Annotated in this window: 56 protein-coding genes, 1 other RNA gene, 7 pseudogenes and 1 riboswitch (1 of these 65 running past the window's edge); of the genes and pseudogenes, 53 read left to right on the top strand and 11 right to left on the bottom strand. The window is 35.9% G+C overall.

All coding sequences use genetic code 11. The annotated features are described in order from the left end of the window. The 15 genes from EJN90_RS00310 to EJN90_RS00240 all read left to right on the top strand — a co-directional run. Positions 1–70 carry the 3' end of an alpha/beta hydrolase gene (locus EJN90_RS00310; RefSeq protein ID WP_126108332.1) on the top strand. It extends 695 nt beyond the left edge of the window, so only the last 70 of its 765 coding nucleotides appear in the window; its start codon lies beyond the left edge, outside the window; the stop codon is at positions 68–70. Further along, positions 67–2,400, top strand: coding sequence for a ribonuclease R (gene rnr / locus EJN90_RS00305; protein WP_126108331.1), 2,334 nt, complete (start codon positions 67–69; stop codon positions 2,398–2,400). Before EJN90_RS00310 ends, rnr begins: the two co-directional genes overlap by 4 nt. Positions 2,401–2,431: 31 nt before the next feature. Then, positions 2,432–2,890, top strand: a complete 459-nt coding sequence (gene smpB, locus EJN90_RS00300) for an SsrA-binding protein SmpB (RefSeq protein WP_126108330.1) — start codon at positions 2,432–2,434, stop codon at positions 2,888–2,890. A gap of 176 nt (positions 2,891–3,066) precedes the next feature. Further along, on the top strand, positions 3,067–5,046 hold the full coding sequence (locus EJN90_RS00295) for a fructose-1,6-bisphosphatase (RefSeq protein ID WP_126108329.1): 1,980 nt from the start codon (positions 3,067–3,069) through the stop codon (positions 5,044–5,046). Positions 5,047–5,068: 22 nt separating this feature from the next. Next, entirely contained in the window at positions 5,069–5,830 is a 762-nt protein-coding gene (locus EJN90_RS00290; RefSeq protein WP_126108328.1) for a histidine phosphatase family protein, read from the top strand. Between the two features lie 98 nt (positions 5,831–5,928). Beyond that, positions 5,929–6,295: a transfer-messenger RNA gene (ssrA, locus tag EJN90_RS00285) on the top strand. A gap of 701 nt (positions 6,296–6,996) precedes the next feature. After that, on the top strand, positions 6,997–7,911 hold the full coding sequence (locus EJN90_RS00280; RefSeq protein WP_126108327.1) for a metallophosphoesterase family protein: 915 nt from the start codon (positions 6,997–6,999) through the stop codon (positions 7,909–7,911). 67 nt (positions 7,912–7,978) lie between these two features. Continuing rightward, the gene (locus EJN90_RS00275) at positions 7,979–8,467 is read left to right on the top strand and encodes a hypothetical protein (RefSeq protein WP_126108326.1); all 489 of its coding nucleotides are present in this window, start codon (positions 7,979–7,981) and stop codon (positions 8,465–8,467) included. A 35-nt stretch (positions 8,468–8,502) separates the two neighbouring features. Continuing rightward, positions 8,503–9,024 carry a DUF2179 domain-containing protein gene (locus EJN90_RS00270; protein ID WP_126108325.1) on the top strand — a complete coding sequence of 174 codons (522 nt, stop codon included), beginning with the start codon at positions 8,503–8,505 and terminating at the stop codon, positions 9,022–9,024. Between the two features lie 358 nt (positions 9,025–9,382). Beyond that, entirely contained in the window at positions 9,383–10,423 is a 1,041-nt protein-coding gene (locus tag EJN90_RS00265) for a branched-chain amino acid aminotransferase (RefSeq protein WP_227872533.1), read from the top strand. A 158-nt stretch (positions 10,424–10,581) separates the two neighbouring features. Next, positions 10,582–11,601 carry a YihY/virulence factor BrkB family protein gene (locus EJN90_RS00260; protein ID WP_126108324.1) on the top strand — a complete coding sequence of 340 codons (1,020 nt, stop codon included), beginning with the start codon at positions 10,582–10,584 and terminating at the stop codon, positions 11,599–11,601. A gap of 117 nt (positions 11,602–11,718) precedes the next feature. Further along, the gene (locus EJN90_RS00255; protein ID WP_126108323.1) at positions 11,719–12,918 is read left to right on the top strand and encodes an FtsW/RodA/SpoVE family cell cycle protein; all 1,200 of its coding nucleotides are present in this window, start codon (positions 11,719–11,721) and stop codon (positions 12,916–12,918) included. Between the two features lie 25 nt (positions 12,919–12,943). Further along, complete coding sequence (locus EJN90_RS00250; protein ID WP_126108322.1) at positions 12,944–13,297, top strand: Spx/MgsR family RNA polymerase-binding regulatory protein; 354 nt, start codon at positions 12,944–12,946, stop codon at positions 13,295–13,297. 15 nt (positions 13,298–13,312) lie between these two features. Next, complete coding sequence (locus EJN90_RS00245; RefSeq protein WP_126108321.1) at positions 13,313–13,666, top strand: glycine cleavage system protein H; 354 nt, start codon at positions 13,313–13,315, stop codon at positions 13,664–13,666. A gap of 161 nt (positions 13,667–13,827) precedes the next feature. Continuing rightward, positions 13,828–14,700 carry an acetamidase/formamidase family protein gene (locus EJN90_RS00240; RefSeq protein ID WP_227872532.1) on the top strand — a complete coding sequence of 291 codons (873 nt, stop codon included), beginning with the start codon at positions 13,828–13,830 and terminating at the stop codon, positions 14,698–14,700. 35 nt (positions 14,701–14,735) lie between these two features. On the opposite strand, the gene EJN90_RS00235 is transcribed toward EJN90_RS00240, so the two are convergent. After that, on the bottom strand, positions 14,736–15,458 hold the full coding sequence (locus tag EJN90_RS00235) for a gamma-glutamyl-gamma-aminobutyrate hydrolase family protein (RefSeq protein WP_164543948.1): 723 nt from the start codon (positions 15,456–15,458) through the stop codon (positions 14,736–14,738). 238 nt (positions 15,459–15,696) lie between these two features. Between EJN90_RS00235 and sufC the strand changes: the two genes are divergently transcribed. The 6 genes from sufC (at position 15,697) to EJN90_RS00205 (ending at position 22,337) form a co-directional block, all read left to right on the top strand. After that, positions 15,697–16,473, top strand: a complete 777-nt coding sequence (sufC, locus tag EJN90_RS00230; protein WP_126108319.1) for a Fe-S cluster assembly ATPase SufC — start codon at positions 15,697–15,699, stop codon at positions 16,471–16,473. A 12-nt stretch (positions 16,474–16,485) separates the two neighbouring features. After that, on the top strand, positions 16,486–17,766 hold the full coding sequence (gene sufD / locus EJN90_RS00225) for a Fe-S cluster assembly protein SufD (RefSeq protein WP_126108318.1): 1,281 nt from the start codon (positions 16,486–16,488) through the stop codon (positions 17,764–17,766). Positions 17,767–17,778: 12 nt separating this feature from the next. Beyond that, positions 17,779–19,014 (top strand): cysteine desulfurase, encoded by a 1,236-nt coding sequence (locus tag EJN90_RS00220; RefSeq protein WP_126108317.1) that lies wholly within the window; start codon positions 17,779–17,781, stop codon positions 19,012–19,014. Then, positions 19,001–19,435 carry a Fe-S cluster assembly sulfur transfer protein SufU gene (gene sufU, locus EJN90_RS00215; RefSeq protein WP_126108316.1) on the top strand — a complete coding sequence of 145 codons (435 nt, stop codon included), beginning with the start codon at positions 19,001–19,003 and terminating at the stop codon, positions 19,433–19,435. The genes EJN90_RS00220 and sufU overlap by 14 nt, the downstream gene beginning before the upstream one ends. A gap of 20 nt (positions 19,436–19,455) precedes the next feature. Further along, complete coding sequence (sufB, locus tag EJN90_RS00210) at positions 19,456–20,850, top strand: Fe-S cluster assembly protein SufB (RefSeq protein WP_126108315.1); 1,395 nt, start codon at positions 19,456–19,458, stop codon at positions 20,848–20,850. 503 nt (positions 20,851–21,353) lie between these two features. Next, positions 21,354–22,337 (top strand): ribose-phosphate diphosphokinase, encoded by a 984-nt coding sequence (locus EJN90_RS00205; RefSeq protein WP_126108314.1) that lies wholly within the window; start codon positions 21,354–21,356, stop codon positions 22,335–22,337. Positions 22,338–22,456: 119 nt separating this feature from the next. On the opposite strand, the gene EJN90_RS00200 is transcribed toward EJN90_RS00205, so the two are convergent. After that, positions 22,457–22,867, bottom strand: coding sequence for a MerR family transcriptional regulator (locus tag EJN90_RS00200; protein WP_126108313.1), 411 nt, complete (start codon positions 22,865–22,867; stop codon positions 22,457–22,459). 104 nt (positions 22,868–22,971) lie between these two features. Between EJN90_RS00200 and mgrA the strand changes: the two genes are divergently transcribed. Continuing rightward, positions 22,972–23,970, top strand: a complete 999-nt coding sequence (gene mgrA / locus EJN90_RS00195; RefSeq protein WP_126112161.1) for an L-glyceraldehyde 3-phosphate reductase — start codon at positions 22,972–22,974, stop codon at positions 23,968–23,970. A gap of 186 nt (positions 23,971–24,156) precedes the next feature. After that, positions 24,157–24,441 (top strand): hypothetical protein, encoded by a 285-nt coding sequence (locus EJN90_RS00190; RefSeq protein ID WP_227872528.1) that lies wholly within the window; start codon positions 24,157–24,159, stop codon positions 24,439–24,441. Positions 24,442–24,572: 131 nt separating this feature from the next. Here EJN90_RS00190 and EJN90_RS00185 read toward each other — a convergent pair whose 3' ends face one another. From EJN90_RS00185 to EJN90_RS00160, 6 genes are all read right to left on the bottom strand, one after another. Further along, positions 24,573–25,316 (bottom strand): GNAT family N-acetyltransferase, encoded by a 744-nt coding sequence (locus tag EJN90_RS00185; protein WP_126108312.1) that lies wholly within the window; start codon positions 25,314–25,316, stop codon positions 24,573–24,575. Between the two features lie 46 nt (positions 25,317–25,362). Then, positions 25,363–25,602, bottom strand: coding sequence for a helix-turn-helix domain-containing protein (locus EJN90_RS00180; protein ID WP_126108311.1), 240 nt, complete (start codon positions 25,600–25,602; stop codon positions 25,363–25,365). Positions 25,603–25,614: 12 nt separating this feature from the next. Then, a complete protein-coding gene (locus tag EJN90_RS00175) occupies positions 25,615–26,148 on the bottom strand; it encodes a DUF2975 domain-containing protein (RefSeq protein ID WP_126108310.1) in 534 nt (177 codons plus the stop codon). A 115-nt stretch (positions 26,149–26,263) separates the two neighbouring features. Further along, positions 26,264–26,623 carry a hypothetical protein gene (locus tag EJN90_RS00170; protein ID WP_126108309.1) on the bottom strand — a complete coding sequence of 120 codons (360 nt, stop codon included), beginning with the start codon at positions 26,621–26,623 and terminating at the stop codon, positions 26,264–26,266. Further along, a complete protein-coding gene (locus EJN90_RS00165; protein ID WP_227872527.1) occupies positions 26,620–27,921 on the bottom strand; it encodes a Y-family DNA polymerase in 1,302 nt (433 codons plus the stop codon). The genes EJN90_RS00170 and EJN90_RS00165 overlap by 4 nt, the downstream gene beginning before the upstream one ends. A gap of 14 nt (positions 27,922–27,935) precedes the next feature. Beyond that, positions 27,936–28,376 carry a MepB family protein gene (locus EJN90_RS00160; protein ID WP_126108307.1) on the bottom strand — a complete coding sequence of 147 codons (441 nt, stop codon included), beginning with the start codon at positions 28,374–28,376 and terminating at the stop codon, positions 27,936–27,938. An 89-nt stretch (positions 28,377–28,465) separates the two neighbouring features. Here EJN90_RS00160 and EJN90_RS00155 point away from each other — a divergent pair, with 89 nt between their 5' ends. The 4 genes from EJN90_RS00155 to EJN90_RS00140 all read left to right on the top strand — a co-directional run bounded on the left by EJN90_RS00155 (position 28,466) and on the right by EJN90_RS00140 (position 33,151). After that, positions 28,466–29,140: a hypothetical protein gene (locus EJN90_RS00155; protein WP_126108306.1), complete on the top strand. Its 675-nt coding sequence runs from the start codon at positions 28,466–28,468 to the stop codon at positions 29,138–29,140. 145 nt (positions 29,141–29,285) lie between these two features. Then, complete coding sequence (locus EJN90_RS00150; protein ID WP_126108305.1) at positions 29,286–30,908, top strand: type I restriction-modification system subunit M; 1,623 nt, start codon at positions 29,286–29,288, stop codon at positions 30,906–30,908. Then, positions 30,901–32,145: a restriction endonuclease subunit S gene (locus EJN90_RS00145; RefSeq protein ID WP_227872531.1), complete on the top strand. Its 1,245-nt coding sequence runs from the start codon at positions 30,901–30,903 to the stop codon at positions 32,143–32,145. Before EJN90_RS00150 ends, EJN90_RS00145 begins: the two co-directional genes overlap by 8 nt. Positions 32,146–32,221: 76 nt before the next feature. Then, entirely contained in the window at positions 32,222–33,151 is a 930-nt protein-coding gene (locus EJN90_RS00140; RefSeq protein ID WP_126108303.1) for a site-specific integrase, read from the top strand. 85 nt (positions 33,152–33,236) lie between these two features. Here EJN90_RS00140 and EJN90_RS00135 read toward each other — a convergent pair whose 3' ends face one another. Further along, entirely contained in the window at positions 33,237–34,424 is a 1,188-nt protein-coding gene (locus tag EJN90_RS00135; protein WP_227872530.1) for a restriction endonuclease subunit S, read from the bottom strand. A gap of 69 nt (positions 34,425–34,493) precedes the next feature. Between EJN90_RS00135 and EJN90_RS00130 the strand changes: the two genes are divergently transcribed. From EJN90_RS00130 to EJN90_RS00120, 3 genes are all read left to right on the top strand, one after another. After that, positions 34,494–37,568 (top strand): type I restriction endonuclease subunit R, encoded by a 3,075-nt coding sequence (locus EJN90_RS00130; protein WP_174919237.1) that lies wholly within the window; start codon positions 34,494–34,496, stop codon positions 37,566–37,568. A 67-nt stretch (positions 37,569–37,635) separates the two neighbouring features. Next, positions 37,636–39,741, top strand: a complete 2,106-nt coding sequence (locus EJN90_RS00125; RefSeq protein WP_126108300.1) for a DUF262 domain-containing protein — start codon at positions 37,636–37,638, stop codon at positions 39,739–39,741. 54 nt (positions 39,742–39,795) lie between these two features. Further along, positions 39,796–40,197 (top strand): cytidine deaminase, encoded by a 402-nt coding sequence (locus tag EJN90_RS00120; RefSeq protein WP_126108299.1) that lies wholly within the window; start codon positions 39,796–39,798, stop codon positions 40,195–40,197. 196 nt (positions 40,198–40,393) lie between these two features. Here EJN90_RS00120 and EJN90_RS00115 read toward each other — a convergent pair whose 3' ends face one another. After that, the gene (locus EJN90_RS00115) at positions 40,394–41,041 is read right to left on the bottom strand and encodes a uracil-DNA glycosylase (RefSeq protein WP_126108298.1); all 648 of its coding nucleotides are present in this window, start codon (positions 41,039–41,041) and stop codon (positions 40,394–40,396) included. 260 nt (positions 41,042–41,301) lie between these two features. Between EJN90_RS00115 and EJN90_RS00110 the strand changes: the two genes are divergently transcribed. From EJN90_RS00110 to EJN90_RS00040, 16 genes and pseudogenes are all read left to right on the top strand, one after another. After that, positions 41,302–41,523, top strand: coding sequence for a DUF2829 domain-containing protein (locus tag EJN90_RS00110; RefSeq protein WP_126108297.1), 222 nt, complete (start codon positions 41,302–41,304; stop codon positions 41,521–41,523). Continuing rightward, entirely contained in the window at positions 41,523–42,287 is a 765-nt protein-coding gene (locus tag EJN90_RS00105; protein ID WP_126108296.1) for a 3-oxoacyl-ACP reductase, read from the top strand. The genes EJN90_RS00110 and EJN90_RS00105 overlap by 1 nt, the downstream gene beginning before the upstream one ends. 106 nt (positions 42,288–42,393) lie before the next feature. Then, a complete protein-coding gene (locus tag EJN90_RS00100; RefSeq protein WP_126108295.1) occupies positions 42,394–42,903 on the top strand; it encodes a QueT transporter family protein in 510 nt (169 codons plus the stop codon). A 178-nt stretch (positions 42,904–43,081) separates the two neighbouring features. Continuing rightward, entirely contained in the window at positions 43,082–43,519 is a 438-nt protein-coding gene (locus EJN90_RS00095; RefSeq protein ID WP_126108294.1) for a hypothetical protein, read from the top strand. Positions 43,520–43,911: 392 nt separating this feature from the next. After that, positions 43,912–44,919, top strand: coding sequence for an acyltransferase family protein (locus EJN90_RS00090; RefSeq protein ID WP_126108293.1), 1,008 nt, complete (start codon positions 43,912–43,914; stop codon positions 44,917–44,919). A gap of 80 nt (positions 44,920–44,999) precedes the next feature. Further along, positions 45,000–45,100: riboswitch (TPP riboswitch) on the top strand. Positions 45,101–45,211: 111 nt separating this feature from the next. Next, entirely contained in the window at positions 45,212–45,970 is a 759-nt protein-coding gene (locus EJN90_RS00085; RefSeq protein WP_126108292.1) for a 3-oxoacyl-ACP reductase, read from the top strand. Positions 45,971–46,270: 300 nt separating this feature from the next. Beyond that, positions 46,271–46,999, top strand: coding sequence for a GntR family transcriptional regulator (locus EJN90_RS00080; RefSeq protein WP_164543947.1), 729 nt, complete (start codon positions 46,271–46,273; stop codon positions 46,997–46,999). 80 nt (positions 47,000–47,079) lie between these two features. Continuing rightward, complete coding sequence (locus EJN90_RS00075) at positions 47,080–48,396, top strand: heparinase II/III family protein (protein ID WP_126108290.1); 1,317 nt, start codon at positions 47,080–47,082, stop codon at positions 48,394–48,396. A gap of 110 nt (positions 48,397–48,506) precedes the next feature. Next, complete coding sequence (locus EJN90_RS00070; protein ID WP_126108289.1) at positions 48,507–48,917, top strand: hypothetical protein; 411 nt, start codon at positions 48,507–48,509, stop codon at positions 48,915–48,917. A gap of 251 nt (positions 48,918–49,168) precedes the next feature. After that, positions 49,169–50,353: pseudogene (locus EJN90_RS00065) on the top strand (glycoside hydrolase family 88 protein). A gap of 18 nt (positions 50,354–50,371) precedes the next feature. Beyond that, positions 50,372–50,863 (top strand): annotated as a pseudogene (locus EJN90_RS00060) (PTS sugar transporter subunit IIB). A gap of 18 nt (positions 50,864–50,881) precedes the next feature. Beyond that, positions 50,882–51,634: pseudogene (locus EJN90_RS13955) on the top strand (PTS sugar transporter subunit IIC); the annotation flags it as partial. A 268-nt stretch (positions 51,635–51,902) separates the two neighbouring features. Beyond that, positions 51,903–52,379 (top strand): PTS system mannose/fructose/sorbose family transporter subunit IID, encoded by a 477-nt coding sequence (locus EJN90_RS00050; RefSeq protein WP_265415838.1) that lies wholly within the window; start codon positions 51,903–51,905, stop codon positions 52,377–52,379. After that, positions 52,327–52,464, top strand: a complete 138-nt coding sequence (locus tag EJN90_RS14085; RefSeq protein WP_322348864.1) for a PTS system mannose/fructose/sorbose family transporter subunit IID — start codon at positions 52,327–52,329, stop codon at positions 52,462–52,464. The genes EJN90_RS00050 and EJN90_RS14085 overlap by 53 nt, the downstream gene beginning before the upstream one ends. Before the next feature lie 100 nt (positions 52,465–52,564). After that, on the top strand, positions 52,565–52,696 hold the full coding sequence (locus EJN90_RS14150) for a PTS sugar transporter subunit IIA domain-containing protein (RefSeq protein ID WP_126108288.1): 132 nt from the start codon (positions 52,565–52,567) through the stop codon (positions 52,694–52,696). 5 nt (positions 52,697–52,701) lie between these two features. Continuing rightward, positions 52,702–53,058: pseudogene (locus EJN90_RS00040) on the top strand (PTS sugar transporter subunit IIA); the annotation flags it as partial. Positions 53,059–53,116: 58 nt separating this feature from the next. Here EJN90_RS00040 and EJN90_RS00035 read toward each other — a convergent pair. Beyond that, entirely contained in the window at positions 53,117–53,503 is a 387-nt protein-coding gene (locus EJN90_RS00035) for a YtoQ family protein (protein ID WP_227872529.1), read from the bottom strand. A gap of 231 nt (positions 53,504–53,734) precedes the next feature. On the opposite strand from EJN90_RS00035, the gene EJN90_RS00030 reads away from it, so the two are divergent. The 7 genes and pseudogenes from EJN90_RS00030 to celA form a co-directional block, all read left to right on the top strand. Next, positions 53,735–54,808 (top strand): ABC transporter permease, encoded by a 1,074-nt coding sequence (locus tag EJN90_RS00030; protein WP_126108286.1) that lies wholly within the window; start codon positions 53,735–53,737, stop codon positions 54,806–54,808. 3 nt (positions 54,809–54,811) lie between these two features. Continuing rightward, a pseudogene (locus tag EJN90_RS00025) lies at positions 54,812–55,532 on the top strand (ABC transporter ATP-binding protein). After that, positions 55,511–56,105 (top strand): annotated as a pseudogene (locus tag EJN90_RS00020) (TetR/AcrR family transcriptional regulator). Before EJN90_RS00025 ends, EJN90_RS00020 begins: the two co-directional pseudogenes overlap by 22 nt. 197 nt (positions 56,106–56,302) lie before the next feature. After that, entirely contained in the window at positions 56,303–56,401 is a 99-nt protein-coding gene (locus EJN90_RS14080) for a hypothetical protein (RefSeq protein ID WP_407657546.1), read from the top strand. Further along, positions 56,401–56,538, top strand: a complete 138-nt coding sequence (locus EJN90_RS14075; protein WP_265415836.1) for a hypothetical protein — start codon at positions 56,401–56,403, stop codon at positions 56,536–56,538. Before EJN90_RS14080 ends, EJN90_RS14075 begins: the two co-directional genes overlap by 1 nt. Before the next feature lie 275 nt (positions 56,539–56,813). Further along, positions 56,814–57,176: a hypothetical protein gene (locus EJN90_RS00010; protein ID WP_322348863.1), complete on the top strand. Its 363-nt coding sequence runs from the start codon at positions 56,814–56,816 to the stop codon at positions 57,174–57,176. A 360-nt stretch (positions 57,177–57,536) separates the two neighbouring features. Next, positions 57,537–57,665 (top strand): annotated as a pseudogene (gene celA, locus EJN90_RS13960) (PTS cellobiose transporter subunit IIB); the annotation flags it as partial. Between the last annotated feature and the right edge of the window lie 6 nt (positions 57,666–57,671).

The following is a 57,671-nucleotide window of genomic DNA, read 5'->3' as shown; positions in this document are numbered from 1 at the left end:
ACGATATGATTTTGAGGAAACGGTAATTGATTTTCTAGACAACTTAAATTGGAAAGAGGGAAGCGTATGACGAAAGCTGAACAAGTTTTAGAAGAAGTGCTTCATTATTTGAAGGAGAATGAATTTGAGAGCTACTCCGTTAAACAGCTAAGCAGTGCATTAGGCTATGAAGATTCCAAAAGTTTTAATCAATTAGTCAAAGCAATCGCAAAAGCAGAACAAGAAGGGACCATTCTTTTAAATCGAGAAGGAAAGTTCCGTATCAAAAGAAGCGATTCGACAATCGTCGGTATTTTCCGAAGCAACGAGCGTGGATTTGGCTTTGTTGATTATGATCCAACCGAAGAGGATATTTATGTCTCTCGTGATCATACTGGAAGTGCTATGGAAGGCGATCAAGTCGAAGTAAAAATTATTAGCAAACCAGAACCATGGAATAACAAAGGACCAGAAGGTAAAGTCACGAAAGTCATTAACCGTAAAACCAATCGGATTGTAGGAGAGTTCTTTCCTTATGATGCAAGCCGCCGGGAAGAAACAGGCTATCTTGGTTATATCGTACCGCAAGACAATAAAATCAGCCATATGATTCAATACATTCTCCCAACAGGAATTCATCCTGTGGAAGGGAGTATCTGTGTAACTGAAGTAGTGGAGTATCCATCAGCAGAAAATCCTGTTTCAATGATTGGGGTCGTTACACAAGAAATCGGTCATAAAAATGCTCCTGGTGTCGATATTTTGTCGATTCTATACAAATTAGGAATTCCAACTGAATTTCCGGAAGATGCCATCACGCAAGCAGAAGAAATTCCTTTTGAAATTCCTGAAAAAGAAATAGCGAATCGAAAAGATTTACGAGATGAAGTTACCATTACTATTGATGGCGCAGATGCAAAAGACTTGGATGATGCGATATCCTTCAAAATTTTATCAAATGGGAACTATGAATTAGGCGTCCATATTGCTGATGTATCTTATTATGTGACTGAGAATTCACCCATCGACCGAGAGGCGTTTGACCGTGGTACGAGTGTGTACTTAACAGACCGGGTTGTGCCAATGCTTCCTCAAAAGCTGTCTAATGGAGTTTGCTCACTGTTACCAAATGAAGACCGCCTAGCGATGTCTTGTGTAATGGAGATGGACCATAAAGGAGAAGTTGTAAGATACGAGATTTTCCCGAGTATCATCAATTCGAATCAACGCTTTACTTATACGGCTGTGAATGCAATTCTCGATGATCGTGATCGTAAAACAAGGGATGAATTTATTGAGTTTGTTGATATGCTGGAGGATATGGGCAAACTTCATAAAACTTTAGAAAAGAAACGTAAATCAAGAGGTTCAATCGATTTTGATACAAACGAGTCAAAAATCATTGTGGATGAAGAAGGTCATCCATTAGACATTTATGTCGTTGAACGGGGCGTGGGAGAACGTTTGATTGAATCCTTTATGTTAGCTGCAAATGAAACAGTGGCAGGACATTTCACCCGAAGAAAATTACCTGCTATTTATCGAATTCATGAACAGCCAGATCCAGTTAAAATGTTGCGTTTTATGGAGTTCGTGACAACTTTTGGAATTGTTGTCACCGGATCTAATGAAAACATTAAGCCGAAACAACTTCAACAAGTATTGAAACAAACTGAAAACGAACCCTATAATGCAGTGGTTTCCAGTGTCTTATTACGCAGTATGAAACAAGCGAAATACGATACAGATCCTATTGGCCATTATGGCCTAGCTACGAAGGATTATACGCATTTTACTTCACCAATCCGTCGATATCCTGATTTGATTGTTCATCGTTTGCTTCGTCAATATTTACTTCATGAACAAACAGATACTCAAAGAGAAAAATGGGAAAATAAATTGCCAGAAATCGCCATTCAAAGTTCTGTAACCGAACGTAGGTCAGTTGATGCAGAACGCGAGACAGAATCCTTGAAGAAAACAGAGTTTATGGTTGATAAGGTCGGCGAACAATTCGAAGGAGTGATCAGCTCTGTTACAAAATTTGGTATTTTTGTTGAATTGCCAAATACAGTAGAGGGGCTTATTCACATCTCGAACATGAAACAGGATTACTTTAACTATCTGGAAAGTCACATGGTATTGTTGGGAGAACGTACAGGCATCATATACCGAATCGGTCAAAAAGTACGGATTGAAGTAACGAAAGCAGACGTGGACTCACGAGAGATAGATTTTGCGTTGGTTGAAGATGATGAATTGACAGTGTATAATCAAGAAATACAGACAACTGGCCGCAAGAAGAAAGATAAGAAAAAATCTTCAAGTAAGCCAGAGAACGCTTTAAAAGGGTCAAGAAGAAAAAGAAAAGACTCAACAAAACCAGAACAAAAGAAGACCCGAAAAAGAAAGCGAAGATAAAAATTTTGAATGAGAAATAGAGGTATAAGGGATGCCAAAGGGAGAAGGGAAAGTATTAGCTCAGAACAGGCAAGCACGATATGAATATACAATTTTAGAAACTTTTGAAGCTGGAATGGTGCTAAAAGGAACTGAAATTAAGTCAATCCGCGGTGGAAAGATTAATATACGGGATGGCTACGTTACGATTCATAACGGAGAAGCGATACTTCAAAATGTACATATCAGCCCATTCGAAAAAGGAAATATCTTTAATCATGACCCGATACGATCTAGAAAATTGTTGTTACATAAAAAACAAATTCAATCGTTAGCTGGTCAGACAAAAACTCAAGGAATAACCATTGTCCCTTTAAAGGTATACATTAAAGATGGGTATGCAAAAGTACTGATCGGTGTAGCAAAAGGGAAAAAGAAGTATGACAAGCGAGAGTCACTAAAGCAAAAAGATATGAAACGGGAAGTAGAAAGAGCATTAAAAAATCATTGATTTTTGAAAGAGGGCATAGAATTTACTATGCTTTCTTTTTTGTGACGAAATTAATGTGTTTCATTAAAATATCTTATGAAAAATCATTTTTCTCTGTTCATTTTCACATTTAGAAGCTATGATAAATAGAATCATATAGATTCAACATATATGATTCTTGAATTGGAGGTAGTCATATGATTGTTCAAACTGATAAGTATCTACGTTTACTTTCTAAGGAGTATCCTACAATTGCTGATACAGTGACTGAAATAATAAATCTAGAAGCGATTATGAATTTACCGAAAGCTACTGAGCACTTTATTAGTGATTTGCATGGGGAGTACTATGCAGTACAGCATGTACTTAGGAACGGTTCAGGAAACGTAAAAGAAAAAATTAAAGAAATTTTCCAAGGCAGATTGAGTAGCAAAGAAATGAATCAATTGGCTACTATTATTTATTATCCAGATAAGAAAATTGATTTGATTGTTTCATCTTTGGAAACACAAGAAGAAATCGAAGAGTTTTTCATTTTAACGACAACGCGAATTACTGAACTGTGTGCTTTTGTTGTATCAAAATATACACGTTCAAAAGTACGGAAAGCTTTACCGTCAGATTATGCATACATAATTGAAGAACTTTTATTCAAAGATACGATTATGTCGAATAAAGAAGACTACTATGATAAGATTATTAAGACGGTAATTTCTTTAAAACGTGGAAAAGAATTGATTGCTGCTTTTGCCTATGTCATTCAGCGACTAGTAGTGGATCATCTGCATGTGGTGGGAGATATTTATGATCGGGGTCCTTACCCGGATCGTATCATCGATACTTTGATGGATGGACACGAGCTGGATATTCAATGGGGAAACCATGATGTCTTATGGATGGGGGCGGCGAGTGGATCGGCGGCCTGTATGGCGAATGTTATCCGCATCTGTGCCCGCTATGATAATCTAGAGATTATTGAAGATGCTTATGGAATTTCTTTGCGTTCTTTGATGCTATTTTCAGAGATGAATTATTTAGAGGATCGCTATGAGCCTTTTATGCCAAAAATTAATCCAGATTCTGAAGAAAAGATTTACCCCGAAGAAATCCGTCAAATTGCCAAAATGAATCAAGCAATTTCTATTATCCAATTTAAGTTAGAAGGAGAAATTATCAAGCGCCACCCTGAATTTGAGATGGATGATCGTTTGCTTTTATCGAAAATTGATTATGCGAAAGGGACTATCATGCTTGGTGGGAAAGAATATCCATTAACTTGCGATTATTTCCCAACGATTGATCCAAAAAATCCATACAAGCTAACAGAGGAAGAAGAAGTCGTTGTTCAGAAATTAATGGATGGTTTCTTGAATTCAGAACGTCTCCATAAACATATTCAGTTTCTGTATAGCAGAGGCAGTATGTATTTAAAATACAATGAGAATTTATTATTCCATGGATGCGTCCCACTAAACAAAGATGGCAGCTTCATGGAGATGACAATCAACCAAAAAAAATATAGCGGTAAAGCTTTGCTGGATAAATATGAAGATGTATTGCGTAAGGGATATTTAAATCGGAAAAAGGAAAATCAAGAATACCTGGATTATATTTGGTACCAGTGGGAAGGCAAAGCTTCTTCTTTATTTGGAAAAGACAAAATGACTACTTTTGAGCGACTATATATCAGTGATAAAAGAACGCATATTGAAGAAAAAAATATTTATTACAAAGAACGAGACAATGTCGAGACTTGTGAACGAATTTTAGAAGAATTCGGACTGGATCCATCAAAAGGTCATATTATTAATGGACATACGCCAGTAAAAGAAAAAAGAGGCGAAAACCCATTAAAAGCGGACGGCAAATTAATCGTCATTGATGGTGGTTTTTCAAAGGCTTATCAAGATACGACCGGACTGGCTGGATATACCTTGCTTTATAATTCATTTGGCATGCAACTTGTTTCACATCAGCCATTTACTTCTGTCCATGACGCATTAGTAAATGAAATTGATATTGTTTCTACACGCAGAATCGTAGATAAGGAATTAGAACGGAAGACTGTACGAGAAACAGATGTGGGCATTCGCTTAACACAGCAAGTACAGGATTTACAAAAATTGTTAGCTGCCTATCAAGAAGGGCATATTGTTGAAACAGTTAAAAAGAAATAGATTATTTTTAAAGAGGTGGAAAATGGCTAAGGGAGTAACATTTTATTTTATGAGACATGGCGAGACGTATTTAAACCAATACAATCGCATGCAAGGCTGGTCAGATGCTCCTTTGACGAATAGAGGAAAACGTGATGTATCGCGTAGCGGCGCTGGACTTTCAAATGTAAAATTTGATGCTGTTTATTGTAGTGATTTGAGAAGAACCTTTGAGACTGCTCAAATTATTTTAAAAGAAAACGAACATAAAGATACGCCAAATGTAAAAGCAATGCCTGAATTCCGGGAGATTTTCTTTGGTTCTTTTGAAGGATTGGATGCGACGGAAACATGGTCGAACCTACATCAATTTTTAGGCTATGAAAATGGAATTGATTATTCAGACAGCACTTCTGTTATGAAAGAATTAAATGGCTTGCGCAAAATGGATCCTTATAACGAAGCGGAAGATTATTTAATGTTTTGGCTGCGGGTAGAGAGAGGGTTAATCAAGTTAATTGATAAACATCGTGATACCGGACAAAACATTTTAATAGTATCGCATGGTATGACCATTCGAAATATGATCCATGCATTGATTCCTGATTTTCAAATCGATCGTCATTTAGATAATGCAAGTATATCAGTTGTCAGCTACTACGATGGCTTTTATCATTTGGAGAAGTTTAATAGTATCGCCCACTTTGCGCCTGATCATACCCCAGGTCCAGATGAAGAACCGGAAACGCATAAAATTCTTCCAAGCGACAAAGATACTGATGATGAAATACCTATAAAAGAATAAGCAGTAGATTGTGGCAGAATGATGATATATTTGACAAAAAATGAAAAACGTGTATAATTAAGGGTGCTCAATAAGAGCATCCCTTATTTTTTTATCGAGGGGATGTTACGGATTCGACAGGTATAGGTCGAGCTTTTGATGCGCTCCGTAGGTTACGGCTACGTAAAAACGTTCCAGTTAAATATAACTGACAAAACAAACAATAACACTTTAGCTTTCGCTGCGTAAAAACAGCTAGCTAAGATCCTCTTGGTATCGTCCATGTACTCAAGCAAGGGTCTCAAATTCAGTGGACTACACCGTGACTTTCCACCTGGAGGAATCGGAAGAGATTAATCAGGTTAGCTTTGTGTGATGCCCGTCGAACGGCTAGCACACGGCGAATCCTAAATGGTTTGACTATGAGCGTAGACTTGGAAGTGCCGATATGCTTGGACGCGGGTTCGATTCCCGCCATCTCCATTTATAGCTAAAAGTTAGTTAAAATAGAGGAAAATAGAACCCCTTATAAACGTCTGTATATCAACGTTTATAGGGGGTTCTTGTTTTTTTATAGACTAGGGGATTATAAGTTCAGCCATCAATGTCTAGCTCCCAAGTCCTGACCTAGTGAAAAAAAGATAAATTTACCCCATTGCGCGCTCCGCTGCTCATTCAGGGTCAAATTTCCTATTTTTTCATAGGCCAAGGCGGACTTGTCCGCTTTTCTTATAGACTAGGGGATTATAAGTTCAGCCATCAATGTCTAGCTCCCAAGTCCTGACCTAGTGAAAAAAAGATAAATTTGCCCCATTGCGCGCTTCGCTGCTCATCCAGGGTCAAATTTCCTATTTTTTCATAGGCCAAGGCGGACTTGTCCGCTTTTCTTAGTAGAGCAGTATAAGTTTTTTACCATCGATGTCCTAGCTTCCAAGGCGGGACTGCCTCCTTTTCTATAATCCTACTATGCTTCTCGTTAGTATGATAGTTGAAATCTGCCTATTTCATAGTAGGTTCTCATCGTTTTTAAAAGGTGTTAGATGGCGCATCATGTCATTGCTTTAGTTTGTTTTTTCCCTCATGCATTTTCGAGTTGTTTTAAATTTCTTACTTATTCCAGTATACTATAAGTATCAACGTTATTTTTTGCTCAAAAACGTAAGAAAACGAATAGGGAGTGAAAAAATATGTTTACGAAGCAACGATTAACAGGTGCTTACAAGACTGCAAGGGTAGAAAAGTTCGATAAAACAACCAAATATGTGTTTATTAGTGACCACCATCGTGGGGATGGCAGTATGTCGGATGAATTTACTCGCAATAGGAATATTTTTCAGCATGCAATTGATTATTACTATAAGAACGGCTTTACTTACGTAGAAGCTGGTGATGGTGATGAGCTGTGGGAATACCAAGATGCTAAATTGATTAAAAATGCTCATCCAGAAGTTTTTTCAACGATAAAGAAGTTTTATGATGATGACCGATTTATTATGATGTATGGAAACCATAATATTTATATAAAAAACAAATCCTATGTCGAGGAGCATTACTATACAAACTATGATGAGTATTCGGAAACTTTTTTTGATTTCTTAAAGGGAATCGAGCCGATTGAAGCATTAGTTCTCAAACATCCTGAAACTGGGCAAGAAATTCTGACGGTTCATGGACATCAGGGGGACGCTCCAAATGATCAACTGTGGATTTTTACAATGTTGTCCTTGAAATATTTCTGGCGTTTCCTGCATGCTTTTGGAATCCGAAATCCGGTTAGTCCGGTAAAAAATATTTATCGCCGGCATAAAATTGAAAAAAATTATTCTAAATGGATTGAAGAAAATAAAATGATGCTGATTTGTGGACATACCCATCGTTTTAAATTTCCAAAAAAAGATGCTTTGCCTTACTTTAACCTTGGCTGTTGTGTGTATCCAACCATTATTACTGCCATTGAGTTGGAAGGGGAAACCATTCAATTGGTTCGTTGGAAAATCAAAGGAAATGAAGAGGGCGTGTTAAATATTGTTCGAGAAATTATGCGTGGTCCTGCGCATGTTTCGGAGTTTGATATGCGAAGAGAAGATTATGGAATAAATTAAACGGTAGCATGAAGTGGTTATGAAATAGTATAATGAAAATAGTGATGAAAAAGAAAGCAGGGAAAATATGGATCAATTAAAAAAATTTACGTTCGTAATCGGAGCTTCATTATTACTGGCAGCTTGTGGAGGTACGCTGGACAATGATTCTGGTGTAATTGAAAGTAATTCAGAAACGACAGAGACAGTAGAATCTACTATTGAATCGCAGTCCAGTGAATCTACTGAAACACAAGAAAACGTTGATTCAAGTTCAGTTGAGGAATCCGAATCCATTGTGGATGAAGAATCGCGTACAGAGTTGAACCAAGATGAAGCAGCAAAGATTGAAAGAGCAAAAGAAAAGCTGACTGAACTAACAGGCCTTGAAGAAGGAGAAGAATATCTCTATATCATCGATGGTGTTGAGGAACAAATTGTTACGATCAATATTCGTGAAAACGGCGAAGAGGTATCGAGTTCAAGAGGCTTCTTCAAATATGACGATGAGACTGGAAACGTTCAAGAATTAGATATTATTACAAATGAGTATGTGGATTTCCCAGCAAACCAATAAAAATATTAGCTGCAGATTTAATGTAGGGGTGAAGTATGGATTTTAGTTTAATTGTCAAAATTTTTATGATTAGTTTTGTTTATGTCACTTTGAGTACCATTCGTTTCATGCTGACAATGAAAGGGTACCGGATTTTAGCCCCCTTGTTAAGTATGGTAGAAATCGTTATTTATGTGACAGGTTTGAGTATCGTGATGAGCAGTCTTGATAATCCATTGAATCTGGCAGCCTATGCCATTGGCTATGGGGTTGGAATTGGTTTGGGAATTAAAATAGAAGATTGGTTAGCACTCGGTTATACAATGGTGACGGTCATGACATCGGATCCGACAACTTCTATGACACAGAAATTACGCGAAGCGGGATATGGTGTTACAATCGTAAATGCTTATGGAAAAGATGGCGAAAGAAAGATGCTCCACGTTCTTTCAACTCGTAAAAATGAAAGAGATTTGATAAACAAAGTTCTAGAAGTTGACGAGAAAGCTTTTATCTATTCCTCCGATCCTAAATATATTCACGGTGGTTTTTGGTCCAAACGGGTCCGAAATCGTTAAGAATTGTTTTTTATTAAATATTAATTAGAAAAAGGTTGACTTATTCTTATCGAAAATATAGAATAGCAACATAATCGATAACGGAATAGATGATAGAAGGGAGGTACCATTTATGATGAATTCTAATGGAATGGCAATGAATACTCGAAACAAACCATGTAAAAGTCAATTGGTATCTTTCTCTGTCATTATTGTGAATATTGAGCCATAGGATTCTTTTTTGTAATATTACAAAAATTAGAGTCCTATTCTTGTTGAATAAGGGCTCTTGTTGTAAGATGGGCCCGCTTTTACAAGCAGTCCATCTTTTATTTTTTACACAAAATGCTATTAAGAGGATACATTAGGAGGAAGAGAAATGATGACTGAAAAGAAAGAATTAGTAGATTTAGATTGGAAAAATCTTGGATTTTCTTATATGAAAACTGATTATCGTTTTATATCCCATTGGAAAGAAGGCTCGTGGGATGAAGGAAAATTGGTTACAGAAAACACCGTAACAATTAGTGAAGGTTCTACTGCCTTGCACTATGGACAATCATGCTTTGAAGGATTAAAAGCTTACCGTACGAAGGATGGAAGAATTCAGCTGTTCCGTCCAGACGAAAATGCGAAACGTATGGAAAAAAGTTGTGAACGCCTGATGATGCCTGCTTTTCCGGTGGAACGATTTGTTGATGCTGTAAAACAGGTTGTTCGTGCAAACGAAGCATGGGTTCCTCCTTACGAATCTGGAAGTACGCTTTATATTCGCCCTTATCTGATCGGTGTTGGCGATAATATTGGCGTTAAACCTGCCCCAGAGTATATTTTTTCAATTTTTGTTATGCCAGTCGGCCCTTACTTTAAAGGGGGTCTTGCTCCTACGAATTTTGTGGTTTCGGATTATGATCGTGCAGCGCCTCATGGAACAGGTGCCGCAAAAGTTGGCGGAAACTATGCAGCTAGTTTATTGCCAGGAAAACTAGCAACGGATCGTCACTTTAGTGACTGTATTTACTTAGATCCAGCTACTCATACAAAAATTGAAGAAGTTGGTTCAGCGAACTTCTACGCTATTACCCATGACGATGTATTTGTAACACCGGATTCACCATCTATTTTGCCAAGCATCACGAAGTATTCTTTATTACACTTAGCAGAACATTATCTTGGTCTGAAAGTGGAAGAACGAGATGTCTACGTAGACAAATTAGATGAATTTAAGGAAGCGGGAGCTTGCGGGACTGCTGCAGTTATTTCGCCGATTGGTGGTATTCAGACAAAAGACGACTTCCATGTCTTTTACTCAGAAACAGAAGTTGGACCAATTACCCAAAAATTATATGAAACATTGACGGCTATTCAATTCGGTGATAAAGAAGGCCCAGAAGGCTGGATTTTCGACGTAAACGTATAGGCGGAGCAAGCTTTGATAATCTTAAATAATGAAAATAGAAAAACTAATAGCCTTTCAAGAAATAAAGGCCGATTCTCGATGAATCGGTCTTTTCATTTTACGTAGAGCCATGTGCTCTGATAAGATAAAGGTAACTAAAATAAAAGGTCGTGAAAATCGTGGCTGCCATTTCAAAAGAAAAACAAAAATTTGATGTTAGAAAAGCCATCACTATTGCAATGAAGCAGTTTAAGCGTGCAGAAATGGGAAGACAGTCTGCAGAACTTGCTTATTATATTCTTTTAGCGCTATTTCCTATATTGCTCGCATTAGGAAATATCATTCCCTTGCTGCCTATCCCGGCTGAACAAGTATTGGAATATGTTGAGATGGGAGTTCCCGCTGAAGTTGGAACGGTCTTGTTGCCGATTTTGGAAGATTACCTTACTGGAGGCAGCGGCGGCGTTGTGTCAATCGGTTTGTTGATTTCCATTTGGCCCGCCTCCAAAGCATTTACCATTTTTCAACGAGTATTGAACCAAGTTTATGGTGTAGAAGAACGTAAAAATTTTATTATTACTCGAATTTTCTCATTCTTGATTACCTTACTGTTTGTGGTTTTAATCGGTGCAGTATCATTCATCTTTGTATTTGGTAGAGAGATATTGAATCTGATTGAAAATTTTATTCCTTTTGATATCGTCTCTGTTATCTCCACCTTTGAATACTTCCGCTGGATTGTGGCACTTGTTGTATTAGTTGTTATTATGTCGTTTGTTTATTACATGGTTCCAAACGTAAAATGGGAATTTAAATATGCAATACCAGGAGCAATATTGGCTACAATTGGGTTTTTATTAGTATCCCAATTATTCTCTTTATATATTAGCTTTGCTGGAGGACAGGCAATTGGAAATGGTGCAATTGGAGTATTCATTGTGCTGATGCTGTGGTTGTATTTAATCGGAAATGTTTTTATCCTTGGCGGGATTTTGAATGTGATTATCTATGACTATACGCATGAAAATAAAATTGTCATTGATGAAGGGGAAACCTATTTATCTGTTGTCTATTCTGAGCAGGCGCAAAAATATCTTGCAACCAAACAGATTTTACAGAAATCCTTATTAAAAGAAAACGCCAAAATTAAAATGGATCATTTACCTGGACAAGAGGATTACTCTGATTGGGGAAGATAAAGAAACCTATAAAAATAAAGGTAAGAAGAGGCTTTACCGATTCTTACCTTTATTTTATTTGCATTTATCTATATAATAACTTAATGAAGTTCGGATATAGAAAGAAAGGAAACATTCATGAGAAATCAACAGACAAATTCAAAACCTGATGTATCTAAAATCGATTATGGAATTATTTTATCGGTTTTGCTTTTAGCAATTATCAGTGTCGTGACCTTATATTCAACCATGTATTTAATGAGCAGTACGCCCTCCTTGAAGCCTGTCATCATGCACATTGCTTGGTATGCATTGGGAACAATAGTCGTAATTATTATGATGAATTTTGACTCAGAGCAATTATGGAAACTTGCACCAGTTGCTTATTTTTTAGGAATTATTTTATTAATTCTTGTTTTAATTTTTTATGATCGAGAACTATATGCTTCACAAGGTGCAAAAAGTTGGTTTGCTTTTGGACCAGTAACTGTTCAACCATCTGAAGTAGTGAAAATATCACTGATCATGATGTTGGGACGCGTGATTACAAAGCATAATATGGAGACAGAGGAGCGTTCAGTAAAAACAGATTGGCTTTTACTGCTAAAAATAGCTGCTTGGTCGTTTCCGGTCCTGTTTTTAATCTTGATTCAAAATGATTTGGGAACAGTTCTGGTATATTTAGCTATTATTATTGGAATGACGCTCATGTCAGGTGTTTCTTGGAAGATACTGCTTCCTGTTTTTGTGATAATCGGGACGCTTGGTGCTTTATTAATTGTACTAGTTGTTTATAACCGTGAATTATTACTGACAGTTGGTTTCAAACCTTACCAGTTTGCCAGAATCGATTCTTGGTTAGATCCTTTTTCTGACAGTCGAGGAGATGCCTTTCAGCTTGCTCAAAGTATGAAAGCAATCGGATCTGGTAGATTATTTGGAAAAGGAATCGGTGTTTCAGAAGTATATGTACCAGTACGAGAATCAGATATGATATTTGCGACAATCGGAGAGAATTTTGGCTTCATTGGAGGTTGTTTCTTAATATTAGTGTATTTCTTGCTGATTTATCAAATGGTCCGTATTTGTTTTGATACGAAGAATGAGTTTTACGCATACATGACAACCGGTGTTATTATGATGATTTTGTTCCACGTTTTAGAAAATATTGGAATGTCGATCGGTCTTCTTCCTTTAACAGGAATCCCATTGCCGTTTATATCTCAAGGAGGTTCATCTTTGTTGGGAAATATGATGGGGATTGGACTTGTTATGTCAATGCGGTATCATTATAAGAGTTATATGTTTTCAGATGAAGCAGAACATTATAGTATATAATGGTAAGGTAAATGGAGGTATGGATATGCTATTGTTTTACGGACACCCTACGTGTTCTACGTGTAAAAAAGCGGAAAAATGGTTAAAAGATCGTCAAATATCTTATGAGTGGAAAAATATTAAGGAAGAAACTCCTGACAGAGAATTGCTTCTGGCAACCTTAGAGAATGAGATTCTTCCTCGCAGACGGCTATTCAATACAAGTGGAAACTTATATAAGGAACTAGCTTTGAAAGATATATTGGACAAGCTTACAGTAGAAGAAGCGGTGGACTATCTCGTTAAAGATGGCATGCTGATTCGACGTCCGTTTTTAACGAATGGCCAAAAAGTTACAGCAGGATTTGATGAAGATCGCTATAGCGAAAGCTGGGCATAGTAGGAGGAGAAAGAAATGGCTGAATTAAAATATAGTATGGATGGTTTCTGGATAGAAAAAGCAGATAATTATGTGTTGATTGGCCTGTCCGATAAAGGACAAGATGATTTAGGAGAAGTAAGTTTTATAAACTTGCCGACTACTGGAGAAATCAGTAAAGATGATGTTTTAATTGGAGTAGAAGCAGCAAAAGCCGTAACCGAATTACCAGCTCCTCTTTCTGGAATCATTTCAGAAGTGAACGAAGTATTGTCAGACGAACCATCTCGCTTAAATAGTATGGATCGTACTGAAACATGGATTGTTAAAATGACCAGTGTAGATGAAGAGGTATACGCATCTTTAGAAAATGAATCTGGTTTAGAATAATGGAAATAAAGCTTTCAGTCATTGGATTCAATGATTGAAGGCTTTTTATATAAAGTTCTATTGAAAATAGTTTAGAAGAGAGAAACTGCATGGCTTTGACTTCTTTTTTGTTTCCCATCATAATAGAGGATAACAATACAACATAGGCAGGGGGAAGTAAGTTGAAAATATTGAGCGAAAATATTATTTTTAATATGGATGCAGAAAATGAAGCAGTACTGTCAGTTGACAGTGGGGCAAGAGTTACGTTTGAAACATTGGATTGTTTTTCAAATACCGTTTTATCGAGTGAGGACTTAGTTAGCTCAATCGATTTTTCCAAAGTGAATCCAGCAACTGGACCACTTTATGTAAATGGAGCCGAAGTGGGTGATACTTTAAAAGTCACAATCAATCAAATTCGATTAGCCGAACAGGGAGCGGTAGTGACTGCACCTGGTTTAGGCAGACTAGCTGATCATATAAAAAAAGAAGAGACAATTATTTGCAAAGTAACAGAAGAGGGCGTGGATTATCATGGGATCAAGATTCCGCTAAAAAAAATGATCGGTGTAATCGGAACTGCGCCCGCAGGAGAAGCAGTAAACACAGGTACTCCCGGTGACCACGGCGGGAATATGGATACAAGTCGTATTGCAGAAGGCAGTATCCTGTACTTACCCGTAAACGTAAAGGGAGCGCTATTGGCATTAGGAGACCTTCATGCGACAATGGGAGATGGCAAGATTATGGGCTCCGGCTTAGAAATTGCGGGAGAAGTAGATGTCACGGTTGAAGTAGTAAAAGACTTTCCTTTACCGCTGCCTTTAGTAGAAACAGAGGATCTGTGGGTAACCATCGGCTCCAGAGAGAACATGGAGGAAGCAAGTGATGTTGCAATTTTAAATATGACAGAAGTCATTACCCAAAAATCAACAGTAACGCTTAACCAGGCAGGCATGTTATTAACATTGGCTGGAAGACTGGTTGCTTGCCAAGTAGTGAACCCTAACGTAACCATGCGAATGGAACTTCCGAAATCAATTTTAAAGTAGCTAAGAAGACCTCGGACCGATGATCCGAGGCTCTCTTAGTTATTTTGCGCGCGTTTTACTAAGTCAATGAAGAAATTTTTACTGACTTGATCATTTTGTAACATTGTTTCTGGGTGCCATTGAATTGCTAAAACGTCTGCGTCTTTTGCTTCAACTGCTTCAATAATACCATCTGGACTTTTTGCTACAACATTCAATCCTTTTCCTACAACCTTGATTGCTTGATGGTGGAAAGAATTAACCATCATTTCTTTACCCGTAATTTGATGCAGGTAGCTTTCTTTTTCAACCGAAATTTTATGGATAGGGATATCAAAAGAAGATTTTTGGATATGTTGTAAGACTTGATCACCAAGTTGAGAATCAATGTCTTGATAAAGACTGCCGCCATAATAAACGTTGACGATTTGCATACCGCGACAAACACCTAGAACTGGAATTCCTTTTTTGATAGCAGCATCTAATAGCGCTAAATCAAAGGTATCACGTTGTGGGAAAATTGCTTGTAATCGTTTATGAGGTGATTCATTATATCGCATAGGATTGACATCGTGTCCGCCTGTTAAAATCAAAGCATCGATCAAGCCAACATAAGTTCTCGCTGCCTCTTCAGAACCCACTGGAAGAATTAAGGGTGCTGCACCTGCCTGTTGAACACCATTCACAAAATTTTGAGGTGTATAAGAAACAGAAGTACCTTCAAAGGCACTGATTGCTTTTAGCAATTGGTTACCAGATATTCCAATAACTGGTTTCATATTGTTCATCTCCTTTAAAGATTAATCTATCCTATTATGCCACAAAAAAAATATTTGAAAAGGAATGAATAAAAAATGTAAACTAGAATCATTATAAAATGCACAAAAAAGTCATTAATCAAACAGGACTTTCAGCAGAAGTTATTGCGATTCATTCTCAATTAGTTTAGAATGATTATAATGCAATTATAAAAAAATGAGAATTGCTGCAAAGAATCAGAAGGAGAGGGAAGCGTTCATGTCTACTTTAGAAATAAAAAATTTACATGTTTCAATTGAAGATAAAGAAATATTAAAAGGTGTTAATTTGGTAATGAACACCGGAGAAATCCATGCTATCATGGGGCCTAACGGTACAGGTAAATCAACTTTAGCTCAATCCATTATGGGGCATCCAAGCTATACCATTACAGAAGGAGAAATTCTACTTGATGGAGAAGATGTTTTGGAGATGGAAGTAGATGAACGCGCACGTGCGGGGCTGTTCCTTGCTATGCAGTATCCGAGTGAAATCACAGGGATTACGAATGCTGAATTTATGCGTGCTGCCATCAATGCAACTAGAGAAGAAGATAATAAAATCTCTGTAATGGATTTTATAAAAAAACTAGATAAGCATATGGAAACATTGAATATGCCGGAAGAAATGGCTGAGCGTTATTTAAATGAAGGTTTCTCAGGCGGAGAAAAGAAACGTAACGAGATTCTTCAATTAATGATGATTGAACCAAAATTTGCCCTATTAGATGAAATTGACTCTGGACTTGATATTGATGCCCTTAAAGTTGTTTCAAAAGGAATCAATTCCATGCTTGGCGACAGCTTCGGTGTCTTGATGATTACCCACTATCAACGTCTATTGAATTACATCGAACCAACCTTTGTTCATATTATGATGGACGGAAGAGTAGTTAAATCTGGAGATGCAAATCTAGCGAAACGATTGGAAGCAGAGGGCTACCGCGGAATTCGTGATGAATTGGGTCTTGATATTATAATCGAAGAAGAAGAGTAGGAGGAAGATGGAATGAAAGACGAAAAGTTGAAAAACATTCAAACCTTCTCGGCTTTCCAAGAAGAGCCTACTTGGATGAATGAACTTCGTATGCAAATGGCTGCGAAAATCGATGAACTTCCTTTTCCAACTATTGAAAAAGTGAACTTTCATCGTTGGCCGCTACTGGACGAGAAGATTGATACCGAATACGGGGAAGAGTTGATAAATAGTCAGCAACACCAATATGGAACGGGCGACAACGGAAAAATTGTTCAATATGGAAAAGTAACGTTACTAGAACAATTACCACAAGAATTGGTTGATCAAGGCGTTATTTTTACCGATTTGTTTACAGCAATGAAAGACCATCCGGAATTAGTTGGAAAATATTTTATGAAACTTGCTGTAAAAGCAGACGAGAATAACTTAACAGCTTATCATGCCGCTTACTTAAACAGTGGTGTGTTCTTATATGTTCCTAAAAATGTTCATATAAAAGAGCCATTAGAAACTCTATTTATTCAAAACAGTCATGTAGAAGAAACATTCGCGAAGCATGTTTTAATTGTAGCCGATGTGAATAGTTCCGTTACCTACGTTGAGAAATTTGAAACAGAAGGAACAAAAGCCAATACAGCAAATATTGTGGTTGAAGTGGTAACAAAGACAGGGGCACAAGTGAAGTTCTCTGCTGTTGACCATTTAGGTGAGAAAACAAGTGCTTATATTAATCGACGCGGACATCTTGGAAAAGACTCATCCATTGAATGGGCAATCGGTGTCATGAATAACGGAAATGTTATCTGTGACTTTGATTCAGATTTAATGGGAGACGGCTCTCACAGTGAAATTAAAGCTGTTGCGGTGTCAACGAATAGACAAATCCAAGGAATCGATACGCGTGTAACCAATTATGGACAACATTCCATCGGACATATTTTGCAACATGGCGTTATTTTAGATCGTTCTACCTTAACTTTTAACGGAATTGGTCATATCATCAAAGGAGCAAAAGGAGCAGACGCACAGCAAGAAAGTCGTGTGTTGATGTTATCCGACCAAGCTCGTGGTGATGCGAACCCGATTCTTTTGATTGACGAAAATGAAGTAACCGCAGGACATGCGGCCAGCGTAGGACGGGTAGATCCAGAAGAAATGTTCTATCTACTTAGTCGCGGAATTCCAACAGAAGAAGCAGAACGTTTGGTTATTCGTGGATTCTTAGGAACCGTAATTGCGGCCATTCCATTGAAAGCTATCCGAGATGAATTAATTGAAGTGATTGACAAGAAATTGACAAGAAACAAATAAGGACTGATTGCAGTGTTCGATTCTCTAAAAATAAAAGAAGATTTTCCTATTTTGAAACAAACCGTAAATGATGAACCACTAATCTACTTAGACAATGCTGCAACAACACAAAAGCCCAAGCAAGTATTGCAGGCTGTTCAAGATTATTATTTCCATGATAACGCGAATGTGCATCGTGGTGTCCACACGCTGGCAGAGCGCGCAACGCGCAGTTACGAAGAAAGCCGGGAAACGGTTCGTGCGTTCATCAACGCTTCGTCTACAAAAGAAGTCCTTTTTACAAGAGGAACGACCACTGCACTCAATTGGGTTGCAAAAGGCTTTGGTGATTTAGTTGTTGAAGAGGGAGATGAGATCTACATCACACCGATGGAACATCATTCTAACATCGTTCCTTGGCAGCAACTGGCATTTCGCAAACGAGCGACATTAAAGTATCTGCCGTTGACAGAAGACGCAGTGGTTGATATGGAGAAAGCAAAAGAAATAATTTCTGAAAAAGGGAAAATTCTGGCACTTTGCCATGCTTCTAATGTGATGGGATCCATCCATTCGATTCCTCGGCTAGCGGAACTGATCCATCAAGTTGGCGGCTATATCGTGGTGGACGGAGCCCAGAGCGTGCCACACACAAAGGTAGATGTCCAAGCCCTGAATGCAGATTTCTTTGCTTTCAGTGGGCATAAAATGTGCGGACCAACTGGAATTGGTGTATTATATGGCAAACAGGCACTCCTGGAACGAATGGAACCTGTTGAATATGGCGGAGAGATGATTGATTTCGTCTATGACGAGACATCCACTTGGACAGAACTTCCTTGGAAATTCGAAGCAGGTACACCCAATATTGCAGGGGCAATCGGCTTAAAAGCTGCTATTGAGTACTTGCAAGCCATAGGAATGGATGAAATCGAACGCCACGAACAGAAGCTAATGGCTCATTTAATGCCGCAATTGTCCGACATAGAAGGTCTTAGTATTTACGGACCAACTGATCATACAAAGCGTACTGGAATTGTTACATTCAATTTAGACGGCGTGCATCCGCATGATTTGGCCACTGCTTTTGATATGGAAGGAATCGCCATTCGTGCTGGTCACCACTGTGCGCAACCGTTGATGCGATACTTAGATACCCCAGCGACGGCTCGTGCTAGCTTTTATTTTTATAATTCAAAAGAAGATGTCGACCAGTTCGTTGTTTCGCTGAAGAAAATAAAGGAGTTTTTCAATAATGGCTTTATCTAGATTAGAAAACCTATACCGACATGTCATCCTAGATCATTCTTCCCATCCCCGTAACTTCGGAGAACTGGAACAAGCAACCGGGATGATTGAACTGAATAATCCAACATGTGGAGATGTCATTCAACTTCATCTCCAATTAAAAGATGACCGGATTGAAGACGTAAAGTTTTCTGGCCATGGCTGTTCCATCAGTACTGCAAGTGGCAGTATGATGACTGAACAGATCAAAGGAAAAACGATTGAAGAAGCGAAACAAATGATTGAAGAGTTCTTGTTGCTGGTTCAAGGAAAATTAGAAACCGACGAATCTCACTTAGGAGATGCCGAAGTGTTGGGCGGTGTTTCGAAGTTTCCTGCTCGAATCAAATGTGCAACTCTATCCTGGAAAGCATTAGAACAACTATTATTGAATAACGAGTGAAGAAAGAAGGAGGAATAGACATGAGTGAAGTACCTGTAGTAGAGGATTACAAATTTGGATTCTCTGACGATGCAGAAATTATTTATTCAACTGGAAAAGGACTTTCAGAGGAAATCGTTCGCGAAATTTCGAAAAAGAAAGATGAACCCCAATGGGTGCTGGATTATCGTTTGAAAGCACTGGAAGTTTATCGGAAAAAAGGACTTCCAGATTGGGGACCGGATTTATCTGCCCTTGATTTCGATGACATCACTTATTACCAAACAGCAACGGATCGTGTTGCTCGTACTTGGGATGACGTTCCTCAAGAAATAAAAGACACCTTTGAACGTATTGGGATTCCAGAAGCAGAACGTGCTTACTTAGCTGGAACAACGGTTCAATATGAATCAGAAGCTGTATACCATAGCATGAAAGAAGAGTTCGAGAAGTTAGGAATTGTCTTTACGGATACGGATACGGCTTTGAAAGAATATCCAGAAATCTTTAAAGAACATTTTGGAACAGTTGTACCACCAACAGACAATTTTGAAGCAGCATTAAACTCAGCTGTTTGGTCAGGTGGAACCTTCATCTATGTACCAAAAGGCGTAAAATGTGAAGTACCACTTCAAACTTATTTCCGTATGAACAACGAAGGTTCCGGTCAATTTGAACGGACATTGATTGTTGTAGACGAAGGCGCAAGCATTCACTATGTAGAAGGATGTACAGCACCAACCTATTCGGAAAGCAGTCTTCATGCAGCAATTGTAGAGATTGTTGTCAAAAAAGACGCTTACTGCCGTTACACAACCATTCAAAATTGGTCGAATAACGTTTACAACCTAGTAACAAAACGCGCACACGCCTACGAAAATGCGACAATGGAATGGATTGATGGGAACTTAGGTGCTCACACAACCATGAAATATCCAAGCGTATACTTAAACGGACGCGGCGCGAGAGGTACCATGCTTTCTGTAGCGTTCGCTGGTGCGGGCCAAGTACAAGACACAGGAGCGAAAATGCTACACAACGCGCCAAACACATCCAGCTCGATTGTATCAAAATCAATCGCAAAAGATGGCGGCGCAGTAAATTACCGTGGACAAGTACGTTTCGGGAAGAAATCAGAAGGATCCATCTCACATATTGAATGTGATACGATTATCATGGATGATTTATCCACTTCCGACACGATTCCATACAACGAAATCCATAACGGAAATGTAGCACTCGAACACGAAGCAAAAGTATCAAAAATCTCAGAAGAACAATTGTATTATCTAATGAGTCGCGGACTAACTGAATTAGAAGCGACCGAAATGATTGTCATGGGATTTGTAGAACCATTTACCAAAGAACTTCCAATGGAGTATGCGGTGGAGCTGAATAGGCTGATTGCTTATGAGATGGAAGGCAGTGTGGGGTAAAGCCCTAAAGAAGCTAGGAACGTTGATATAACAATGTTCCTGGCTTCTTTTCGTTTTTTATCGATTAGGGGATTATAAGTTCAGCCATCAATGTCTAGCTCCCAAGTCCAGACCTAGTGAAAAAAAGATAAATTTGCCCCATTGCGCGCTTCGCTGCTCATTCAGGGTCAAATTTCCTATTTTTTCATAGGCCAAGGCGGACTTGTCCGCTTTTCTAACTACCAATCTTGGCACAGTAGATGAGAATGAGTTTAAGGCATCTATGGCCGAATTTTCTCTCTTATCTGATAAATGGGAGTAAATATCCATAGTTGTCTTAATATATTCATGATGCAAGCGGTGTTGGGTATCTTTCGGGTTTATTCTCCAATTATAGAGAAAATGGTTCTTTTTATTTCGCGATCATAGAACAAAAGTGATGAGTATTCCTTTGAATGTGTTAAACTATTTATACATAATACGGATAAGAAGTATGGTTAAAAAACATTTAAAAGGAGGATATCATATTGGATAAAAAAGCAAAACCAAATTTTAGAATATTTGCACTTAATTCGAATCGTCTTTTGGCGGAAAAAATCGCTGGTTCTTTAGGAATGGAACTGGGAAAAGCGACCGTATCACGGTTTAGTGATGGAGAAACTCGTATCGATATCGATGAAAGTATTCGAGGAGCACATGTCTATCTGATTCAATCTACTTCAACTCCAGTAGATGTACATGTAATGGAGACGCTCATCATGATTGATGCGTTGAAACGGGCGAGTGCGCAAACTGTAAATGTCGTGATACCTTATTATGGATATGCTCGCCAAGATCGGAAAGCTCTTCCCCGAGAACCGATTACTGCCAAGCTTGTCGCAAACTTGTTGGAGACAGCAGGAGCAGCTCGGGTAATCGCATTAGATTTGCATGCGGTCCAAATTCAAGGGTTCTTTGATATTCCTGTTGACCACTTATTGGGCGGTTCTTTGCTTGCGGATTATTTCATTGAACGAAAAATCGTTGGAGAAGAGATAGTAGTCGTGGCTACTAATCACAGTGCGGTAAGTCGTGCACGAAAAATGGCTGAATATTTAATAACTCCCATAGCAATTATAGATAAAAGATGGATAGAAGCTGACGATTCTAATATAGTGAACATCATAGGAGATGTGGCCGGAAAAACCTGTATTTTGATTGACGATTTAATTGATACAGCCGAAACTATTACATCCGCTGCGCAAGAACTAGTAGAAAATGGTGCCACAGATGTGTATGCAGCCGCGACACACGCCGTTTTTTCTGGTCCATCGATTAAATGTCTAGAAGAATCACCAATCAAGAAGATTATTGTGACCGATTCGATTTACTTACCAGAAGAAAAACAATTTGATAAGGTGGTCCAAGTGACTGTCTCAGAACTATTAGCTGATGCAATTAAACGAGTTTATGAAAATAAATCTGTCAGCCCTTTGTTTGAGAAGAAATATGAAGGACGTATGGAGTAAGATGGGTTTAATGGTATGGAAGAGAGATATCAACACTTCTAAAAATAAAACGTTCGAGCTGAAACGAGCAATTTTTCTCAAAAGTATTCATTTGAAGCAATTCAAAAAATTGAGCTTAATCAATCAAGTTCATCCCAAGAAGGAGGCGTTTGGCCTAATTCAAAGGAAATTTTTTTCTTCTGATAAAAATTCAACTTTTTTTCAATATGTTGTTGGTTTTCTTTGAATAATTGTATTTGTGCTTCAATGTGGTTGCTTTGTTCTGTCAGCAAGTCAATCAAAGTCTCGTAATTTTGGGTCACATCTTCGTGATAAAAGAAGGCTTCAATCTGTTTAATAGACATGCCCGTCTGCTTGAAACACTGGATTGCGTCTAGACGATTAATATGTGCCTGACTATAAACACGATGTTTTCCATTTCTTTTGACATGTGACAGAAGGCCTGTCGTCTCATAATAGCGCAATGTTGAAGCTGGCAGATTAAATTGTTTGCTTACATCACTTATGGTGAAAGTAATTGTCTCTTTCATTATTTTCCCACTTTCTGTTATATACTACTTTACTTAAAGTGTACTTGAAGTGTTATACTGGGTAAAGAAATCACTTACATTTAAAATTGAAAAGGGGTATGACAATGTATGTAGCAAACGAAGAACGTTACGACAAGATGATGTATCGGCAAGTGGGTAAGTCTGGATTAAAACTTCCGGCAATATCATTAGGTTTTTGGCATAATTTTGGAGATGTCGATAATCTTGAGAATCAAAGAGAGATTATGCACACAGCTTTTGATAACGGTATCACCCATTTTGATTTGGCAAATAACTATGGTCCACCTGCAGGTTCAGCTGAGACAAACTTTGGACGTTTATTTAAAGAAGATTTTAAAGCTTATCGAGATGAAATTATTATTTCGTCTAAGGCAGGCTACTATATGTGGCCCGGTCCGTACGGTGAGTGGGGATCAAAGAAAAGTTTGGTGGCAAGTTGTGATCAGAGCTTGAAGCGGATGGGCTTAGATTATGTTGATATCTTCTACCATCACCGTCCTGATTCAAATACACCAATTGAAGAAACTGCCCATACTTTAGATTTACTGGTCAAGCAAGGAAAGGCTCTTTACATTGGAGTTTCTAACTATTCTCCTGAAGAGACAGCAAAAATATCGAAATTATTTAAAGATTGGCATACGCCGTTTATCATTCACCAGCCAGCTTATAATATGTTTAATCGTAGTATTGAGGATGGATTAACAGAGGTACTGGAAGAGGAAAGATTAGGTGCAATTGTCTTTAGTCCTTTAGCCCAGGGGCTTTTGACCGATCGCTATTTGAATGGAATTCCAGAAGACTCTCGAGCTCATCGGACAGATAGCCCATTTCTTTCAGAAGATCGAGTAGAACCGACACTTGATACTGTTCGGAAATTAAACGAAATGGCTAAAAAACGCAATCAAACCTTAGCTGAAATGGCACTAGCTTGGAACTTAAGACAACCAGTCGTTTCGAGTGTGTTGATTGGCGCTTCAAGGGTTAGTCAATTAGAAGCTAATCTAAAGGCATTATATAATCTGGATTTTACGACAGAAGAGTTAGCTGAAATTGATCGTATTTTAGAGAGCTCAAAGGTATAAGAGATAAAAAACAGAATAATCATCCCACTCTGCATATAGAAATGGCAGGGTGGGATGATTTATTTCTCCTATCAAGGCAGATGATTTCGTAAACCATTTTTATAAAATAATTACGAAAAAAATATCATTTTTAATATATAGTTTGTATGAAATTCAGCCAAAATAAAAGAGAAAGAAGGTTACACAATGAATAGAAGTGCAAAAAATTGGATGCATTTATGTCAGGTGCTATCTGTCATAGCCATCGTTGTTGGTTACTTTTTGTGGACAATTCTCATTCCGATTCAAGATTTTGATACTATAGGCAGCGAAGAACTATTAAGAGTACAAAAAGAGCTAGCATTGAATTATCCATTAGGAAGGTTTCTTTTATATGTTGGTTTTTTCGGTTTCGTTTCTTCCACCATCTATCTGATTATAGTTAAAATAAAAGTAAGAATAAACAAACGGAAGCGAGTACCTTTTAAGTAAATAAAAAGTTTATAAAATTTCTCAACAGGTCTTTAGTTAGAAAAGTAGAATACACTGATCACAGTTTCGATGAATCTAGAAAGTATAGATTTTCATAATGGAATATTGGGATTAATAGCCCAACATGTTAATCATATCCTAGTAAAAGACGATGCAATCATAATCTCTGTCCAGCCTAATTTATAGCCAGCTCTAATGGCAACGTTCATTGATTTTGTGTGGGTGAATTGAGTGCCATAAATGGGAAGAATCTCACCCTGGCCCAATTCAATAATCTTTTGAGTAATTGCTCTAACCAATCGTGTCGCTAAACCTTTCCCTTGATGATTTCCAATGATTTCAATGCCGATTTCCCAAGTATGTCGGCCGTTCTTATTAGCACCGGACATAGCTAAAATCTCGCCATTTTCTACGTAAGCAATGGCTATTTTATCCGGGTCAGTTTCACTAAAGCAGAAGGACTGAGAAAATCGTTTATCGCCTTTAAATTGTTCTATTTCTTCTTCAGAATAATACACAAAATGTTCATTTTCCATGAATTCCACTGATTGTTTGCAAGGGATTAAAAAAGGGGAAGCATTGATAATTTCATAATTGAACTCACTTAAAATAGTTGTCAATTTCTTAATATTCTTTACCTCTGTGAACCAGTCGGCAGGCGTTGTTTGATATGTTTCTTGCAATTTTTTGGTAAGTTCGCTGTTATCCGTCCGACAATAAATATGTCCCTCATGACAAATAATTGTTCCGTTATTTCTGGTCCAGTAACGCATATCATTATTAGCATTTGCCGTTATGAACAAATTTTCATTATTCTCAAATGCCGACACCGGACAACCTAAGTCGATTGCAAATTGTTTTTTTAATAGTTCCATGTAATCACCTCTATATAGGACATCGATTTTACAATAAAAATATTATTTATCTTTCATGCTCATTTTGAGGATTCCTACTTTCTTCGTTTACATATTCCAAAATATCTCCTGGCTGACAATTCAAGGCTTTACAAATCGCTTCAAGTGTTGAAAAACGTATAGCAGCTACTTTACCAGTTTTGAGCTTTGATAGATTTACATTGGAGATTCCGATTTCATTAGCCAAATCTTTTAGCAGTACTTTTTTCTCAGCCATGACTTGGTCCAGATTTATAATGATTGGCATTCTCGAACCTCCTTAAACAGTCTCATCGGATAGCTGTTGCAAGTTGACTCCGTAATGTAAAATCTCTGCTACAATATAGAGGAGGAGACCAATAAAAAAATAGCTAGATAAGCCAAATGTAAAATAATGTCCAGCTTTCATAATAATCGTTAAAATGAGTGAATAGAGCAAGGGAGTTAAAATATCCATCATCATAATAATAAGACTAAGCCCCTTGACTGATTGTGCAAAATCAAATGAAAAAGGAGTGCCTCCATCCATTAATCGTTCAAAAAGTGAACTACCTCTCCAAAAAGTATAAGCAGAAACGATTAAAAGTGGAGGAGATAGAATAAGAGCAGCCAAATTTTCTTCTGCCTCAGTAGGATGGTTTTTTACAAAGAAAATAAAGCTCCTACTTGAAACATCAATAGTAAAATACATATTGGATTTAGTGAAAAGTATAAAGAAAAGCCCGAACACCACCATGCATAATGCCATAATAGCTAAGATTTTTAATAAGACAGCAGCTACTTTACATACAACCTGAAACCTTTTCATATTCATAAGATATCACTCCTTAATCTGGTTACATGTATTATATGACTAAAATTAATAAGATTCAATAAAAAATTAATGATTAACGATAATTTTGGAGGTTGAATCCTCGAAATAATTATACTTATTCACTCCATTTCATATGGTCCACCAACTCTACGTTTCTTATTTCATCATAATGAATCTTTTCATTTTCAACATATATGCCCATGGAATCCGCACCTTTCAAAAAACCTATTACATCATCATAATAATTTCCTTCGCTGTCGACTGCTTCCAGTTGAATTGCAATTTTCCTGTTCTTAATTTTAGCTTCTTGCAGGATCCTTCCGATCTCGTAAGTTTCCATCTGAGGTTTTTGGCTATTTATCTTTAATTGTTTCTGAGCATATATTTCTTGTTCGGAAGAGTGCTCGGATAAAAAAAAACCACCCCATTTTTTCATTCCACGATCACGATATTCATCATTTAAATACTTTGTCATTTCATCCCATCCATTCCGCCAGCATGCCCGCCAACTAAGCTGGTGCGATCAATTGCTGTTGCGCCTTCCAGTAGGCTGCTGGCATGCATTAATGATTTGAATCCATATTTCTTCCTGATTTTATCTACCAAGTAATCCAAACGCTCGTTGGCGATTTGCTGCTCGGGATCTTCAAATAAGTCCAATTGAATATCGGTCGTATAGGAGAGTTTTGAATAGGAAATACCGATATTCCGAACAGCTTGTCCCCCATAATGTTTATCAAATAACTGCAAGCAGTATTGAATAAGCTTTTTTGAATTGGAAGTAACAGGAATTTTCATCTGCCGAGAAAAGCCTCGTTCAATTTCATATTGCGAGTAGCCAATATACAAGCTCACACAGCCAGTTTGGCAATGTCGTTTTCGAATCCTGGTTGCGACTTGTTCTGCAATTTCTCGGATAACGATTTTTATTTCGTTCCGATTTGTATAATCTTTAGGCAATACTTGAGAATTTCCGTAACTTTTTTCTAACGGTTTGTATCGTATCCGGATATTACTACGGTCAATCCCCCATGCATTCGCATAAAGTTGCTCTCCAATAACTCCCATGGTCTGCCTTAAGTGATAGAAATTCGTGTGTGCTAAATCATAAACAGAGTAAATTCCTGAATTAATCAAGTTTTGTTCTGTCCGTCTGCCAATTCCCCACATATCGGATAATTCTTTGATTTTCCAAACGGTGTTCGGTACGTCTTCGTATCGCCATTCAGCAATGAAATCTTTATTATTTTTTGCTTCATTGTCCAAAGCTAGTTTGGCAAGCAGCATATTATCGCCGATTCCGATCGTTACGTATAAACCAGTTTGTCGATAAACATGACGTTGAATCATTTTAGCTAGCTCATAGGCCGAATTTGTTTTAAATAATTCTAAACTAGGACGAATCGATAAAAACGATTCATCAATGCTGTAAATATACAAATCTTCATCGCTCACATATTCTCGATAAATATGATTAATTTCTGTGTTTTTTTCAATGTAGCGATTCATTCTGGGTGGCACGATTTCTAACTCGGGGTGGGGCGGAATTTCATATTTACGAGAGACGTTACTAATGCCGAGTACTTTTTTTGCCATCGGTGAGGCTGCTAAAACCAAACCTCCTGCATTTTCAGCATGGCTCATCACAACTAAGAGTTTTTTGAGTGGGTGATAGCCCCGGTCGACACACTCCACAGAAGCGAAAAATGATTTTACATCGATGCAAAGAATATCCTCGCTTCTTTCCAATGAATAATCAAACATCACCATCAATCCTCCTTAGGCGCTCACTTTGAATAATCTTTAAAGTAGTTTAGTTGCCATGCCTGCGTTTTCTGAGCGGTGGCATTTAGCCGTGAACACCAAGGTGGGTAAAACCTCATAGCCATTTTCCCTGATTGTTTTTCATTAGATAAAATGTTTCTCTTAACACAAACATCTTTATCTAGAAGAAAAATGCCTTGTCTATTTAAGTCAATAATGACTATAGCAAGTAATTCAGGACTATTATCATATTTAAATGCCACATTATTTCCAGATTCGTTTTTTTCCCAGAAAGATACAAAATATACCGCCTTTTTGGGTGTTTTCTTAGCTAATCGACTTCTTACTGTGAGTCTTGAATCATTCGTATTAAAAATGATACCTTCATAATCCTTATTCCATTCTTCTAATCGCGATAACTCGAATTCACCAAACATTCTTTTTAATACTCCGGTTGAATCCATAAAGAACCCGCCTCCTTTTCGATAAGTTTTTATATTACTTCTAGTATAGGAACATATGTTCGAATTGTAAAGGGGAACAAACTTTTAAAATGGAAAATACAGAAAACACGTATGTTATAGGTGTTGGTAAAATAAAAACAGAAGAGGTGTTTTGTATGCCAGGACTTTATTATTCAATCCATAATGTCAGTAAGAAGTTTCACTTTAGTCCGCTTAATTATGGACAGGGGTTTAAAGAAAGGGAACATTCGTGGTCAGGAAATAGTTATCTTTATGAATTATTGATATTGTTAAAAGATGAGTGGAAAGGGGATCGTTTTTCCAATCTGAATGATTATTTTATAATTGATATTCTTGATACGGATGATCCGAATTTAATAGATGACTATTATTTGAGGAAAGATTATGAAGATTACACGGAACATTTACTAAGCTACCAAGATAGAGGCGGCTACTACATGTTAGATGAATGTTGGTATGAAAGATTACCTGCAATGTGGCAAGAGTTAAATGAACAATATGTCCTAGTTAATTATGATAAGGCTTTGTATTGTGAGATTGATTGTAATAGAAGTTTGCCATTGGAGCAAAGAGATTGCACGCTTGTTTGTTTACTAATGTGGAAAACAGAGATTACTGATAGTAAGAGACAGCATATGTGCAGCTGGATGTTTAACCGTATTGGGATGGAGCGAAGGGATTCAAAGATACTTGATTGGATGGAAGATATTAGCTTTATTTTTGAGAGAGAGAAATTAAAGTGATAGAAAAAATGGCTCAATGATGAAGGCGTACACGCCATCGCTGAGCCATTTTTTTAAAAATCTAAAGCTTACTTTCGCTTTATTAAAGCGTAAGGTATAATAGGAATTATATGACTAAAAATAAGGAATATTAAAGGAGCATTTTATGGAAGAGAAACAATCAAAGACACTATACCAAGCGCTATGGAATAGCGCTGATATTTTGCGTTCAAAAATGGATGCTAGTGAGTATAAGAACTATTTGTTAGGGCTTATTTTTTATAAGTATTTATCTGATAGAATGCTTTATCATGCGGTGGATTTATTAGAGGAAAATGTTTCTGATTTAAATGAAGCTCAGCAAATCTATGTAGACGCATTCAATGACCCGGAAATTAAAGAAGATTTAATTGAAGGATTAAGATATGATTTTTCTTACGCTTTAGAACCAAATTTAACATTTACTGCGCTTGTTCAAAGAATTCATAAAGGTAGATTTCAATTAGAAGACTTAGCACAAGGCTTCCGGAATATTGAACAAAGTAGTGAATTATTTGAAAACCTATTTGAAGATGTTGATTTATATTCCAAACGGCTAGGTGCTTCAGCTCAAAAACAAAATCAAACAATTTCTGCAGTTATGAAGGAATTGGCTACCTTAGATATTGCGCATAAAGGGGATGCTCTTGGAGATGCTTATGAGTATCTAATCGGTCAATTTGCCTCAGATTCAGGTAAGAAAGCTGGTGAGTTCTATACTCCCCAATCAATTTCTACTTTGATGACTCAGATTGTTCTAACGGGAAAAGAGGACCAAAAAGGCTTTAGTGTCTATGATGCTGCAATGGGGTCAGGATCACTTTTATTAAATGCTAAAAAATACTCTAATGAACCTGGAACAATCAATTATTTTGGTCAAGAGTTAAATACTTCAACTTATAACCTGGCTCGTATGAATATGATACTGCACGGAGTAGATGTTGCAAACCAACATCTTCATAATGGTGATACATTGGATGCAGATTGGCCGACAGAAGAGCCAACAAACTTCGACGCAGTATTAATGAATCCACCTTATAGTGCAAAGTGGACTGCAGACAAAGGATTTTTAGATGACCCACGTTTTTCTATATATGGTGTCCTAGCTCCTAAATCAAAGGCTGACTTTTCATTTTTATTGCATGGTTATTATCATTTGAAAGATACAGGGGTGATGGCAATTGTTCTGCCACATGGAGTATTATTCCGTGGAGCTTCTGAAGGGAAAATTCGGAAGATTCTATTGGAAAATGGGGCTATTGACACTGTTATTGGACTACCAGCAAATATTTTCTTTAATACCAGTATTCCAACTACTGTTATTATTCTAAAGAAAAACAGAGAGTCAAAAGACGTTCTGTTTATTGATGCCTCTAATGAATTCACGAAAGCTAAAAATCAAAATAACCTAGAAGATCAGCATATTCAAAAGATTTTGGATACTTATAGACAAAGAAAAGACATTGAAAAATACTCTCACTTAGCATCCTTTGATGAAATAATTGAAAATGATTTTAATTTAAATATTCCTCGTTATGTAGATACATTTGAGGAGGAAGAGCCAATCTCATTGGCTGAAGTTGCAAAAGAGCTTGAAGAAATTGATAAACAAATCGAAGAATCCAATGCAGCTCTTATCGAAATGGTACAAGAATTAACCGCGACCACTCCCGAAGCACAAGAAGAACTAGACCAATTTATTAACTTCCTCACAAAGATGGAATCTAAGGAAGGTGTTTTCCTTGGATAAAAAAGCACCAGTGGTAAGGTTTAAAGGGTTCGAAGATGAGTGGGAACAGCGTAAGCTTGGAGATATGGTTGATAGACTAAAGTCATACTCACTTTCGCGAGATGTTGAAACATCAGAGGAGACTGGAATCAAGTATATACATTACGGTGACATACATACAAAAGTAGCTGATAAAATTACAAGAAAATCAAATTTACCAACTATTAAAAATGGCATATATGAAAGTCTACAAAAAGGAGACTTAATTCTTGCAGATGCTTCTGAAGATTATCAAGGAATAGCTACACCATCAATTATAATAGAAGATATGGCTTTTCAAATTGTTGCTGGTCTCCACACAATAGCAATTAGACCTATAGAAGTAGACTCTATTTATTTGTATTACCTGATAAATACCCAAACGTTTAGAAGACATGGATATAGAGTAGGTACAGGTATGAAAGTTTTTGGTATCAGTGTCAAAAATATTATGAACTTTACAACATTATTTCCTTCGTACGAAGAACAGGTTAAAACTGGAAGTTTATTGCTTCGTATAGAAAAAACTATCGCTCTTCATCAGCGAAAATTAGAAACATTGAAGCAATTGAAGAAAGGCTTTTTGCAGAAATTATTCCCCAAAAATCAGGAAAACGTGCCGGAAATACGGTTTGCAAATTTCCAAGCAGAGTGGGAACAGCGTAAGCTAGATGAAATATCTGATAAAGTTACCGAAAAAAATATAAATAATGAATTCACTGAAACTTTAACTAATTCGGCAGAATATGGAATTATTAATCAGCGTGAATTTTTTGATAAAGATATATCAAACAAAAAGAATTTAAACGGATATTACGTTGTTCGAAAAGATGACTTTGTTTACAATCCAAGAATTTCTAATTATGCACCAGTTGGACCAATTAAACGGAATAAACTAGGAAGAACTGGGGTAATGTCTCCACTTTACTATATTTTTAGGACACATAATATTGATAAAACATTCTTAGAATATTATTTTGATACAACTATTTGGCATCGATTTATGAAATTACAGGGGGACTCTGGGGCACGAGCAGATCGTTTTGCAATTAAAGATTCTGTTTTTAAGACAATGCCTATTCCGTCTCCAAGTATTGAAGAACAAGAAAAAATCGGATGCATCTTCAAAGTTATAGATGACACCGTCGCTCTTCATCAGAAGAAACTAGAACAACTACAATTATTGAAAAGTGGTCTTCTACAAAAAATGTTCATTTAATTTCTTTAATATTTTAAAATCTCCTAATATGTAGAATAGATGAGCAATCATCAAACTACATTAGGAGGTTTTTTTATTGGTCAATAGGAAAAGAAAAACACAATTGTTTCATGATTACTTCGAAGAATGGGTGGAATTATACAAGGTCGGAGCGGTGAGGAAAGTCACCTTGGACAAGTATTATATGACTCATCAGAGAATTGTAGAGCTAGCATCGGACTTACGTTTGTGTGATCTAAGTAGAACTACTTATCAAAGATTATTGAACAGTTATGCATTAACTCATGAAAAACAAACAACAATGGACTTTCATCATCAAATTAAAGGTGCTATTCTGGATGCACTTGAAGAAGGGTTAATCGATAATAACCCTACACGGAAGATTATTATTAAAGGTAAAGAACCAAAAGAGAAAAGACCGAAATTTTTAAACCAATTCGAATTGCAATCTTTATTAAAGCAGTTAAATTTAACCAACGAACTAAATTGGGATTGGTTTATTTTACTTGTTGCTAAAACTGGACTTCGTTTTTCTGAAGCATTAGCACTTACCCCACAAGATTTTGATTTTTTTAATCAAAATTTGTCGGTAACTAAGACTTGGAATTATAAAAATAGCATTGGAGAATTTCAACCAACAAAAAATGAATCTTCCAATCGAAAAATTCCGATTGATTGGCAAACAGCAATGCAGTTCTCACAGTTAGTAAAAGATTTAGACGAAGAAAAACCAATTTTTGTTATGAACAGAGTGTTTAACTCCACGATAAACAATCGACTCAAAGTATTATGTACAAAAGCAGATATTCCAATCATTACAATCCATAGCTTAAGACATACTCATGCATCATTACTACTTTTCGCCGGTGTTTCAATCGCGAGCGTTGCAAGAAGACTAGGACATTCTAGCATGACTACAACCCAAGAGACTTATTTACATATTATTCAAGAATTGGAAAATCAGGACAATGATAAAATTATTCGTCATTTAGCTATGCTTGTATAAAATATTATTATTTAATTCAAAAACTCCTATCAATTTCATTGGTTAGATGATTTGATAGGAGTTTTTCGAGAATAACTTGATATTTTTAAATAAACATCTTTTGTAGAAGCCCATTTTTTATATTTCGTAATTGTTCTAATTTGTTCTGATGAAGGTCGATAGTATCATCTAAAGACTTGAAGAAGGCACCGATTTTTTGTTGCTCATTCTTATCAATGGGTAACTGTAGTGTCAATTCTTTAACAATACTTCCTGATAAATTTCCTTGACCACCTTGCAAATAGGTCGCAATAATTGAGTCCTTTTGTTTTTTAAACCATTGAGTTATTAAGTATGAATCATCATCTTCTTTAAGTTTAATGGCTAAGATCGCTTGATTAATTGCTCCATTAATTTTAGAAATACCAACTTCTCCACTTGTTGCACCGTATAAGGCATATAAAATATCACCTTTTGATACCATTTTGGCTGATGAGTTATTTAAACCTTCTTCTGTTATGAATAGCTCAGTTTTATCATCATTTATTTCACCGGATCGAATGAATGGAATATTACCACCATAATACATCTTATTTCCAGCGCCCGGAGTACCACCTGAATAACTTTCAGTAATTTCCCCCAACTTACGCTGTTCCCACTCTTCTTGGAAATTTGCAAACCGAATTTCCGGCACGTTTTCCTGATTCTTGGGGAACAATTTCTGCAAAAAGCCTTTCTTCAATTGCTTCAATGTTTCTAATTTTCGCTGATGAAGAGCGATAGTATTATCGATCTGTCTGAACAATTTTCCAATTTGACTTTGCTCATGTTTACTTGGCACAAAAAATTCAAAGCAAGCATATTCATTAGCGTTGATTCCAGGTTGTCCCGAGCGTTGAGAGGTTATCCGAACAAAATTATCATATGACACTGTTAACGTATTCTGGAAAATGAATTCAGAATCAAACTCACTTTTTACGCGTGCACGGATTAAAAAACCAGCATAATATACTTTTCCATCCTTTTCGTGATATCTATATGATTTACCAACACTGGCTCCAGTCCTCGCGAATAAAATATCACCATGCTTGAGTAAATAATTATCTGCTTTCTCCAAATCAGTATTAGGAGATGTCAATCCTGCCTGTATGAATTCACGACTACTGTCATCTATATCTGTTATACGAATATATTTATTTTCACCGTCATATTCAGTAGCTGAAGAATTCAAACCATATTCAAAACTTTCTACCATCTCTCGAAACTTACGCTGTTCCCAATCGCAACCACACAATAAATCAACATTATGTAATTTATTTCACTAAATCCTAATCCAAAATGATATACTTATTTTAATAGACTAATGGATAGAAAAGAGGGGCTTTTGTTGCTAAAGTTTACTCCAGAACAAGTGTTAGAGGATAATTTAATTAATAAGTTGATAAGTGGCGATTCTCAGTGGACGTATCGCAATGATTTACATACGGAAGATGAGTTATGGGAGAATTTTCGTCAAAAATTAGAAGTAAATAATAAAGATGTACTGAACGATACTCCATTAACTGAACAAGAATTTCGGCAAATTCAAAATCAACTGAACTTTTCCAGCTTCTATGAAGCAGCAAAGTGGTTGGCAGGAGAAAATGGCGTGGCTAAAGTGCAAGTGCAACGGGAAGACGCAACACTTGGCACGATTCGTTTGCGTGTCATCAATCGACAAGATATTGCTGGAGGAATTTCTTCTTATGAAGTAATTAACCAGTTTAAATCAGACAAACGATCTATAGAAGATTTGAACAGACGTTTTGACGTTACTCTCTTGATAAATGGTTTGCCAATGATTCATATTGAATTAAAGAACCGCAATCATCCTTTTATGGATGCGTTTCGTCAGATAAAAAAATATCTGAAAGAGGGAAAGTTTACTGGTATTTACTCTACTTTGCAAATGTTTGTTATCAGTAATGGTACGGATACCCGTTATATCGCATCTGCACAAGATACAAAATTAAACGAACAATTTTTAACAAAGTGGGTAGATGAAGAAAATGTGTCAGTGAATGATTATTTAGAGTTTGCCGAGAATGTTTTGTCAATTCCTATGGCGCATAAAATGATAACCCAATACACAGTGATTGATCACGAGAAAAAGGGGCTAATCTTATTAAGACCTTATCAAATACATGCCATTGAAGCCGTAAAAAAAGCATCCGGGCAGCATCAATCTGGATATGTATGGCATACAACAGGTTCTGGGAAAACATTAACGTCTTATAAAGTTGCCCGTAACCTTTTACAAATTCCCTCAATTGATAAAACAATTTTTATTGTAGACCGCGTAGACTTAGATCAACAAACGACCGCATCTTTTACATCTTATGCTGAGAATGATGTGATTGAGATTGATGAAACTGCGAACGTAAAGGATCTTATTAAAAAGTTACTCTCTGACGATCGTAGTGTAGTGGTGACAACGATCCAGAAATTAAATCATGTAATGAAACGCTATGCAAATCAAGAAGGTACGAAACGTTACGAACAAATGACCCAACTTAAAATTGCATTTGTTGTCGATGAATGCCATCGTGCAGTTAGCCCTGCAAAAAAACGAGAAATTGAAGAGTTTTTTGTGCAATCATTATGGTATGGATTTACGGGAACACCTATTTTTCTTGAGAATGCAAAGCAAGCAGTAGGTGATTTACCAAGAACTACCAAACAACAGTATGGGGAGCGGCTCCATGAATATACGGTAAAAGAAGCCATCCATGACAATGCAGTTTTAGGTTTTCAGGTGGAATATAAATCGACTTTTTCTGAAGAGCAACTAGATAAGACTATCATTGCTCTAGAAGGAATAGACGAATCAGAGGTTGAATTGCTTGAATTGGAAGATAAAGAAGCTCGTTTACCCAAAAGTGTCTATGAGGATGAAGAGCATATGCTTCAAGTCATCGATTCCATTATTAATAAATCACGCAAAAAATTAGGATTTTCAAAAGGATCTGGTCAAACATTTAATTCTCTTTTGACGACATCCTCCATTGCTCAAGCACAACGCTATTATGATTTAATAAAACAGGTAAAAGCAGGAGAGGCATCCGTTAAAATTGATGAAGAAACAAAACGCGTATTGCCTGACTTTCCGAAAGTTGCAATAACGTATTCGATTTCTGAAAATGAAGATGCTTCTATTGTCAATCAAGATAAGATGAAAGAGTCCATTCGAGATTATAATGAAGAGTTCGAAACAAGCTATACAATCGAAACAATTCGAGCTTACAATCGTAATGTAAATGATCGATTGTCACGTAAGAAGGACAAGTATTTGGCCCGTGCAGAACAGTTGGACATTGTCATTGTGGTAGATCGTTTGTTGACAGGTTTTGATGCTCCGAGTCTATCAACACTCTTCATTGATCGTCCACCAATGAAGGCCCATGATTTGATTCAAGCTTTTTCACGTACCAATCGACTGTTTGATAAATATAAAAAATACGGACAAATCGTCACCTTCCAAACGCCTAATACATTTGAGAAGAAGGTAAAAGAAGCTTTAGTTCTATATTCTAACGGTGGAGAAAACGATGTGCTTGCTCCAACATGGGAAGAGGCACGGATAGCATTTATTGCGGCTATTGGTGAATTAAGAGAAGTTGTTTCTACCCCAATAGAGATTGATCAAATGAGCCTTGTGGAACTAAAGAGATTCGTGAAAGCTTATCAAACAATGGACAAAACATTCGCAGCTGTTCAAGTATATACGGATTTTGATGAAGAACAAATGGGGACAATTTTCCCGATTGAAATATCGGAAATCGAAGAACTCAACGGCAAGTATGTAAATGCACTGGAAAAAATTAAGGGTGATCCTAAAGATGATGATCCAATTGAAATTGATATTGCTTATGAGTTAGAGTCAGTAAAAACGGAAGAAATTAACTATGAATATATTTTAATGTTGATTCAAGCCTTTGTTCCAAGCGGAAGTGATGAATATGAGCTAATTGCTAAAGAAGATGAAAAAGCAGCTACAGAAGTTAATAAATACATTGAAGATTTATCCAGAAATAATCCTAAATTAGCGAACCTGATGCAAAATCTGTGGAACAGCATTCGCCAAAATCCTGAGCATTATCGTGATCAAAATGTATCTTATCTATTACAAGACATGATTGAAGATACAAAATATAATGTTATGCAGGATTTTTCTCAAAAATGGCATGTGGAAGAAGGAAATCTAGCGTATGTTATAGCTAACTATAATCCTAAAAAAGAAAAGCAAAGTGGAGAAAGTGAATTGAGAAGTTCAGCCGATTATGAAGAATATAAAAAAACAACAGAAAAACCAGTTTCTAAATTGCGATACTGGAAACATGTTCGTCAGGAATTAGAAGATATTATTCAAGAAGAAATTTTACCATTGCAACAAAGATAACCTTAAAAAATTTATAACAGCAATATTTGTGGTAAAAGAATATATAGAAAAGATAAGGAAGGCAACCATGGAAGGAAATGTTCGCTATTTATTAGAGTACTTAAGAGGTGGAACAAAATTTATTATTCCTGTCTATCAAAGAAATTATGACTGGAAAAAAGAAAACTGTGAAAGATTATTAAATGATTTAATTAACCTAGAAAATGAAGACAAAAAAACTCATTTTTTTGGAAGTATCGTTGTAAAGCCAGGCGATTATTCACAAGACATTATCGTTATTGATGGCCAACAGCGTATTACTACAACTTCATTATTGTTACTAGCAATGAAAAATTGGATGACTGACAATGAAACTACTGGTGAGAGAATCAATCCAAATAATATTAATGATGCATTTTTAGAAGATAGCTTTAGTAGGGAAGTTGATAAGTTTAAGTTACGTTCAAATCCTAGAGACTATAATGCGTATAAAAGGCTGTTTGGGGACGGAAAATTTCATATTAATAATTCTAACCTAACTTTGAACTATGAATATTTTTATACTGCAATTACTAACCTTCCAATATCTCTTGATCAACTTATGAATTCCATTCAAAAGTTACAAGTAATGGTTGTGAATTTGAATTCTCCGGATGATAATCCTCAGCTTATTTTTGAAAGTCTAAATTCTACAGGTGTAGACTTAACTGATGCTGATAAGATTCGTAATTTTTTGTTGATGAATGAAAGTCAGAAAGAACAGCTTTTTTTATTTGAAAATTACTGGGAGCCGATAGAGAATCGTACTAACTTTCAACTTAGTTCATTTTTTAGAGATTATTTGACATTAAAAAATGGTAAATATCCTAATCTTTCTAAAGTATATGAAACCTTTGTTTATTTTTATCAAAGTAAGTGCTCAGACAAACGAAGCTTTTTTGATGAACTTTCAGACTACTCATATGCGTATCAACAGATTTTAGGATCAGTAACGGATAATAAAGAGATTGATGATATTCTAAAACGACTCAACCATTTACAGGTTACAGTTATAAGGCCTTTCTTAATGGCCATCTTACATGATTACAACCAACACCAATTGAATGGAAAAGAAGTAGCAAAGATTTTCAATATATTAGAATCTTATATTGCTAGAAGAATGATTACTAAACTACCATCAAATTCATTGAATAAAATTATCTCTGTATTGTATAGAGATATGAAAAAGATACTTGAGAAAGAAGATGAAGCTTTAGCTACACCTTCTGAAGTAATTAGTTATCTTCTCCTCACAAAAATAAATACCGGTAAGTTCCCTACAGATAATGAACTTATTGAGAACCTTTCTTCAAGAGATTTGTACAATATAAACTCACAGTTTCGAACATACCTTTTTGAAAGGCTGGAAAACTATGATCATTTCGAGTCTTTACAAATTTACGAAGGTATTCAAAATCAAGAGTATAGTATTGAACATATTCTGCCACAAAAATTAAGCAGACAATGGATTGAAGATTTAGGACCAGACTATAAGAAAATTCAGACCAACTATCTAAACACTCTGGGAAATTTAACTATAACTGCTTATAATAGTAAATATAGTAACAGACCATTTAAAGACAAGCAAAACATGGAGAAGGGATTTAAAGAAAGTCATTTTGTTAATTTAAATAAAATTCCTGCACGTGCAGAAACCTGGGGAGAAACAGAAATAAATGAAAGAACCAATGAGTTAATTCAGACCTCTCTAAAAATTTGGCCTTATCCTAATCCAGCATTTAAACCTTCAGTTCATGAAAGATCAATGATTATCTTTGATGGAGAACAAAAATTTACAAATTACCAGATAAAAGGGTATAGTTTTTTGAATGATGAATATCATCCGGTAGAGACTTGGAAAGATTTCTTTATAGATGTGATTAAGCATTTAGCGGAGATTAATTCTAACCCACTCATAGAAATGACAAGATTAAACTCTTCAATAAAATCTGGCGTAGAGGGAATATTTTCTAGTACTTCGAATGCTAATTATAAAGAAGTAGTGCCAGGGATATATGTTTATTTTTCTATGTCGAACTGGAGAAAGATGAGTTACATTAAACAGCTTTTAGATATTTATGATCTAGCTTATGATGAATTATCAATTGATGCAGTATTGTATGACAGTAATACTGATGGAAAAGATTCTCTCTAGGGTTATTAATTTTAAAAAATTCTCAGCTTAAAAAATGCAAAAGGAGCTCTGAACTTGAATATCGAACAAAAACTTTATCAAGCAGCAATTGATTTGATAGAAAAAAGATATCCCACGGGTTGGGGTAGTGCTGCGGCTATGTATACGAAAAATGGAGAAATCTTAACTAGTGTAGCACCAGACGTTCTGGTTGCTTCTACAGAACTGTGCATTGAAACAGGTGCGATTCTCGAAGCGCATAAATTAAATACGGAAGTGACACATACGATTTGTGTGGTACGAGAAGATGAGAATGCTGAATATGTCATTTTAAGTCCTTGTGGTGTATGTCAAGAAAGGTTGTTTTACTGGGGTGAAAATGTAAAAGCGGCAGTAACAAATTCAAATAATAACCTAGAATTTAAAGCATTAAAAGAACTACAACCCTATCATTGGTATAATGCCTATAAATCGTAAAAAACGAATGTCCACTGCTAATGAAAATAGCAGCAGGGCATTCGTTTTTCTTTATAGCTTTGTTATACCGAAAATATCTTAAATTTTATAGACGGCTATTGCAGAGGTAAAAATATTCTTTACACGGGGCTTTCAAGAGAAACATAATGATTCTTAGTAGCTATAAAAATAAAGTGGCCTGCTTTTTTATTAAAAATTACTCACTGCTTTCTTTTTTAATCATTTCAACCAAATGACTCCAATCTGCTGCAATCACTTCTTTTAAAGTCCGGTTATAAAGAATCGCTGCTGGATGATAAATAGGGAGAATGGTGTAACTTTCTTTTGTCTTTTCATAGCGTGCACGATCTTCTGAAATTTCAAAAATTGGCAGATTCAGAATTTGTCCATGATAAGCAGAGATTCTGTATTGATTGCCCAACAGCCGTTTTAATGCAATGTTTCCCATTGGAGCAATGATTTTTGGTTGGATTTCTTGAATTTCAAAATCTAATAATGGAGCAAATGCCATTACTTCACCATTAGTAGGCGTACGGTTTGGATGGCTGGTTATGATCGAACCATTTTTGTCTATTCTTGTTTTGATCCGAAACGGTCGACTTCTAACAGCACTGGTAATATAGAGATCGTTTCGGCTAAGATTTGCCTTATCGAGTTCTGCGTCAAGCTCTTTTCCAGCCTGTCCGCTAAAAGGAACTTTGGTTACGAGTTCTGTGCGGCCAGGAGCTTCACCCACCAACATCGCAATTGCATTTCTAGGACCTTTTCCCGCTAGGAAACCTTCCAGTTGAAATGATTTTGTTTTTTCTTTTACTTCATTCATGAGATGTAACGGATATTCCATCACTATTTTTCTCCTTTCATTCGCATATAACGCATATTGAATCCCAAAGCTTATTTCTATTTATCATATAATTTATATCGGATACTTGGCAACTATTAGGGTTTATCTAACCCATCCATTCAATTTTTGAATGGAATCTTTTCTTTAATGGCTGATAATTATGTTAAGAAGTTCAAATTTTCCCTTGAAGAATGTTATAATACATTTTGTTGACTAGAACACTTATGTGGAAAATATAATCAATAGAAAAGAGGGATTTTATGACGTTTGAAGAAGTTTTACCAAAGTTGAAAAATGGTGAAAAAATTATTCGCAACGGTTGGAGTGGAACGGAAGAGTTTGTTATTTTAGTAAGTAACGATACGTTCGAAGGAATTCCTGTCACACCTTATTTATTAATCAAGACAAGTGACGAAGGATTTTCTAGCTTTGCGCCGGCAGTGTGTGATATTCTGGCGGATGATTGGAAAATTGTTAAATAATGAAGACAATTATTTATTCAGAATTCCATGAGCAGGTTGTCTTTGTGACAGGAGCAGCTTCAGGAATTGGAGCTGCGCAAGCAACTGCTTTTTTGGAACAAGGAGCGAAGGTATTTGCCTTTGATCGTCAGCTTGGAAGTTTACTGGACTTAAAAATGAATTTTCCAGAAAGTTTTGGTTATATGGTTGGGGATGTTCGTAGGCAAGAGGACTTAATCCACGCAGTTGAGCAGTGTAACCAAGCGTTCGGCACGATTAATATCTTGCTGAATACGGCAGGGATTTTAGACGGCTATCGCCCATTGCTGGAAACATCGGAAGAATTGTTTGACAAAATCTTTGAAGTCAATGTAAAAAGCTTTTTCATACTTACAAAAATAGTCCTGCCACAAATGTTAGCAAATAAAAGTGGTGTGGTAATCCCCATGACCTCCATAGCGGGCATGGTGGCTGGCGGTGGTGGCATCGGTTATACCATGAGTAAGCATGCGATTGTTGGTTTTATTAAACAATTAGCTCTTGATTATGCGGACAAAGGAATTCGAGTGAATGGGATTGCGCCAGGAGCAATTGATACGCCGATGAATGCGGCAGATTTTGCAGGCGACGGTGCCATAGCAAAGAAAGTGGCCGAAGAAACACCAGCTAAGCGTTGGGCAAAGCCAGAAGAAGTAGCTTCTCTCACCTTATTTTTAGCAAGTCAACAAGCAAGTTATCTTCAAGGAGATATTATTCCAATCGATGGCGGTTGGATTATTAAATAAGAAAATAAAATAGTGGCATAGCCACACTACGGCACTTCGTAGGGCAGTATGTCCCATCCTTTGGCCGTAGTTATTACCAAGGTAGAACCTTGCAAAGGAGATTATTATGTTAAAAAGCGAAAAAAAGATGGTTGCGAAGATTCGTGCAACTGAACTAACGAAAGTAGCATTGATTACGGCTCTTTACATTGTTATTACCACTGCATTATCTGTCATTAGTTTCGGAAGTGTTCAACTTCGTTTGTCAGAAATGTTCAATTATATGCCTTTATTTAATAAAAGATATATTTGGGCAGTAACTCTTGGCGTAGCAATTGCGAATATGAACTCGCCACTAGGAATCATTGATGTATTAGTAGGCAGTATCTCGACCTTTTTAGTATTGAAGATCACACTATCTATTACGAAAAATATTAAAAGTACACCGATAAAGTTCGTGCTAACAGCATTTATATTTGCCTTTTCAATGTTTACCGTTGCAGGCCAACTAGCCATCGTCAATGATTTACCATTTTTTATTACCTGGATTAGTGTTGGTTTGGGAGAGCTCTTTTCTATGGCAATCGGAGGACTCATTATGTATGGGATAAGCAAAAAAATAGATTTGACAAAATAATCAATCGAAAAGCTAGAATTCTTAACTAAAAGGATTCTAGCTTTTTTTATTGTTTGATAGGGACTTTTATTTAATAATAAGGGATAGAAATTCAGTTATCATTATTAAATCGAGCGCTTTTACGTTATATTTATTTTAGGTCAATAACACAGGGTCGATTTGAGAAGGAGAGAGATGGATGAATGCAGAGACATGGGAAGAAAACATAGAATCTTTCATCAAAGAAATTAATTCTGATATTAGAATCAATCATAATTATATTTATGGGTATACGGATGCGAGTTTGATGGCATCGCTAGCTTATGGCAATTTGTCTGTTTTGGCTATGGAATATTTCATTGTAGTGTTTGCTGGAGACCAACTACTTTTGCTTGACCTCAATATGGGTGGAAGCTTGACAGGAGAGTATGCAGTGATTCCATATTCTGATATTCAATCATTTAAGGTCCGGAAAGGAATATTGCAGTATATTATTACTATAGAGTTAGTAGGAGAGCCTACTCGATTGAAATTTAAATGTAATCGAAAAATGCTGAACGCTCAGATGATGGGAATGGGATGGCAAAAAGAGAATCTGGATTTTATGGCTAGTCAAGGATGGGATGGACTTGCATAATAAAATCAGTATATTTTTATAAGTATAACGTCACACCATATAGGTAGTGGCGTTTTTCATTTGTATTGATTCATTTTTACTAGAAGAATTCATTGATAGATTTAACTTTTTCTAGTAGGCTAGTGAATGGATGAAGGCAATTTGGATGCGTGAGATATGAATCTTTCCATTAGTAGAGCAACTTCAGAACACACAAAAGATATTAGCCGAATCTGTTCATATGGATGATATTGATAAAGGGATCAATGGCAGTTGGAGTGATTGATGGAGCTGGAACGGAACCAGTGGACATTGGAGAAAAATCACCATGTTGGAATGGGAATCCAAAGGGCTAGAATAAGTGAATGATTATTTAATCATTTTTCAATACTGAGATGGAGGACAGCTGAAAAATGATAAGAAAAAACGAGTACCGTTATTTATATCTTGCACAATTTATTAGTTCATTACTGGTTGTGCTTATTCATTGTGGAACAGTAACTGATATATCTGGCCTCCACTTTATGATAAAAAGCATTTTATGTAGAATAGCGGTACCATTCTTTCTTGTGAACAATGCGTTCTTCTACAGAGCTAGGTCAGTTGAGGAGAAGAAGTTGTGGCTTAAAAAAGTCATCAAGATCTATCTTATTTGGTCTATTATTTATTTACCTCTAGGAATTCAGTTCATGAATGAGCAAATCAACTTACCGCTCATATTATATCCAATTGCATTCATACTTGGACTGACTTATACGGGTATTTTTTATCATCTCTGGTATTTTCCAGCTCTCCTATTCTCATTGTTTGTGGTCTCGAAGCTGATAAAGAGATTCGGTTATATGAAATCTTTTATTTTGTTTGGCTCATTGTATATAGTGGGAGCCGCTGAAACGTATTCTTCTTTTATTACACACCCATTACTTTCCAAAATTTTAGACACTTATTTTTCTATCTTTTTGACTACAAGAAATGGCCTTTTTTATAGTTCTATATTTGTTTTAATAGGTTTTTTTATTTCTGATAAGAAAGAATTCTTGCTAGCAAATAGAAAAAAGATGTTTATTGGATTATTCTTTACATTTGTATTGTTGTGCATAGAAGGACGGCTCATTTATTTGAATCAAGGAAGGGACAAGAATTTTCTCATGTTCTTAAGCCCCTTGCTATTTTTTGGTTTTCCTTTACTATTTTCTGTATATAAAAGAAGTCGGTTCGGACAGCTTGGACGATACAGCCAAGCGATTTTTTTCATTCACTTGATTCCTATTGAAATATTCAATCATAGTTTTGAGAATGCTGACGCAATTACACCTTCTTATGGGATCATAAGATTCTTACTGGGTGTATTCGTTTCTGTATTTTTATTGTATTTATTCGAAAAGGTCAAGCCTTTTTTCTATGGGACAATTGAAAATTGAATATAAACAACTAGCAGCTTCATTCTTTACTTGTTTGACCACACTGATTATGTATGGTATTTTTAAATCTAATTGAATAAGTTATCCACTAGGGGTGCGTTATGCTGAGAGAGGCTGTCTGCCTTGACCCTTAGAACCTGATCTAGTTAACACCAGCGTAGGGAAGTGGAATTTACAGAAACTCTTTTTGTTCGTGCGTGTTTTTGTAAACTCTAACTCTTTATCCCGCTATGGTGTAAGGAGTTTTTTGTTTGATGGATACTTTTTCAATCAATCATAAGGGGGAAGAAGAATGTCAGATAATCGAGTTGTACTTGTAACAGGAGCGAGCAGAGGGTTAGGAAGTGAAATTGCAAAGAATTTCGGGCGGAAAGGGTACTTTGTTGTTATCAATTATTTCAATAGTGAAGAAAAAGCAAAAAAAGTTGTCAAAGAGATTGGGGAAGATAAAGCAATCGCGATCCGAGCTGATGTCCGTGATAAAAAACAAGTAAAAACTATGGTTGAAAAAGCAATTGCGAGATTTGGGAGAATTGATGTGGTGGTTAATAACGCATTGATAAATTTCGAATTTAATCCAGTTACCCAAAAAAAGGTAGAAGAATTGACTTGGGAAAACTATACGGAACAATTTGAAGGTTCGATTAAGTCTTCCTTAAATACTGTTCAGGCTGTATTGCCATCTATGAAAGAAAATCAATATGGAAGAATCATTAATATTGGAACAAACTTATTCCAAAATCCAGTCGTTCCTTATCATCAATATACAACAGCTAAAGCTGCTCTTTTAGGTTTTACTAGAAACATGGCAAAAGAACTAGGTTCCCTGGGCATTACAGTCAATATGGTTTCAGGTGGGCTCTTACAGACAACAGATGCAAGTAAAGTCACGACTCCTGAAGTCTTTCAGTTAATTGCTGATTCGTCTCCTTTACAGAAGGTTACTGCTCCAGAAGATGTCGCAGAAGTGGTAGGATTCTTAGGAACCGAAGCAGCACGCGCGATTACTGGACAGAACATAACCGTTGATGGTGGACTGACGATGAATTGAGAGCGAAAACTTTATCGTCTGAATGGGTTCTTGGAGTTAAGATGAAATAATAAAGCTCACTTCTCGTTCAATATCGACTTAAAGATCTTTTTAAGATAAGTAGAAGAAACTCAGATTTCGTTAATCTGGGTTTTTTTCTTTACATTGATGTTTTGTTATATTCTAACTAGCAAAATATTCCAAATAATGTAAAATAATATTAGGTATTTATTATGAAACCATTTCCAAGAGTCTGAAAAGTCCGACAATGAATATCAAACTCTTTATTTTTAAAAAAAGAAATAGATGAGGAGAGTAACTATGGTGTCAAAGTATCAGATGATAAAAGAAGATATTATCAAAGAGATTAATGAGGGTGTTTTTTTACCAGGAGATAAAATTTATTCAGAAGCAGATTTAAAAAAGAAATACAATGTTAGTAATACCACTGTAGTCAAGGCGTTGAATAACTTAGTAAGCGAGGGTTATTTAATTCGTCGTCAAGGATATGGAACTTTTGTCCGTAGAAACTTAATAAACCGTAAAGTGCTATTTAGCGAAACTTCGCCTGTATCTTCCATGAAAGGGAAAGTGGTTGAACGTACCGAAACACATATCAGTGAATCATTTAAAGATAAGGAGATTGCAAAAAAACTCGGAGATTTACAAGGAGAAGAGAATATCATTAAAATCATTCAAGTTGCCTATGTCAACGACATACCATGGAAGATTCAAAATCGTTATTTATTAGAAAGGAAAATACCTGAAACAGGAATTGAAAATATTAAACATGGTGCGAGCGTGACGAAAGAAATATCTGGGAATTATAATATTCATGCCGAGATGTCGGTTAATATCGTGCGTTTCGAGCCGACATCCAAAGAACTGAAAATTGTAGAGAATTATTTGAAGGAGCAAACAAGAGAAGAGGAAGACCTTGTTTTTTTTGATATTCAAAAAATTACGACTAGTTTAAATGGAGAAATATTAGAATATACTAGGAGCTTCATTGATCCCCATTACTATTCCATTCAAATAACTACAGAGTAGAAAATACTATTTTTTTAACGAAACTTAACGTTATAACCCTTTAAGTAAATTCTTCCAAAAATGTAAGGAGTGATTTTATTGTGGATATTTTACAGATTATTCATTATAAAAAATGTTTTTTTAGTAAAGATTGGATAAGGAATTCTTATCGATCCAACTTAAAAGAGATTGAGAACATAAAGGAAAGAGTTGATTATTTAATGAATGATCAAATTATTTTTTCAGATGCTCTCGATATGGAAGCTTGTAATATTCCCTATTCAATCTCAAAATATAAATGGAATGATTATCCAGAAGATGATGTGGAATGGACTTATATGTTGAACCGCCAAGGGTTTATGGTAGATTTAGCCATTACGTATGCTTTAACTCAAAAATCAATATACTTTAAAAAATGGAAACAATTACTATCCTTATTTATCAAAGAAAATGGAGTTCCGAATGCATCAAATAATAATTCATGGAGACCGATTGATTCAGGTATTCGATTAATGAATTGGTTGAAAAGTCTCACGTATTTACCTATAGAAAAACTAACAAATGAAGAGTTGGAATTAATTGATGAATCAATGATGATTCATATTCAATTTTTAAAGAACTCCTATATTGATAAGTATCGTTTAAGCAACTGGGGTGTCTTGGCATTGAGCGGAATTGCAGTATACGACTTATTCTTCCCTGAGAAGATAAAAAGCAGTCTCATGGATTGGGTATGGGTGCAGTTAGAAAATCAAATTGATCTTCAATTTTATTCGGATGGCGTTCACTGGGAACAAAGTCCACTATATCATCATGAAGTGATTTCAAGCCTTGCTTATATTCTACAAGTTTCTGAATGTTTAAAGAGAACTTTACCAATTAATCTTCGAGCTAAATTGGAACAACCGATGAAATCTTCTTACTATATGGCTAGTTCGGATGATTATTTGAGCCCTTTACATGATAGTGATTATGTAGATTTTACCTATATATATAATATTTATCGGGAAATGGGATTTCTTCCGCAAAATGGCAGCAGTTCTTCTGCATTATTTTTGGGAGCTTTGTACACGGATCATAAGAGAAGCCAAATTGAACTGCCCGCTTTGTTTCGTGGGGAAAAAAGCGGCTTTAGTGCTCTTAAAAAAGAAAGTGTTTATTTCACACTATTTAATGGTTTGCATGGCAGTTCGCATGGCCATGCTTCTGCTGGGAGTTTTACACTGAATTACCAGAATGAAGAAATTATCTCTGATGGAGGAAGGTATACTTATACAGAAAGTTCTATACGAAAAGATTTAAAAGGAATAGCAGCTCATAATACGTTTTTTGATGAGGAAGATTTATCAACTGTGATTACAGAGTCGTGGGGTACGATCATCTTCCTTTGCCTATCTTTCAAAATACTAGTGAAATAGAAGGTATATCGGGAGGGTATTTATTTTCCAATGCTTGGATATCCCATCCCTCCGAATCGCATCTTTTAAGTTATTATTCAAGAGATTTTCTTATTCTGGAAGAGCAGTCTTTGGTTATCATCTATGACTCTTATCGTGGCAACGGAACATCATTAACGACTACTTACAACTTCAATGAAATTTGTCAGGTGATTCCTAGAGATGAAAATAGGATTGAATTTAAGGCACAATTATCTACCGGAGAATTATTTGTTCGAAACGGACTCTTAAAAATTGAAAATCAAAAACGCTCAAGTATATATAACGAACTTATTCAACATCAACGAGTGATAAATAAAAACAAAGTGGAGAATGGACAAGTAAACGAAATTTCAGTTATTACATTGAATCAATCGATTCAGTGCCAACCATTATCGGTATATCAAAATGGGAAGACAGATAAGTATCCAGATGCTTCAGGAGTAAGAATCTTGTTGGATAATCATGAATTTTTGGATATTTATTTCCTTTTAATGATGTAATCAAAGGAGATAAACTTTTTAAAACAGAAGCAAATCAATATTTTTACGGAAAAATAACGGCATTCAATAAAGATAATCAAATGATAAAAATAAAATAATGAGTAGAAAAGCCTTTTATTACAAGGGCTTTTTAGCTGTCTTCTTTTAAGAAAACAGCATTTTTTATTTTTTTTAAAAGAATACGTTTACAAATGAGAAAATCTTTTGTATTATAGATATAGGGTTAACACGTTAAGGGAGGAACTATAAAAATGAGTAAAGTAAATTTAGAACCGCTTGTTTCGAGTGATGCATATATAGCGAGTGGTTTGTTAACAGAAAAAAAGATTGATGAGGCAATCGCTCAGGCGATTAAAAAAATCGATTACAATATTGTAAAGCTCGGTAATCTTTTTCCAGGACCAGCTACTAAAAATAATGCCTATCAACCGATGAAGAATATTGAATGGACGAACGGTTTTTGGACCGGTATTCTTTGGTTAGCTTACGAAGCAACAGGTGATGATAAGTATAGAAAGTTAGCTGAAAAACATGTGGATGATTTTTATAACCGTGTTGTAAATGATGTCGAATTGGACCATCATGACCTAGGATTTCTTTACATTCCATCATGTGTAAGCGCATATAAACTAACTGGTAATGAAAAAGCAAAAGAAGCCGCAATGCTTGCAGCTGATAAATTAATGACACGTTATCAAGAAAAAGGGGAGTTTATTCAAGCTTGGGGAGAATTAGGAGCAAAAGATAATTACCGATTAATAGTAGATTGCTTGTTAAATATACCTTTACTATACTGGGCAACGGATGTGACAGAAGATGGTTCTTACCGAGAGGTAGCAGAAAAACACTATCGTTCTACTATTGAAAATGCGATACGTGAAGACGCATCTGCTTTTCACACCTACTACTTTGATCCAGAAACAGGGGAACCAATAGAAGGTAAAACGCGTCAAGGTTATTCTGATGATTCTAGCTGGGCTCGCGGTCAAAGCTGGTTAATTTATGGAATCGCTTTAAACCATTATTATAATGAAGATCCAGAGAATATTGAGTTGTTTGAGTCTGTAACAAATTATTATTTAAATCGTCTACCAGAAGATTTTATCAGTTATTGGGATTTGATTTTTTCAGATGGCTCTGACCAATCGCGTGATACCTCAGCAGCAGCGATTGCTGTATGTGGTTTGAACTTAATGGATAAATTTATACCTGAGACAAACAAATATAACTCGTCTACAAATATTCACAACATGCCATGTTAGAAAGTTTAATCGATAACTACACCGATCAAAAAACGGAGGGAGTAACAGCACTGATAATTCTGGTGTTTATTCATGGCATTCAGGAAAAGGAGTAGATGAAGGTAATATTTGGGGTGATTATTTCTACTTGGAATCATTAGTTAGATTTAAAAAGATTGGAAAATGTATTGGTAAAACTTAGGAGGAAAAATTATGATACAACCAGATTTAAAATTAGTTAGAATTGATGAACGTCTCATACACGGGCAAGGCCAATTATGGATTCGATCACTTGGGGTGAATTTATTGTTGTTGCCAATGATGATACTGCTAGTGATCCACTTCAACAAACGCTTATGAAATCTGTTGCCAAAAATGTTGGGATGCGATTTTTTACAATGAAAGACAATAGAAATTATTCATCGTGCTGCACCAACGCAACATATCTTTTTAGTAGTTAAAAATCCGCAAGATGCTTTGTGGTTAGTCAAAGGCGGTGTTCCAATAACGAATATAAATGTTGGGAATATTCATAGTGCAGAAGGGAAACATAAAATATCAAATTATATTTATTTAGGGGAAGAAGATAAACAAGCTTTAAAAGAATTGCATGAAAAATATAATGTAACCTTTGATACACGAACTTCTCCTATGGCACCAGATGTAGATTCTTTAAACAAGTTAATGGATTATATTACAAAATAGAAATATGAGGTGAAAACAATGGAAATTACTTTACTCCAAGCATTATTATTAGCTTTGGTATCAGGATTGTGTTTTGCTGGTGTTTATTAGGTCTTTTTACTAACCGTGTAATCGTGCTTTCATTTTTTGTTGGACTTATTTTAGGAGATGTAAAGACTGGGTTAATGATGGGAGCAATTGGTGAACTTGCGTTTATGGATTTGGGGTTGGAGCAGGTGGGACTGTGCCTCCAATCCATTGGGACCGGGGATTGTAGGTACGATTATGGCAATCACTTTGAAGAATCAAGGAATTACTCCTGAAAGTGCTTTAGCATTATTTATCCCTTTGCTGTCTTATTCCAGTTAATGCAGACATTTATTTATACATTGTTTGTGCTTCACCAGAAGCTGCCAGACGTGCGATTGACAAAGGAAATTATAAATTGTTTAAAATTCCATGCAAATGTAACCGTTCTTGGTTTCTTTATAGCAGGATTTATTATCGCTTTGATATCAGCATTGGCTATGGAACCTTTACGTACATTCGTTGAACTTATTCCTCAGTCATTAATCGCTGGTTGACAGTAGCGGGAGGGTTACTGCCTGCAATCGGATTTGCGATGATCTTATCTGTAATGATAAGTCGAGATGTTATTCCTTACATCCTTTTAGGTTTATCGCTATTGGCATATTTAGAGCTTCCAGTAATGGCTATCGACTGTTAGGAGCAGTATTTGCTTTAATTGATTATTTCCAACAAGAGAAAAATGAAGAGTTGGCTATGACGCAAACAATAGCTTCAGTGAGGAGATCAATATGGAATCTAATAAAGGAAATTAACAAAAAAGACTATGTTATTTCAACGTTTCGTTCTTATTTTTTACCAAAATGGTTTAACTATACAAATATCAAGGAACCGGTTATGCGAATATTCTGTTCCAGATTGAAAAAAATTTATAAAGACGACCCGAGGGGCTGAAGAAAGCTACTAAAGATAATATTGAATTTTATAATGTTAACCACAAACGGTACCGTTTGTTTCTAGTTTACAGTTAGCTATGTTAGATTATGGAGAAGATGTAGATAAGATTCGAAGTATCAAAATGGCATTAATGGGTCCTTTAGCGGGGATTGGAGATGCGATTTCTCAGTTTGGTATAGCACCTTTGTTCTCTACTATTTTGCAAGTATGGCTATGGCCGGGAGTAACAGGCGCTCCAATAATGTTTTTAGTAACGATGATTGGTGTGAACTTGGCTATTAAACTAGGTTTGGGTTGGTTTGGATACAAGATGGGAACTAGCGCCATTGAAACTTTAAGCCAAGAAAATCAATCAGGTGTCTCGAGCAGCAAACATTATAGGGTTACTGTTATTTCTGGCCTGGCTGTAAACTTTGTTAAAGCGAATGTGGGTTGCAATATGCAACAACAATTGACGGTCAGGAACAAATCGTTTCACTGCAAACGGTACTTGATCAAATTTGCCAAAATTGCTTCCTGCTGTTATTACAATCTTAGTTTATTACTTGATTAAGAAACGTAATTGGAATGTTTATAAATTATTAGCATTGCTTATTGTGCTTGGAATTACTTTATCTTATGTAGGCGTTTTAATATAAATGATAGTACGGATAAAGGGTTCCTGTAATCGATTGTGGGGAGCCTTTTCAATTTATATTAACTATTAATATTTACAGGAGGCTATAAAATGATTGGTATTTGATAACAGGACATGGTGAGTTTTCCCTTGGAATCAATGATGCATTAGAAATGATTGCAGGGAAACAAGAGGGAGTTAAATTCGTTCCTTTTTTTAAAAATGAGTCGACTGATATGTTGAATCTAAATTAAAAGATACAGTACTGGCAATGAAAAAAGAATATAAATCTGTTATTGTTCTCGCTGATTTAGTGGGAGGTACTCCTTTCAAAACAGCTGTTACTATTCTTGAAAAAGAAGTGGATTTTCGAGTGATAGGTGGAATAAACTTACCATTAGTGATTGAGTTGTCAATGCTGCGATCGACGACAAATGACATTGAAGAATTGCTGGAACAACTTTTGATAACAAGTCAAGAAGCAATTAGTGAATTCAAACAGGTAATGAAAAAGAAGAATTTGAAACTGAACTGCTTGAAGGAATTTAACTTTATTAGAAGTCCTACAACAATAAAAGCTGAAACTCTTGTTTTCCAAAGAGTCTCAGCTTTTTAATTTTTTTATTGGAATACGTATTCCAATACTTGCACAGCTTGTTCAATCGTATTCACGGTTACATTCGCTTATTAGATAATTCCTTTAGCGGATGAATTAATGATTCAGGCCGCACTATAATGAGTGGTTTATTCAAATGAATGGCGGAAGTTGCATCCATTGCGGTATTCCACTGGCGATAATCTTCGCCAAATAGGGCAATCACAATATCTGCTTTTTGCATAAGCACTTGTGTTCTGAAATTATTGATATTACTTGCCGCATCATCTTTGAAAAACTTAGTCGGTTGTTCGCCTAAAATCTCCTCACCAATGGCATCGGATAAGCTGTGATTGGTTTGGGGTGCTACAAATTGATAAGGCAAATTCTTTTCCTTTACTGTTTGCTCTAATTTTTTGCGCCAGTTATCATGAATTTGACCTGCTAAATATACTGTTAGTTGCATATTATCGCTCCTCATGTTTTATTGTCTTGCCTTAATCATATAATACCTAGAGAAAAATTGCAGAGAACATGCTGTATCTTCAAGAAGTACTACTTTTTAGATATGAATGAGATGATATTTTTTAAATGTTTATTAGTGACAAAGTGTCATTTTTGGTGTATTCTAATCTCTAGTGACATTTTGTCACTAAGGAAAATCTGTTCAAATAAAGATGTAGGAGGGTTCATATATATGTTTTTAGCAATAAAGGAAATGCGCTATTCAAAGTTGCGTTATGGTTTAATTATTGGAATTATGTTATTAATCGCTTATGTTGTCTTTATGCTTTCAGGTTTAGCAAGAGGGCTTGCAGAAGAATTTAAAAAAGCGATTGATGACTGGGATGCACAAGAAATTATTCTATCAGAAGATGCTAATAAAACGTTTGCTGCTTCTCAGCTGACGAGAAATGACATCTTTCGTATAGATAATTCAGAAACCGCGCCGATTGGTTTATACAGTGGAGCCATTGACGATGAAGAAAATAAAATAAATATTTCTGTATTCGGTACAAATGAAGATGCGTTTATATTGCCGAAAGTAACAGAAGGAACGTCTTTTCGGAGAATGAATGATATTATTATTTCTCAAAATCTAGCAGAAAAAGGTTATAAGATTGGAGACGAAGTTAAAATAGGTAATTCAGATGAAGTACTAACAATTGTAGGTATTTTCCCTGAGACTTTTTATACCGTTACACCGGTCATTTATACTTCGTTGGATACGTGGAGCATTTTAAAATTCGGTGATCAACCCTTTACCTCAGAGGAAGAGCAACCGATTAATATTATCGCTGTAAAAACAAATCAAGGAACAATCAATAATGACGGAAAGACAAAATTAGAAAAGCTTTCCAAAGATGACTTTATTGAAAGCATACCTGGTTATTCTGCACAAAATCTTACATTAGATGCAATGGTTTATTTTCTGTTTTTTGTAGTTGCAGCGGTTGTCGGCATTTTTTATGTCATTACCTTACAAAAAACGAATATCTTTGGTGTGATGAAAGCTCAAGGAATTAGTAATACTTTTATAGCGAAATCAATTGTCGGTCAATCGCTCATGGTCGGATTAATAGGAGTAGCTGCTGCTTTTGTACTTGCTTATTTAACAAGTTTCATTTTGCCCGAAGCAATGCCTTTTGCTATCATGTTCGACCAATGGTTTATCTATAGTGGCATACTAATTTTAGTAGCAGTTTTGGGTGGTTTGTTCTCTGTACACACTGTAACAAAAGTTGATCCAATAACAGCGATAGGAGGGTAAGGTATGAAAGACGTATTAGTAATGAAAAATATTGTAAAAAAAAAAAATTTGGTGAAGGTCGTACAGGAGTGACGGCTTTAAAAGGAATTGACTTTAAGTAAGGCAAGGGGAATTTATTAGTATCATTGGCCCATCAGGATCAGGGAAGAGTACCTTTCTGACGATTTCTGGTGGACTAAAAATCCATCTTCCGGCCAGATTATTATTAACGATATTAATTTTTCTAATTTGTCAGAAAAGAAACGATCGAAGCTTCGTTTTAAGGAAATTGGTTTTATTCTTCAAAGTTCCAATTTAATTCCTTTTTTAAAAGTAAAGGAACAGTTTTATTTAGTTGATAAAGTAGAAAAAAAGAAAAATGAAGATGACCGTATCAATCACATTTTGAGCTCTTTAGATATTTTTGATTTGAAGGATAAGTATCTCGTGATTTATCTGGTGGAGAACGTCAACGGGTAGCGATCGGAAGAGCCTTATTTAATGATCCTAGTTTAATCTAGCAGAACCGACAGCTAGTTTAGATACAGATCATGCTTATGAAGTGGTAAAGTTATTAGTAAAAGAAGCTCATGAGAAACAAAAGGCAACGATCATGGTAACGCATGATTCTCGCATGATTGAATGGAGTGACCGTGTTTATCGGATGGAAGATGGACAATTAATTGAAGAAAAGGCAAAAAAATATCTAAAAAGGAGAAAAGTATGCCTAACGAAACATTTTTAAACTTATCAGATGAAAAGAAAGTAAAATTAGAAATGATTCTGCTTGAAAAGTTTTATAATCGTCATGCCAGTCAAGTGAAGGTATCGGAAATTGTTGAAGCGATGCATATGTCGAGAGGCGCATTTTATAAATACTTCCGAGATTTAGAGGATGCTTATACATATATGACCAGAAAATATTCAACGATTATCCATGTCGATATTTTAAAGTTTATTGATGAGAAAAAAATGACTTTTTTGGGGAATTGAAAAATATTTATTTTGGTGTAGCAATCTAGATCATAATAGTGATTATTGGAGAGGAATCCAGTTTCTTACACAAGAAACGGATTTAGTGACTTATCGCCGAAAGGACTTCCCCGCTGAATCGTTTATGATGAAACAATGGATGGACCTACTTGAATTGAACAAATTTAAGATGGAGAGTTATGAAGAGGCAGTTAGCTTTTTATATTTCGTAATGTCTGTTGTTATGGGATCATTAAAGGATTATATAGCGAATGATTGGAGCAAAGAAGAGCTGGTAAAAGATTTTCGTTTCAAAAGTCACTGGTTGACGAAAGGAATAAAGTAATACTTGATTATGAATGGAAATAATATTTGGAGGAACTTTTAAATGAATAGATTAGTACGCACAAGTATGTTTTACATGATTTTTGGATTAGTTTCTGGTCTTTTATCGAGAATTCACTAAGTTTAATAACTTTACAGGAAAACACAATTGAGTGTATTGCACACGCATACTTTAATTCTGGGTATGTTTTTCTTCTTATTTGTATTATTATTGGAAAAGACTTTAAAATTAGTCAACAAAAAAACTATCGGAAATTTTATCTTTTTTATAATATCGGTTTAGGTATACGATACTAATGATGCTCATTCGCGGTAGCTTGACCGTTTTAGATTATGGAGCGCTACCAGCGCTTGCTGGAATTGCTGGTGTAGGCCATATTATCACAATTGGATTGTTTTTTCTTTTTCTTTACATTGCTTGGTGCAGTAAGTAGCGATAGTAAGTAGTATATAAGCAATGACGACATCACTTATTTGTATGAACTGAATGTTCTGAGTAATTGATGTCGCTTAACGTATTCATTTGTTGTAATCGCTTTCTGTTTTTGTTACATTAGTGATAGAAAAACAAATCCAAAAGAAGGAGTGATGGTATGGTGCAAACAGTTTATACCAATTATTGGCAAAGTCGGTTTGGAAGAGTTAGAAAAGAACACGGTAGCTATAAAGCGAAGAAGAAGCAATCGAAGGGATTAAAGCTTGGTGGGAATTGCATAAGGAAAATCATTCGAACGTACAATATATTCGGACGAATACCGGTGCTTTAGAAATCATTTATGGTGATGAAAGGTATGTATATCGAATCGAAAAAAGAACCATTGATGGAACTCTACCAACTAGGAGCTATCGATTGAAAAAATCTGGGGAAATTAATTCCCTGCGCTCTAAATATCTTTTGGATGAAGACTCTTTCTTGTTTGATGAACTAGCTGAACCATTTCGCGATCGGTTAATATTAGCAATGGCAGATAGCAAAAAAGCTAGAAGCTTCATCTACGATCGTGATGGCCGACCAATTCATGAACTTGGTTTAACTGTAAAAATAAATTCTTCAAGAGCGTTAAGTTATTAGCAGCTGTGAGTTTAAGTAAAAAATATAAAGCATAATAAAGTCAGAGACTTCAAAGACGAATACGTTTTTGAAGTCTTTATTTTTGCCGTTTTTAAGAGTTTAATAATCCATTAAATATTTCGAAATGAAGATTATTTGACGATAAGCGAAATAATCATTAGTATGGATGTCGGAACGCTAATGACCATATTCTTATCTATTGTCAACTTTATAAATATTCAACTTACATTGACTCTGTCCGATTTAATATTTTCCGTATCGATACGGAAAATATATCTATTAACAATGCGAGCGTTTTACATTATGCTTACAATGTAATAAATCTTATAGAGATAAAAGCAAATTAATGGAGGATTTAGTGTGAAAAAAGGTTTGATTATTTGTGCTGGAGGAATGAGTTCGTCTTTATTAGCGAAAAAAGTATCCGAGTATTTTGCTTCAAAAGGAGAAGAAATTATTGTAGAGGCAACTGGTATTGGAGAAGGGGCACAAGCA

The sequence above is a fragment of the Jeotgalibaca ciconiae genome (assembly GCF_003955755.1).
Taxonomy (GTDB): Bacteria; Bacillota; Bacilli; order Lactobacillales; family Aerococcaceae; genus Jeotgalibaca; species Jeotgalibaca ciconiae.
Note: the sequence above shows the minus strand (reverse complement) of the source record. Positions and strands in the feature narration are given on the sequence as shown.

Excerpts from the sequence above, each read along its gene's own strand:
- rnr (WP_126108331.1), top strand. The coding sequence starts at position 67 with ATGACGAAAGCTGAACAAGTTTTAGAAGAAGTGCTTCATTATTTGAAG.
- smpB (WP_126108330.1), top strand. The coding sequence starts at position 2,432 with ATGCCAAAGGGAGAAGGGAAAGTATTAGCTCAGAACAGGCAAGCACGA.
- EJN90_RS00295 (WP_126108329.1), top strand. The coding sequence starts at position 3,067 with ATGATTGTTCAAACTGATAAGTATCTACGTTTACTTTCTAAGGAGTAT.
- EJN90_RS00290 (WP_126108328.1), top strand. The coding sequence starts at position 5,069 with ATGGCTAAGGGAGTAACATTTTATTTTATGAGACATGGCGAGACGTAT.
- EJN90_RS00280 (WP_126108327.1), top strand. The coding sequence starts at position 6,997 with ATGTTTACGAAGCAACGATTAACAGGTGCTTACAAGACTGCAAGGGTA.
- EJN90_RS00275 (WP_126108326.1), top strand. The coding sequence starts at position 7,979 with ATGGATCAATTAAAAAAATTTACGTTCGTAATCGGAGCTTCATTATTA.
- EJN90_RS00270 (WP_126108325.1), top strand. The coding sequence starts at position 8,503 with ATGGATTTTAGTTTAATTGTCAAAATTTTTATGATTAGTTTTGTTTAT.
- EJN90_RS00265 (WP_227872533.1), top strand. The coding sequence starts at position 9,383 with ATGATGACTGAAAAGAAAGAATTAGTAGATTTAGATTGGAAAAATCTT.
- EJN90_RS00255 (WP_126108323.1), top strand. The coding sequence starts at position 11,719 with ATGAGAAATCAACAGACAAATTCAAAACCTGATGTATCTAAAATCGAT.
- EJN90_RS00250 (WP_126108322.1), top strand. The coding sequence starts at position 12,944 with ATGCTATTGTTTTACGGACACCCTACGTGTTCTACGTGTAAAAAAGCG.
- EJN90_RS00245 (WP_126108321.1), top strand. The coding sequence starts at position 13,313 with ATGGCTGAATTAAAATATAGTATGGATGGTTTCTGGATAGAAAAAGCA.
- EJN90_RS00235 (WP_164543948.1), bottom strand. The coding sequence starts at position 15,458 with ATGAAACCAGTTATTGGAATATCTGGTAACCAATTGCTAAAAGCAATC.
- sufC (WP_126108319.1), top strand. The coding sequence starts at position 15,697 with ATGTCTACTTTAGAAATAAAAAATTTACATGTTTCAATTGAAGATAAA.
- sufD (WP_126108318.1), top strand. The coding sequence starts at position 16,486 with ATGAAAGACGAAAAGTTGAAAAACATTCAAACCTTCTCGGCTTTCCAA.
- sufU (WP_126108316.1), top strand. The coding sequence starts at position 19,001 with ATGGCTTTATCTAGATTAGAAAACCTATACCGACATGTCATCCTAGAT.
- sufB (WP_126108315.1), top strand. The coding sequence starts at position 19,456 with ATGAGTGAAGTACCTGTAGTAGAGGATTACAAATTTGGATTCTCTGAC.
- EJN90_RS00200 (WP_126108313.1), bottom strand. The coding sequence starts at position 22,867 with ATGAAAGAGACAATTACTTTCACCATAAGTGATGTAAGCAAACAATTT.
- mgrA (WP_126112161.1), top strand. The coding sequence starts at position 22,972 with ATGTATGTAGCAAACGAAGAACGTTACGACAAGATGATGTATCGGCAA.
- EJN90_RS00190 (WP_227872528.1), top strand. The coding sequence starts at position 24,157 with ATGAATAGAAGTGCAAAAAATTGGATGCATTTATGTCAGGTGCTATCT.
- EJN90_RS00185 (WP_126108312.1), bottom strand. The coding sequence starts at position 25,316 with ATGGAACTATTAAAAAAACAATTTGCAATCGACTTAGGTTGTCCGGTG.
- EJN90_RS00180 (WP_126108311.1), bottom strand. The coding sequence starts at position 25,602 with ATGCCAATCATTATAAATCTGGACCAAGTCATGGCTGAGAAAAAAGTA.
- EJN90_RS00175 (WP_126108310.1), bottom strand. The coding sequence starts at position 26,148 with ATGAATATGAAAAGGTTTCAGGTTGTATGTAAAGTAGCTGCTGTCTTA.
- EJN90_RS00170 (WP_126108309.1), bottom strand. The coding sequence starts at position 26,623 with ATGACAAAGTATTTAAATGATGAATATCGTGATCGTGGAATGAAAAAA.
- EJN90_RS00160 (WP_126108307.1), bottom strand. The coding sequence starts at position 28,376 with ATGGATTCAACCGGAGTATTAAAAAGAATGTTTGGTGAATTCGAGTTA.
- EJN90_RS00155 (WP_126108306.1), top strand. The coding sequence starts at position 28,466 with ATGGAAAATACAGAAAACACGTATGTTATAGGTGTTGGTAAAATAAAA.
- EJN90_RS00150 (WP_126108305.1), top strand. The coding sequence starts at position 29,286 with ATGGAAGAGAAACAATCAAAGACACTATACCAAGCGCTATGGAATAGC.
- EJN90_RS00130 (WP_174919237.1), top strand. The coding sequence starts at position 34,494 with ATGGATAGAAAAGAGGGGCTTTTGTTGCTAAAGTTTACTCCAGAACAA.
- EJN90_RS00125 (WP_126108300.1), top strand. The coding sequence starts at position 37,636 with ATGGAAGGAAATGTTCGCTATTTATTAGAGTACTTAAGAGGTGGAACA.
- EJN90_RS00115 (WP_126108298.1), bottom strand. The coding sequence starts at position 41,041 with ATGGAATATCCGTTACATCTCATGAATGAAGTAAAAGAAAAAACAAAA.
- EJN90_RS00110 (WP_126108297.1), top strand. The coding sequence starts at position 41,302 with ATGACGTTTGAAGAAGTTTTACCAAAGTTGAAAAATGGTGAAAAAATT.
- EJN90_RS00105 (WP_126108296.1), top strand. The coding sequence starts at position 41,523 with ATGAAGACAATTATTTATTCAGAATTCCATGAGCAGGTTGTCTTTGTG.
- EJN90_RS00100 (WP_126108295.1), top strand. The coding sequence starts at position 42,394 with ATGTTAAAAAGCGAAAAAAAGATGGTTGCGAAGATTCGTGCAACTGAA.
- EJN90_RS00095 (WP_126108294.1), top strand. The coding sequence starts at position 43,082 with ATGAATGCAGAGACATGGGAAGAAAACATAGAATCTTTCATCAAAGAA.
- EJN90_RS00090 (WP_126108293.1), top strand. The coding sequence starts at position 43,912 with ATGATAAGAAAAAACGAGTACCGTTATTTATATCTTGCACAATTTATT.
- EJN90_RS00085 (WP_126108292.1), top strand. The coding sequence starts at position 45,212 with ATGTCAGATAATCGAGTTGTACTTGTAACAGGAGCGAGCAGAGGGTTA.
- EJN90_RS00080 (WP_164543947.1), top strand. The coding sequence starts at position 46,271 with ATGGTGTCAAAGTATCAGATGATAAAAGAAGATATTATCAAAGAGATT.
- EJN90_RS00050 (WP_265415838.1), top strand. The coding sequence starts at position 51,903 with ATGTTAGATTATGGAGAAGATGTAGATAAGATTCGAAGTATCAAAATG.
- EJN90_RS00035 (WP_227872529.1), bottom strand. The coding sequence starts at position 53,503 with ATGCAACTAACAGTATATTTAGCAGGTCAAATTCATGATAACTGGCGC.
- EJN90_RS00030 (WP_126108286.1), top strand. The coding sequence starts at position 53,735 with ATGTTTTTAGCAATAAAGGAAATGCGCTATTCAAAGTTGCGTTATGGT.
- EJN90_RS14075 (WP_265415836.1), top strand. The coding sequence starts at position 56,401 with ATGATGCTCATTCGCGGTAGCTTGACCGTTTTAGATTATGGAGCGCTA.